This is a genomic window from Paenibacillus sp. MER 99-2 (assembly GCF_023714095.1).
Taxonomy (GTDB): Bacteria; Bacillota; Bacilli; order Paenibacillales; family Paenibacillaceae; genus Paenibacillus.
In genome coordinates, this window is sequence record NZ_JAMAUZ010000005.1 from 1 (window position 1) to 57671 (window position 57671).

Annotated in this window: 50 protein-coding genes (1 of these 50 running past the window's edge); 16 read left to right on the top strand and 34 right to left on the bottom strand. The window is 43.2% G+C overall.

What is annotated here, in order from left to right; all coding sequences use genetic code 11:
- The first annotated feature begins 628 nt into the window (after window positions 1-628).
- Window positions 629-1228 carry a DedA family protein gene (locus M3636_RS20095; protein ID WP_128100163.1) on the top strand — a complete coding sequence of 200 codons (600 nt, stop codon included), beginning with the start codon at window positions 629-631 and terminating at the stop codon, window positions 1226-1228.
- Window positions 1229-1641: 413 nt separating this feature from the next.
- Here M3636_RS20095 and M3636_RS20100 read toward each other — a convergent pair whose 3' ends face one another.
- The 4 genes from M3636_RS20100 to M3636_RS20115 all read right to left on the bottom strand — a co-directional run bounded on the left by M3636_RS20100 (window position 1642) and on the right by M3636_RS20115 (window position 6500).
- The gene (locus M3636_RS20100) at window positions 1642-2283 is read right to left on the bottom strand and encodes a sugar O-acetyltransferase (RefSeq protein ID WP_251383772.1); all 642 of its coding nucleotides are present in this window, start codon (window positions 2281-2283) and stop codon (window positions 1642-1644) included.
- A 270-nt stretch (window positions 2284-2553) separates the two neighbouring features.
- On the bottom strand, window positions 2554-3564 hold the full coding sequence (locus M3636_RS20105) for an ROK family protein (RefSeq protein ID WP_251383773.1): 1011 nt from the start codon (window positions 3562-3564) through the stop codon (window positions 2554-2556).
- A gap of 217 nt (window positions 3565-3781) precedes the next feature.
- On the bottom strand, window positions 3782-4981 hold the full coding sequence (locus M3636_RS20110; RefSeq protein WP_251383774.1) for an MFS transporter: 1200 nt from the start codon (window positions 4979-4981) through the stop codon (window positions 3782-3784).
- A 301-nt stretch (window positions 4982-5282) separates the two neighbouring features.
- Window positions 5283-6500: a TraB/GumN family protein gene (locus M3636_RS20115; RefSeq protein ID WP_251383775.1), complete on the bottom strand. Its 1218-nt coding sequence runs from the start codon at window positions 6498-6500 to the stop codon at window positions 5283-5285.
- Window positions 6501-6774: 274 nt separating this feature from the next.
- Between M3636_RS20115 and M3636_RS20120 the strand changes: the two genes are divergently transcribed.
- The gene (locus M3636_RS20120) at window positions 6775-9027 is read left to right on the top strand and encodes an alpha/beta hydrolase family protein (RefSeq protein WP_251383776.1); all 2253 of its coding nucleotides are present in this window, start codon (window positions 6775-6777) and stop codon (window positions 9025-9027) included.
- Window positions 9028-9425: 398 nt separating this feature from the next.
- Here M3636_RS20120 and cydC read toward each other — a convergent pair whose 3' ends face one another.
- From cydC to M3636_RS20165, 9 genes are all read right to left on the bottom strand, one after another.
- Window positions 9426-11165 carry a thiol reductant ABC exporter subunit CydC gene (gene cydC / locus M3636_RS20125; protein WP_251383777.1) on the bottom strand — a complete coding sequence of 580 codons (1740 nt, stop codon included), beginning with the start codon at window positions 11163-11165 and terminating at the stop codon, window positions 9426-9428.
- Window positions 11162-12988, bottom strand: a complete 1827-nt coding sequence (cydD, locus tag M3636_RS20130; protein WP_251383778.1) for a thiol reductant ABC exporter subunit CydD — start codon at window positions 12986-12988, stop codon at window positions 11162-11164. The genes cydC and cydD overlap by 4 nt, the downstream gene beginning before the upstream one ends.
- A 15-nt stretch (window positions 12989-13003) precedes the next feature.
- Window positions 13004-14017: a cytochrome d ubiquinol oxidase subunit II gene (locus M3636_RS20135; RefSeq protein WP_174715265.1), complete on the bottom strand. Its 1014-nt coding sequence runs from the start codon at window positions 14015-14017 to the stop codon at window positions 13004-13006.
- Window positions 14017-15381, bottom strand: a complete 1365-nt coding sequence (locus tag M3636_RS20140) for a cytochrome ubiquinol oxidase subunit I (RefSeq protein ID WP_251383779.1) — start codon at window positions 15379-15381, stop codon at window positions 14017-14019. The genes M3636_RS20135 and M3636_RS20140 overlap by 1 nt, the downstream gene beginning before the upstream one ends.
- A 239-nt stretch (window positions 15382-15620) precedes the next feature.
- A complete protein-coding gene (locus M3636_RS20145) occupies window positions 15621-15869 on the bottom strand; it encodes a hypothetical protein (RefSeq protein WP_251383780.1) in 249 nt (82 codons plus the stop codon).
- 18 nt (window positions 15870-15887) lie between these two features.
- Window positions 15888-16316 (bottom strand): Rrf2 family transcriptional regulator, encoded by a 429-nt coding sequence (locus M3636_RS20150; protein ID WP_251383781.1) that lies wholly within the window; start codon window positions 16314-16316, stop codon window positions 15888-15890.
- A gap of 259 nt (window positions 16317-16575) precedes the next feature.
- Window positions 16576-17202, bottom strand: coding sequence for a DsbA family protein (locus M3636_RS20155; protein WP_251383959.1), 627 nt, complete (start codon window positions 17200-17202; stop codon window positions 16576-16578).
- Window positions 17203-17221: 19 nt separating this feature from the next.
- Complete coding sequence (locus M3636_RS20160) at window positions 17222-17860, bottom strand: FMN-dependent NADH-azoreductase (protein WP_145407763.1); 639 nt, start codon at window positions 17858-17860, stop codon at window positions 17222-17224.
- 187 nt (window positions 17861-18047) lie between these two features.
- On the bottom strand, window positions 18048-18905 hold the full coding sequence (locus M3636_RS20165) for a DUF421 domain-containing protein (protein ID WP_251383782.1): 858 nt from the start codon (window positions 18903-18905) through the stop codon (window positions 18048-18050).
- A 240-nt stretch (window positions 18906-19145) separates the two neighbouring features.
- Here M3636_RS20165 and M3636_RS20170 point away from each other — a divergent pair, with 240 nt between their 5' ends.
- Window positions 19146-19778 (top strand): LysE family transporter, encoded by a 633-nt coding sequence (locus tag M3636_RS20170; RefSeq protein WP_251383783.1) that lies wholly within the window; start codon window positions 19146-19148, stop codon window positions 19776-19778.
- A gap of 152 nt (window positions 19779-19930) precedes the next feature.
- Here M3636_RS20170 and M3636_RS20175 read toward each other — a convergent pair whose 3' ends face one another.
- The gene (locus tag M3636_RS20175; protein WP_251383784.1) at window positions 19931-20890 is read right to left on the bottom strand and encodes a sugar-binding transcriptional regulator; all 960 of its coding nucleotides are present in this window, start codon (window positions 20888-20890) and stop codon (window positions 19931-19933) included.
- Between the two features lie 232 nt (window positions 20891-21122).
- On the opposite strand from M3636_RS20175, the gene M3636_RS20180 reads away from it, so the two are divergent.
- The 7 genes from M3636_RS20180 (at window position 21123) to M3636_RS20210 (ending at window position 30315) form a co-directional block, all read left to right on the top strand.
- A complete protein-coding gene (locus M3636_RS20180) occupies window positions 21123-21857 on the top strand; it encodes an MBL fold metallo-hydrolase (protein ID WP_251383785.1) in 735 nt (244 codons plus the stop codon).
- A gap of 18 nt (window positions 21858-21875) precedes the next feature.
- Window positions 21876-22742, top strand: a complete 867-nt coding sequence (locus M3636_RS20185) for a Cof-type HAD-IIB family hydrolase (RefSeq protein WP_251383786.1) — start codon at window positions 21876-21878, stop codon at window positions 22740-22742.
- A gap of 168 nt (window positions 22743-22910) precedes the next feature.
- Complete coding sequence (locus tag M3636_RS20190) at window positions 22911-23906, top strand: ABC transporter substrate-binding protein (RefSeq protein ID WP_483311534.1); 996 nt, start codon at window positions 22911-22913, stop codon at window positions 23904-23906.
- Between the two features lie 18 nt (window positions 23907-23924).
- On the top strand, window positions 23925-25679 hold the full coding sequence (locus M3636_RS20195; protein ID WP_251383788.1) for an ABC transporter permease: 1755 nt from the start codon (window positions 23925-23927) through the stop codon (window positions 25677-25679).
- Window positions 25676-26725 (top strand): ABC transporter ATP-binding protein, encoded by a 1050-nt coding sequence (locus M3636_RS20200; protein WP_251383789.1) that lies wholly within the window; start codon window positions 25676-25678, stop codon window positions 26723-26725. The genes M3636_RS20195 and M3636_RS20200 overlap by 4 nt, the downstream gene beginning before the upstream one ends.
- Window positions 26726-26729: 4 nt before the next feature.
- Window positions 26730-27509 carry a Cof-type HAD-IIB family hydrolase gene (locus tag M3636_RS20205; protein ID WP_251383790.1) on the top strand — a complete coding sequence of 260 codons (780 nt, stop codon included), beginning with the start codon at window positions 26730-26732 and terminating at the stop codon, window positions 27507-27509.
- 211 nt (window positions 27510-27720) lie between these two features.
- Complete coding sequence (locus tag M3636_RS20210) at window positions 27721-30315, top strand: glycosyl hydrolase 53 family protein (protein WP_251383791.1); 2595 nt, start codon at window positions 27721-27723, stop codon at window positions 30313-30315.
- Window positions 30316-30576: 261 nt separating this feature from the next.
- On the opposite strand, the gene M3636_RS20215 is transcribed toward M3636_RS20210, so the two are convergent.
- From M3636_RS20215 to M3636_RS20260, 10 genes are all read right to left on the bottom strand, one after another.
- Entirely contained in the window at window positions 30577-31626 is a 1050-nt protein-coding gene (locus M3636_RS20215; RefSeq protein WP_251383792.1) for an NAD(P)-dependent alcohol dehydrogenase, read from the bottom strand.
- Window positions 31627-31845: 219 nt separating this feature from the next.
- Complete coding sequence (locus M3636_RS20220) at window positions 31846-33918, bottom strand: beta-galactosidase (RefSeq protein WP_251383793.1); 2073 nt, start codon at window positions 33916-33918, stop codon at window positions 31846-31848.
- 42 nt (window positions 33919-33960) lie between these two features.
- Complete coding sequence (locus M3636_RS20225) at window positions 33961-35493, bottom strand: ABC transporter substrate-binding protein (protein ID WP_251383794.1); 1533 nt, start codon at window positions 35491-35493, stop codon at window positions 33961-33963.
- Between the two features lie 41 nt (window positions 35494-35534).
- Window positions 35535-36449 (bottom strand): carbohydrate ABC transporter permease, encoded by a 915-nt coding sequence (locus M3636_RS20230; RefSeq protein ID WP_251383795.1) that lies wholly within the window; start codon window positions 36447-36449, stop codon window positions 35535-35537.
- A 224-nt stretch (window positions 36450-36673) separates the two neighbouring features.
- Entirely contained in the window at window positions 36674-37594 is a 921-nt protein-coding gene (locus M3636_RS20235; RefSeq protein WP_251383796.1) for an ABC transporter permease, read from the bottom strand.
- A 171-nt stretch (window positions 37595-37765) separates the two neighbouring features.
- On the bottom strand, window positions 37766-39340 hold the full coding sequence (locus M3636_RS20240) for a response regulator transcription factor (RefSeq protein ID WP_251383797.1): 1575 nt from the start codon (window positions 39338-39340) through the stop codon (window positions 37766-37768).
- Entirely contained in the window at window positions 39337-41091 is a 1755-nt protein-coding gene (locus tag M3636_RS20245; RefSeq protein WP_251383798.1) for a sensor histidine kinase, read from the bottom strand. The genes M3636_RS20240 and M3636_RS20245 overlap by 4 nt, the downstream gene beginning before the upstream one ends.
- A 145-nt stretch (window positions 41092-41236) precedes the next feature.
- Window positions 41237-42778 carry an ABC transporter substrate-binding protein gene (locus tag M3636_RS20250; RefSeq protein ID WP_251383799.1) on the bottom strand — a complete coding sequence of 514 codons (1542 nt, stop codon included), beginning with the start codon at window positions 42776-42778 and terminating at the stop codon, window positions 41237-41239.
- Window positions 42779-43165: 387 nt separating this feature from the next.
- Window positions 43166-44110: a hypothetical protein gene (locus tag M3636_RS20255; RefSeq protein WP_251383800.1), complete on the bottom strand. Its 945-nt coding sequence runs from the start codon at window positions 44108-44110 to the stop codon at window positions 43166-43168.
- Window positions 44073-44669, bottom strand: coding sequence for an RNA polymerase sigma factor (locus M3636_RS20260; protein ID WP_251383801.1), 597 nt, complete (start codon window positions 44667-44669; stop codon window positions 44073-44075). The genes M3636_RS20255 and M3636_RS20260 overlap by 38 nt, the downstream gene beginning before the upstream one ends.
- A gap of 269 nt (window positions 44670-44938) precedes the next feature.
- Between M3636_RS20260 and M3636_RS20265 the strand changes: the two genes are divergently transcribed.
- Window positions 44939-45493, top strand: coding sequence for a stalk domain-containing protein (locus M3636_RS20265; RefSeq protein ID WP_251383802.1), 555 nt, complete (start codon window positions 44939-44941; stop codon window positions 45491-45493).
- 60 nt (window positions 45494-45553) lie between these two features.
- The gene (locus M3636_RS20270) at window positions 45554-46225 is read left to right on the top strand and encodes a hypothetical protein (RefSeq protein ID WP_251383803.1); all 672 of its coding nucleotides are present in this window, start codon (window positions 45554-45556) and stop codon (window positions 46223-46225) included.
- Between the two features lie 51 nt (window positions 46226-46276).
- Here M3636_RS20270 and M3636_RS20275 read toward each other — a convergent pair whose 3' ends face one another.
- Complete coding sequence (locus tag M3636_RS20275) at window positions 46277-47359, bottom strand: nucleotidyltransferase domain-containing protein (RefSeq protein WP_251383804.1); 1083 nt, start codon at window positions 47357-47359, stop codon at window positions 46277-46279.
- Window positions 47360-47517: 158 nt separating this feature from the next.
- Window positions 47518-47784 (bottom strand): CD3324 family protein, encoded by a 267-nt coding sequence (locus M3636_RS20280; protein WP_251383805.1) that lies wholly within the window; start codon window positions 47782-47784, stop codon window positions 47518-47520.
- A gap of 335 nt (window positions 47785-48119) precedes the next feature.
- Between M3636_RS20280 and M3636_RS20285 the strand changes: the two genes are divergently transcribed.
- Together M3636_RS20285 and M3636_RS20290 are read left to right on the top strand one after the other, a co-directional pair.
- Window positions 48120-48590 carry a MarR family transcriptional regulator gene (locus M3636_RS20285; RefSeq protein ID WP_128100146.1) on the top strand — a complete coding sequence of 157 codons (471 nt, stop codon included), beginning with the start codon at window positions 48120-48122 and terminating at the stop codon, window positions 48588-48590.
- 150 nt (window positions 48591-48740) lie between these two features.
- On the top strand, window positions 48741-50171 hold the full coding sequence (locus M3636_RS20290; protein WP_251383806.1) for an MDR family MFS transporter: 1431 nt from the start codon (window positions 48741-48743) through the stop codon (window positions 50169-50171).
- 308 nt (window positions 50172-50479) lie between these two features.
- Here the strand turns inward: M3636_RS20290 and M3636_RS20295 are convergent, their stop codons facing one another.
- From M3636_RS20295 to M3636_RS20305, 3 genes are all read right to left on the bottom strand, one after another.
- Entirely contained in the window at window positions 50480-51040 is a 561-nt protein-coding gene (locus M3636_RS20295; protein WP_128100144.1) for a sugar O-acetyltransferase, read from the bottom strand.
- Between the two features lie 104 nt (window positions 51041-51144).
- On the bottom strand, window positions 51145-52533 hold the full coding sequence (locus M3636_RS20300) for an MATE family efflux transporter (RefSeq protein ID WP_251383807.1): 1389 nt from the start codon (window positions 52531-52533) through the stop codon (window positions 51145-51147).
- 121 nt (window positions 52534-52654) lie between these two features.
- The gene (locus M3636_RS20305; protein WP_164848591.1) at window positions 52655-53665 is read right to left on the bottom strand and encodes a LacI family DNA-binding transcriptional regulator; all 1011 of its coding nucleotides are present in this window, start codon (window positions 53663-53665) and stop codon (window positions 52655-52657) included.
- A 343-nt stretch (window positions 53666-54008) separates the two neighbouring features.
- On the opposite strand from M3636_RS20305, the gene M3636_RS20310 reads away from it, so the two are divergent.
- Window positions 54009-54479, top strand: coding sequence for a hypothetical protein (locus M3636_RS20310; protein WP_251383808.1), 471 nt, complete (start codon window positions 54009-54011; stop codon window positions 54477-54479).
- Window positions 54480-54546: 67 nt separating this feature from the next.
- Here M3636_RS20310 and M3636_RS20315 read toward each other — a convergent pair whose 3' ends face one another.
- The 5 genes from M3636_RS20315 to M3636_RS20335 form a co-directional block, all read right to left on the bottom strand.
- Entirely contained in the window at window positions 54547-55014 is a 468-nt protein-coding gene (locus M3636_RS20315) for a DMT family transporter (protein ID WP_251383809.1), read from the bottom strand.
- A 20-nt stretch (window positions 55015-55034) separates the two neighbouring features.
- Window positions 55035-55469 (bottom strand): DMT family transporter, encoded by a 435-nt coding sequence (locus tag M3636_RS20320; protein WP_251383810.1) that lies wholly within the window; start codon window positions 55467-55469, stop codon window positions 55035-55037.
- Window positions 55470-55587: 118 nt separating this feature from the next.
- Window positions 55588-55902: an ArsR/SmtB family transcription factor gene (locus M3636_RS20325; protein ID WP_251383960.1), complete on the bottom strand. Its 315-nt coding sequence runs from the start codon at window positions 55900-55902 to the stop codon at window positions 55588-55590.
- 82 nt (window positions 55903-55984) lie between these two features.
- Entirely contained in the window at window positions 55985-56317 is a 333-nt protein-coding gene (gene csaA / locus M3636_RS20330) for a chaperone CsaA (protein ID WP_251383811.1), read from the bottom strand.
- A gap of 47 nt (window positions 56318-56364) precedes the next feature.
- A complete protein-coding gene (locus tag M3636_RS20335) occupies window positions 56365-57273 on the bottom strand; it encodes a DMT family transporter (protein WP_251383812.1) in 909 nt (302 codons plus the stop codon).
- Window positions 57274-57430: 157 nt separating this feature from the next.
- Here M3636_RS20335 and M3636_RS20340 point away from each other — a divergent pair, with 157 nt between their 5' ends.
- Window positions 57431-57671, top strand: the start of a protein-coding gene (locus tag M3636_RS20340) for an AraC family transcriptional regulator (RefSeq protein ID WP_128100138.1). Its footprint extends 659 nt past the window's final position; only the first 241 of its 900 coding nucleotides appear in the window; its start codon is at window positions 57431-57433; the stop codon falls past the right edge of the window.

Sequence of the window (57671 nt, forward strand, 5' to 3'; positions counted from 1 at the left end):
CATTTGTGCTTCGAAATCATCCAGTCCGAAGACATGTACTGATTTCTTAGCGTCGATCTTGCAAGCAAGATCGTTACTCACTCGTTGTTCAGTTTTCAAAGATCAAACTTATTTCAGCGCCGACATTACTTCTCGTCAGCAACTTTTATATCTTATCACATCCGAACCAACTTTGCAAGCTCTTTTTTTAAATTTAAGTTTCTTTCGAAGCTTATTTCATTTGCTTGCCGCACCGTGTTTCTCGTGTTTTCTTGGCCGGAATTAGAATATACCATGAATATTAGTCACATGTAAAGAGTTAATTTTAATTTTATTCACTATGCGCCTGAATCACATGTTTATTACATCTTTTCTTCTATTATAAATAGCTGCCCATTACACCTTAGGAAATCTTCATTACAATTCTGCCTATGAAGCAATTTATATATAACAGTACTTTTATACACCGGGTCATCATGAAGGGTATTCGTCTTCTCTTCTATTAATGTAACTATGTTCATATAAATGATGTGAGTTTTGACAAGCTACTATTGCAATTGTTACCTTTATAGCAGAAGTGAGTAATTCAATCTCATATATAGATATAAATGTAGTTTCAAAAATAAGATAGACTCTTGGAGGGCGTAGCGTGACTCAATGGATCACAGAATTTATCCTTTTTTTCAAAGACTTGTCGTATGCAGGTGTGGTCATTGCTTTATCATTTGAATTTGTGCCTGCCGAACTCGTTCTCCCGCTCGCAGGTTATTGGGTTTACCTTGGGGATATGAATCTTATTCTTACTATTATAGCTGGTACGGTTGGAGGCACGTTTGGTCCACTAACGCTGTATGCGCTTGGTCGGTTTGGCGGAAGACCGCTCGTTGAGAAATACGGTAAGTATTTTCTCATTCGCACGCATCATCTAGAAGCTTCAGATCGTTTCTTTGAGAAATACGGCAGCGGGGTAGCTTTTTATGGGCGCTTCGTGCCAGGGGTAAGAACTTTGATATCTATACCTTGCGGTGTTACCAAAATGAATGTTTTTAAATTCAGTCTGTATACCTTCTTAGCAATGCTGCCCATTACATCACTTTATGTATATCTGGGCTTCAAGTTGGGCGCTCAGTGGGAGCATGTGGACGAGATTATCAAACCTTACATCCTACCAGCGGCTGCAATCTTTATTATCGGATTTGGACTTTACGTTCTTATTAAACGATTTAGAAAAGGACGGGTATCACAGTAAACGACTGATAGACTGACATGGTGAGACCATAAAGTATATTGTTCGAAGGCTGAAGACCAGCCTCCCCTCTCTACTTCAATCTCTTTACGTTGGCGTTTTCGCTTAATAGGAAATTGGGTAGATTCATCTAATGGGGCGTCGCCCATGTGTGTAACCATCTATATGTGACAACACAATGAAATACATAAGCCCAGGCTAACCGAGATGAACGGCTGCCTGGGCTTAAATTTTGCCTTGCTTTTTTATTCAATATAATCAAAAAGTGGGATCTACATTTTGCAATCATGCGATTCCACTAAGATCATGCTGATCATTGCTTTGTCATGGCATCCCCAATGGATTCAACTCACAGGATTCATGGGAATGACACCTAAATGTGATTGTCGTCTTTTCACTATTAAATTACGAATCCATTACGGTTCTAACACCTTACAGTCTGCCATAATCTCCGGCTTGTAACGCATGCTGTCTGCTTCTGTGATTGGACGTATGACTTTGCATGGAACACCTGCAGCTAATGAGTTTGGAGGGATATCACGCGTAACAACACTCCCCGCACCGATCACACTTCCGCTTCCAATCGTAACGCCGCCACATACTGTAACATTGGCAGAGATCCACACATCATCACCAATGGTGACGGGTTTGGCGTAACATAGCGATTTAATATCTCCATTTTGATCCAACATCTGTCTGCGCTCAGAAGCAATCAAGGGATGCACGGGAGTAACAATGGTCACATTAGGGCCAAAGCTGACATAGTCACCTATCGTCACCTGTGCATCGTCCTGTACAGTCAGATTGTAATTTCCGAAGAAGTGATCTCCAATCCGAGTATGCATCCCATAATGAAAGAAGATTGGACCTTGTATAAATCCTCCCTCCCCCTTAGATCCTAGTAACTGTTGCAAAATCATTTCTCGTTCTTCACTCTGATCCTCATACGTCAGGCTATATTGTTGACTTAGGTTGTGCGAACGACGTTTAATTCCCTTCAATTCTGGATCACTGGGACTAAAAAGAATTCCCTTTCTAATGCGCTCTTCTTCTCTCATACTATAACCTCCACAGCGTATTCATGTTCGTCATAAGGTTACTATCCCGTTTCAGCACTAAATACGAGCCGTGATAATGAACTAAAATCATTTTTCTGTGAAAACAGATTCTTTGTAATGTATGTTTATTAAGTAGCCGGACAAACACCTTCTTAGCTACGAGGTCATCATAACTGGTGTAACTGGTTTCATGTCAACGGGTGCTATTATTATAAAAAGCGAGCTCATCGCCCGCACAAAGACGTGAATCCACAGAACATCTTCTGTGGATTATATAGAATCCTCAAGGATGGTCTCCCTTAACTCTTGTAGAATCATCCATCGCAAGCCCGCATCGAAATTTTCCTGAAACGTCCCTTGATACACAACCTCAGGAAACGTAGGCATGGGATGTTCCATCTGATACTGCTTCCATGCAGCCTCCAGTTGCGCTTTCTCCACTCTCTCCTGATAAATCACGGTCTGATGTGGAGCTACAATAGCATTGACCGTTTGGATGATCTGGCAAACTTGCAGAAGGAACTCATCATCACTCATCTTACCTTTCCAATTCGGCGCAGAAGGTAGATACTTGATCTCACCAGACATTCCATTCTTTCCTTGGATGATCTGTCCATTCAACATAATTCCAAGACCAGGCGGATACCGATTAGGGAAGTAGATTCCAGTCACACACTGGTCTTTCATTTCCTCATGCTGAATACAGTACCCACTGATCGCAGCGTTAACGTCATTCTCGACAAGAACTTTCATCCCGAATTCACTCTGAATGTCTTGTATTAAACGTGAATTAATCAGTTCATCATGACTACTCACCGTAATATCCCCATCGACTGCTTGCCCTGGAATACCTATACCGATTCGATGAATAGAAGGATAGGACGTAACCAATTGTTTAATCAGTTGAAGAATATGTTGTTTATCCAGGACAGGAAGGATGCAATCTTCCTTAGACAGCACTTCATTTTCCAAATTAATGACGGTTGCCGAGATCAATTCTTCACCTTTCATTTCTTGGATATATAACACAAGTGCAAGTCTGTAATTATAATTGTATCGATAAGCTTGCGCCGGCCTGCCGCCATTCGAGGGAACTACTTTATCTTCAAATAATTCGCCACGATTACATAGTTCCTTCACCAAAGCGTTGATCGTCACCACACTAAGCTTCGTTAATGAAGCCAGCTGCGGCTTGGTCGCCGTTTCGATCTGTTGCATCACTTCACGCACATTATTTAAGTTGATGTGTTTCATCAATTTTGCATTCGCTTTTCTCATCATCCGCTTGTTCCCACCTCAGTTCTTCACCAAACAAGAAGAAACAGCAGTACCATATCTTCCAACTTGTAAAACTTATTTTAGCACTTTTGTTCCTTTACTCAAACAAGTCATCCATTGAACGAATCGGCTTTACTTCAATAAGTTGTTTCGATATAGACAGACTCACATAAGCGCCCAGCCAAATGATTGCTGCTAAAATAATGGATACCATATCTACTCATCGCCCCAACTTGTGCGGCTTAAGAAGTAGACGATTCACTGTCTCCGCACTAAGCAACATAAGGACAAGCAGGATGAACACAACAATGGGAAAAGCACCCGTACCGATTCTCGCTGCCAGAATTCCGAACAGTGGAGGAATCAATGTTGTTCCGCTATACGCAACAGCCATCTGGTAGCCCATTAGCTTGGCTGAATTTTCTTTGCCAAATCGTGTAGGTGTCTCATGCAAAAGCCCTGGGTAGATCGGAGCGAGACCAAGCCCCACCAGAACAAATCCTGCTACAGAAAACGTGGAAGGCAGTGGAAGCAATAAGATAATTCCGCCCGCTATCGTTACCCATTGTCCGTACCGGATCAACAGACGATTTTGAACTTTTAGCGTTATGAAACCTGTAATCAACCGACCAAATGTGATACCTGCATAATAAAGTGAGATGCTCGTTGCAGCTACCTCCGCTGAAATGCTCCTCGTACCTACTAAATAACTGGCTCCCCATAATCCAACGGTGGTTTCCACTCCGCAATATAACAAAAAGGCAAGCAAAGATGGCTTAACTCCGCGAATATTCAGTACCTTCACCGGAAGACTCGTGTGCGACTGTTGCTCTGTCTCTGCATGCTCTGGTCGTGATGATTCTCGCGTTGCAGCTACACGTTTCCATAGAGGCAAGGTTACAAGTAATACAACGACAAGTATCAATTGGATGATTGCGACGGCTGTATAACCGCCTCTCCATGAGTTCTCGCCTGCGATATACCCAGCCATGATGATTGGCCCCATGGTAGCACCAATGCCCCAGAAGCAATGCAGCCAGTTCATATGGTGTGCTTGGTAATTCTCGGCTACATAATGATTCAATGCGGCATCTACCGCTCCAGCCCCAAGACCCAATGGAATAGCAAGTAGCATAAACCAAACCATCGAAGGTGCGATCGAAAACCCAAATAGTGAAACTGCAGTTAACAAACAACTGAACATCGTGATTTTGCCTGTCCCTATTGTTCGAATCATCCTGCCGCTTGCCAAACTAGAAACGATTGTCCCTCCAGCGATAATCATCGATATTAATCCCGCCGACCCTACGGAAGAACCAATCTCCGGCCACATGACCGGCCAAGCAGAGCCAAGAAGCGAATCCGGAAGCCCCAGACTAATAAAGGCTAGATATATTATGATCAGAAACCAAGTTGCCATGGATGTAACTCCTCTCTTCAAAGTAGATACTAAATAAATATTCTTTATAAAGTTTATATTGTAAGTATGCGAGTGCTGGCCATCTTTTGTCAATATCCATTCGATGGATAGCGTTTGGCTGTAAAGGGCTAAGTTCGCCATTCACTAACGTATGTATGACCATGAATAAAAGACCGTGGGTATTTACCCACGGTCTTGACTTGTTTTCTCCACTACAGCAATATCATCGATAACGTAGGAAGTGGTTGTTCTTTTTTAAGTCATACAACTTATAGCTACTTTGTTATTTCGCCTTATAGCCTTATTTCCGCTCCACCGTATACCCTTTATCTTCAAGAAGCTTCACGATTCCGTGCTCACCCAGGTAGTGGGCTGCGCCAACAACGATGAAGTACTCTTCCCCTTTACCATTCTTCAGGTACCCGTCGATCTTATCCGCCATATCAATATTGCGATCAACCAGCATAGCTTTATTGTACTCCTCGTTGTCCGAGAAGCTGTTCGTCAGCTCAAGCAGCTGCTCGTCATCCCCTGTTTTCCACATCTCAGCCATTTGATTCAAACTCGTGTCGAGTACATCGAAGTTATCAATGGTTGCTTTGAGTGTTTCCTCTTGCAGCTCTTTGGAGAAGTTGTTGAACATTCCAAGCTGAGATTCATAGGACTCCAGTTCAATCACTGGAATTTTGCGCTGTACCGCCTTCTGGATGAAATACAAATCCACACCCTCAGATGCTTCATATCCACCATCCACTGACTTCAGTCCTCCGAGTGTAATTTCTACCACCCATGGTTTGAATGTATCAAAAGCGTCCGGTTCAATACCATTTTCCTTCAAAAGTTTACCCAGACTTGCATAGGTTTCACTGGAGATATGGTCTTTCAGCGTTGTCCCATCCTGATAGGTACCGAGATCGAGAACCATCTTCTGCTGCTCATCCGTAGCTGTGCTAATATCTACTTCTACGCCCAGGTAGTCTGCTTCCGCAAAGGCTTCTTCAAATTCAGGACGCAGTGGATAGAAACTCTCATCCGCAACGTGCATTGAACCTACGAGATAGACGGTATTACCGTTTTTCTCGACTTCCCACATAAAGCCGCGTCCACCAGTTTGGATCGTCTCAGTGTCTCCACCCTTGGATACCAGCAATACGGTACGCGTGGCGGAATCCCAGCGAACTTCATAACCCGCTGCATCACCAACGATACGAATCGGTGCATACGTTACTCCGTTGATCCGTGTAAGCTTGCTTTTCAGTGTAATCGTCCGACCATCGACTACAGCCGTAATCGTATCATCCGTTGCCGTCGTCAGCTTCACATCCATCGCATCCAGCGTTGTACGCAGTGGAACAAGAGTCGTTCCTTTCTCCAAGATTGGTGCACCTGTAGCATATTTTACTGCCTGATCATTAACCTTGACGGAAGTCTCCTGAGGCGCTGCCATAGCTGGTACTGCTGATGCGAGCAAACTTACCGAGACCGTAAGGGATAAGAGCATGCGTTTCCAATTTTTCATATTATGTATTCTCCTTTGGGATAAGTATAGTTGCCAATCATTGATTCAATAGAATGGACATCCTTAGTTCATACGGATAAAGGTGGGAAATGGTGCCATCTAATTTTCGGAGTAGCTCCTAGTGGCTGGAAAGTATGGATTTACCGATTGTTAATAATAACGTAAGAAAAATGACGGACTACAGCAAGAATCTTCTGTTAGACTCAGAGAAGAACATACCCAACACATTTAAGTTAAAGTGTGATATACATATGCATTGAAAGGTGGAACATCCATGGAGAACGCCGGCGTTAGTGCCGAAGAAACGACCAAAAAGAGGTCCTTACTCTCTATTAAAAAGAAACGGATTCCTTCTCTCACACCAGGCTGGAAAGGCGCTGTAGCTGCTCTATCTTTAGTGACCCTATCGTTATATTTCGTTCAAGCCTATTATTATTTGGGATCACGAGGTGCAAGTGACTACTGGATTGGCAGCATTCTGTTCCTGCTCGCGACAGTAGCGATAACCGGAATTCTTACAGGACTGCTGCATTGGGGCAAAAAAATACCTTCACGTTACGTATGGGCCATGCTTACTTCGCTTTTGTTGCTTTTACTCAGCTTACTCGGGCCTATCCCCCTTACGCTGCTTATTGTGGTATGCATCCTCATTTCCTTTTCCGTGCTTGGCGCACTGCTCTATCGATTCATCAGTGGAGTCTACCAGGAAGCTGGAATTTGGAAGAAAGTCCGGGCAACAACAAGTGCTGCGATTGCCGTCCTCTTCGTCTGTGTAATGGGTTACTGGATCGTCAGCGAAGGACAGAAGGAATTTGTCGCACCCTATCCGTTGCAAACGGTCAAGCCTGCTGAAGCTTACACAGGCCTATTAACCAATCCGGCAGAACCTGGAACATTTTCCGTGAAATCTCTGACCTACGGGAGTCACACAACGTATCGCGACGATCTGGGCACAAAAAAGACGCTGACCACTAAATCCGTCGATGGATCAGCCTTTGTTGGTGATTGGACGAAGAAACGCACAAGCACGTTTGGTTTTGGCGCTGGCGCAATGCCTTTAAACGGAACCGTCTGGTATCCCGAAGGTGACGTCACTTTTCCACTTGTGCTCATCGTGCATGGCAACCACCTTGCGACGAAATATTCAGATCCCGGTTATGCCTATTTAGCTGAATTGCTGGCAAGTCGCGGTAATATTGTCGTTTCCATTGATGAGAACTTCCTCAACTCCTCCCCATTTAACGAATGGTTTGTTTTCAAACCCCTACAAGGGGAAAATCGGGCTCGGGGATGGTTGCTGCTGGAACATCTTAAAGTGTGGGAAGAATGGAATGCTGCACGAGATAATCCATTCTATGGCAAAGTGGACATGGAGCGAATCGCTCTGATTGGACATTCACGGGGAGCTGAGGCTGTAACCACAGCGGCGGCGTACAACAAGATGACCTCTTATCCTGAGAACGCCAACATCAAGTTTAATTACAATTTCAACATCCGATCCATTGTGTCCATAGCGGGTACCGACGGACAATATAAACCAGGAGGACAGCCCGTGTCCTTAAAAGACGTGAATTATCTGGCTTTGCATGGCACCCATGACATGGACGTCACTTCATTTGTCGGAACAAGCCAGTACTACCGAACTGAATTTACGGATCGTAGTGAATTTTTCAAATCTTATGTATACATATATGGCGCTAACCACGGGCAATTCAACACGGAGTGGGGCAAACATGACGGTGTCGGGTTAGGCAACCAGTTGTTCAACACAGCCAGTCTTCTACCGCAAGATCAGCAAATACAGGCTGCCAAGGTGCTCATCTCATCTTTTCTAGAAGCCACTCTTCAGGAGAATACTTCATACCAGATGGTGTTTCAGGATCTTGGATACGCCAGGGAATGGCTTCCCGAGACGATGTATATCAGCAATTATTGGGATGCAGATACATTAACCATTAGCAATTATGGCGAGGACAGTGATCCGGGAACAACCACATTGCCAGGGGGAAGCTTAGAAGGAGAAAGACTGAAGACATGGAAAGAGCAAAACGTCGAGATGGGGCATACAACCGATCCATATAACGCCGTTGCACTGGAATGGGATCAGGCAGCTACTTCTGCTGCACCCGCATACAGGGTGATTCTACCCGATCAAGACATCGACATTTCCAATCAAAGTTCCATCGTGTTCTCCATCGCTAATACGGAAACCGATCAAGATGTGGATGGAGCGGATACGCCGGTGGATATTACCATTGTCGTAGAAGATGAGCTCGGAAATACTAGCCGTGTACCGCTGAGTAGCGTCTCACCGCTGCTGCCAATGTTCGAAGGAGCTCTGGCGAAATCACCGTTTGCACTGTTCCAGACGACAAAGGAGCCAGTGTTCCAGAACTATGCCTTCCAATTGGCTGATTTCATTGCAAATAATCCGGCTCTAAAGCCGGAGCAGATCAGAAAGATTAGCTTTGTGTTCGACCAAACGGAGAAAGGTAGCATTATGATTCGGGATATTGGTGTTCGGTGATCATTTCTTATTAGGATGGCTGCGTCCTTATGAATAGAGCAAAAACACTCAAATTATTCTCAATGTACTGGGAATAATTTGAGTGTTTTCATTTTGCGCTCATGACATCCGTCACCAACAACTGAACGCTTTCACCGAATAGGCTTCATAGTGCGTGTTCAAAAAGGTCGGTTTTCAGTACCGAGAAGATGGGATGAAGATAGAAATGGAGTAGCGGAGCGTAGGCAAAACTACGTGAGCAACGGACATTTCGGCTGAATTCCATATAGGGCGCTGAGATGCCGCTCGCGCATCCTTCGTAATCAAAAGTGGACTTTTTGAACAACCTCTTCATAGAAGATTTTACTGTTATATGGCTCACTATGAGATGCTCTACTAAAACAACATATTCATCAAATCTACGTACTCAGTTGGTCTCCAATCATTTGCAGCTCAATGTTCTTCATCTCATAAAAGTAGCCTTTCTGCTCCATCAGTTCGGTGAAGGAACCCGTTTCCACAACCTTACCTCGATCCATAACCACGATCTGATCCATTTTCTCAAGTCCTGTCAGCCGATGACAGATGAGAAGAAGTGTATCATCCGCAGCCTGTGCAAAGACCTCCTGCAACACCCGTTGTTCTGTTACATAATCGAGTGAAGAGGTTGGTTCGTCCAGAAGCCATATGCGTCCGCTCCGCAGCATAGCTCGTGCCATGGCCAGGCGCTGTTTCTCGCCATCGGATAGGTTCTCGCCCTTTTCATACACTATATCGCTGAGCAACATATTGGGCAGTTGGACTTTCTCCAGCACAGCCGTTAATTGTTCGTCAGCATGCTCTTCCCCTTGCAGGAGTAAGTTATCCCGCACGGTTCCCTTGAAGAAGTGACCTTGCTGTAAGACAACGTTTGCTGCTTGCCATATCCTCTCTTCATCTAGCTTACTTAGCGAAACGTCATTCAACTGTATGTCGCCAGACGCTGGCTCGCGTAGTTTAAGTAATAGATCCACAATGGTAGACTTTCCTGAACCGCTGGGTCCGACAATCGCTGTTTTGGAGCCAGGAGGAAAAGTTATAGAAATATCATTCAACGCTGCTCTCCACTCCCCCTCATATTGAAAGGTAACGTGAGATAGTTGGATTGAAATGGCCTGTTCGGTAGTGCACAGTCCATCCGGTTGACCTGGTTGTGCAGACTGCATATCGGGACTCTGAACCGTCTCGGTCAGTCGTCTGGCTGCATGTTCACTATCCTGTTTATATACGGGCAATATAGCCATCGCTGTTGCCTCTTCAAATACGGTCTGCGTAGCCAGGATCAGCATCGCGAGATAAACGCCGGCAAGTGACCCATCCATGATTAACCATGCGCCAACGACCAGCACACCCCATGTCACGAGATACGTTACAAAAATATGCATGGATTGCCCACGAAGCAGATGCCCTGCTGCTCTTTGCTGCTCGAATGCCAATGCAGCGGAAGTCTGCTGTAGCTGCTGCTCCCTTTGCTCCAATTGACCATATACCTTTAAATCGCGAAATCCATACAATACTTCGGTTACTTCCGTAGACAGTAATGCCCGTTGCTGCCGTACACGACCGTGTATTTTACGCTGTCCCAGCAAAACGATACTTGGTACAACAAATGCCGTAATTAACATACCCATTACGAGCAAACACGCAACCCAGAACGAATAAACGGAAGTAAATAGCACGGTAGACAAGAACACCATAACAACGATAATCGGCGGATACGCAACACGCAAAAAATAATTTTGCAGGCTTTCCACATCACCAACAATCCGCGCAAGCAGATCCCCGCTTCGGTTTTTATTCAGTATGCCTGGTGTTACGGGAATGAGCTTGGCAAAAAAGGAGGTGCGCAACCGGCTCAACATGGAGAACGTCGCTCTGTGTGAGTACAATCGTTCCCCGTAGCGGCTCGCTGCTCGAAGAAAACCGAGCAGTTTGACCATGGAGGTAAGTACAATTAAGGTGTAAAGTGGCGGCGCAAATACGGTTTGCGCGATCATATACCCACTGGCAGAGAATAGACCTACTCCTGCTATACCTGCAATAAATCCACCCAAAATAGAAAGCAAGATATCCTTACGCTCCTGAACCATGGCCTTGGACAGAATAGCTAGTTCACTCATGTTAACCCTCCTTTTCGTTGAATATGAACCATCTCGGCATACTGAGGTAGTCGCTGCAGCAGTTCTTCATGTGATCCGGAGTCTATGAGTACACCATTCTCCATGAATAAAATGTTGTCTGCCTGTTGAATGGTATATAGTCGGTGAGCTACCGTGATCATCGTTGCCATTTGTGTTAGTGATGCAATAGAACGTTGTAGCACCCGCTCAGTGTGAACATCGAGTCCCACCGTTGGTTCATCAAACAAGATGATAGCCGGTCGTTTCAGGAACGCACGTGCAAGGGCAAGCCTTTGTTTCTCCCCGCCAGATAACCCCCTGCCTCCTTCACCAACATAGGTATCCAACCCTTGCTCCAATTGGGAAGTAACCGCACCAAGTCCTGCTTCCTCTGCCGCTTGTTCAAGGTCGGCTCTGGAACTATTCGCACCCGAACCAATCGCAATGTTCTCAGCCAATGTACCCGCGAAAATATACGGATGCTGGGTAATGTAGCTAACCTGCTCAAACCAGGCAGCCTCATCATATTGGGACAACAGACGTCCATTAACCAGAACTTCTCCTGACGTCGGTTTTAATAATCCGGAGATGAGGTGAAGTAGAGTCGTTTTACCAGAGCCGCTTTTGCCAACAATTGCGATATTCTCTCCTGGTTTAATGGAGATCCGCCTTGCTTCAAGCTCAAATGAATCCGGTGCATATCGAAAATGGGTATCGATTAGATCGATGGATGGTGGCATAGGCGTCAGCACTGGATGTTTAGTCGACGACAATGGTTCCAATTGAGCCTCAGCCATCACATCGGTAATCTCACTCTTATTGTTATGAGCTACCTTTTCGCCATCACTCTGTACACTCGTCGTATTCGTGTCTGTAAGCATCTGCTCCACCTTGCGAATCGCTCCCATACTGGTTCTACCGCTGTGAAAAGCGGTTCCTGTATTTTTCAGCAGGCTGTAAAACTCGGGAACGAGTAACAACACAAGAAAGGCTGTGTGGAACGTTATCGCCTTGAATATTAGCAACTGAATAGCAAGTTCAAGAGCGACGATCCCGATGCCTAACATGACGATCGACTCCAGCATGAAGGTATTCGTAAACGCAATTTTCAGAATGCTCATTGTTGTATCACGATATCCGAGGCTACTGCGTTCTATCTCCTGGCGCTGACGATCAGCCTTACCAAATATTTTTAATGTCACTAGCCCTTGAAGCGAGTCCAGAAAGGTACCAGAAAACTCAGCCAGTTGCGCGTATTTTTCTTCAGACTTGTTCTTGGTTTGCAGTCCGACCAAAATCATAAATAAAGGGATAAACGGAGCTGTACAGAGCAGAATCCAACCTGTGTTAGCATGCTGGGTAAATGCAACAACTAGAATCAGAATCGGAATGATCGCAGCTTCCATCATACGCGGCATGTACTGGCTGAAATAACTATCCGCCTCATCCACCGCATCCAGCGCAACACTAACCTTTGCTCCCGTCTGTCCATGCAGCGTCGAAGACATGGAAGCATGAGTCAGGTTTTGCAGCACCTTAGCTCGCATATGCGTCTTGGCCTGAGCCGCCATATGCAAGCCGATTTTTCCGTTGCCATACACTAAAAGCGTGCGCAAAGCCATAACAGCCAGCAATATACCGAGCAGCATAACTACTGAGGCAAAGGAAGCTTTCTCTACAAAGATTCGCTGGACTGCTTCAGCCATAAGTGTAGCCTGGCTTATAATCGCTACACCCAGGGCCAGAGAAATAAGCATAAGGAGAAGCCTGCTTTTTCGTTGTAATGACATTTGCTGAGCAATCAGACTCGATTTCCTTTTCACAGTGCGCTCCTCCTTTTATTTTTTCCCTTTGACATAATCCGCATCGAACAGAAATAGCTTGAAGACCAGAATAAGAGATGGAATCAGCAAGCATAGTCCTCCGATAAAAACAACGACAAGCGCGAAGCCCATGGCTGGTGATGTCGCACTACTCTGAATCGTGATATAGGGATCAAGAATATAAGGATATTGACCAATCCCGTAAGCAAAAAAGGCACAGAAAAATTGAAGCATGATGCAGATAAATGCCAGTCCATATCTACGTCCGTTAAACAGCAGCCACATGGCAACCATGAAGAAAGCAACGGAAAGTGCAAGCAACCACCACAGATCCATCATATTTTGAAAATGCCGCTCATTGTGTTGACCCAAATATATAAATGCAGTCAGTGCGAGAATGATGGTTGGTGTACTCCAAAACAAAGCATAATTCCGCATCAGCTTGAGTGCACCCTGATCCTCTGCCCGTGATGCATAAAAGGTTAGAAACGCTCCGCTAATAAATAGTACAGAGACGATCGCCAGTCCAACGATGCTCCACGATAATGGATTGGTAAATAGCGCCCAATAATCCAGTGTAACGGTCTCGCCCTGTTTCAGGATAAATCCGCCTTCCGACAGTGTCAGTGCCACTGACAGCGATGCAGGAATTAGCAAACCTGTGGCTCCATATAAAAACAGGTACACGATATTATTTTTGGAACCATAATTCTCAAAAGCATAGAACGAGCCACGAATGGCAAGCAGTATGATGGCAATACTTCCCGGCACGATTAAGGCTGCGCCATAATAGGAGGCTGTGTCCGGGAAAAAACCGACAATACCGATGTAGAAAAATACAAAAAACACATTGGTAATCTCCCAGACCGGCGATAGATAACGGGAGATCAAACGATTAATCAGGTGATCCTGCTTCGTCAAACGGGCATAGAAGGCAAAAAATCCAGCGCCGAAATCAATAGAAGCTACGATGAGATAGCCATACAAGAACAGCCAGAGTACCGAAATTCCGATTAATTCATAACTCATCAGGCATGCCCTCCTTTGTCCGCGGATTGATCCTGTTTCGCCTTCAGCCATTTTTCCATCTCAACCTCAGCAGGATTGTTGTTAAACAAACGTCTTAATACAAGAGCACATATAACGCCGAGCACGATATACAACAGTAGGAACACGAAAAATAATATTCTCACACTTGGTGATGAAGTCGCTGCTTCTTCCACTCGCATATATCCTCGAATAATCCATGGCTGTCGTCCCACCTCTGCATAGAACCAGCCCATCTCAACGGCAAGAAACGCAAGTGGAGCACTCAGCGCGACGAGGCGAAGCATCCACTTGTTAAACTGATTACGCTTCTTCCAGAACACAAGTAGGAAATATAGACTGGAGATCGCAAGCAGAGCGAATCCAATTCCGGCCATCACATCGAATAAATAATGCACCAGCAGTGGCGGCTGTTCATCCGGTGGGAATTCATTCAGCCCCGTCACTTCGGCATTAAAGTCTCCAAAGGCGAGGAAGCTGAGCAATTTAGGCAAGTGAAGAGCTCCTATAATCTCATGTTCCGCATTCAGCCAGCCGAGTAAAATTAAATCTGCGCCGCTCTCTGTCTCAAAATGCCATTCCGCTGCTGCCAGCTTCTCAGGCTGATGTTCAGCCAGAAACTTGGCAGATACATCTCCAGCGAGTGTGTTCAGCAAACTGAATACTAAAACAACAGCCATCATTAGATTCAAGCCTTTCTTGTGGTACGCAGTAACACCTTTTCTCAGCATGGCAAGGGCAGCAATCCCTGCAAGCAGAGCCGCCCCCGTCAAATAGGCTGAGCTTAGCACATGGAATACCTTGGAGAATGTTGCTGTATTCAGCATCGCTTGCACAGGGTTAACCGCGATGAACTGGCCTGCCTCCATGACAAATCCTTCAGGTTGGTTCATGAATCCGTTCACGGTTGTAATAAAAACAGCCGACATTCCTGCTCCGGCCACAACCGGTATGGTCAGCAACCAGTGAATATACGGGTTCTTGAATCGATCCCATGTATAGAGATAAATGCCTAGGAAGATCGCTTCGAAGAAGAACGCGAACACTTCCATAAATAGCGGTAATGCAATGACATTCCCGGCCAGCTTCATAAAGTTCGGCCACACCAAGGCAAGCTGTAGAGATATCGCTGTACCTGTCACGACACCCACTGCCACCGAAATGACAAACCCTCGTGACCACCTTTTCGCCATAAGTATGTAATGGTTATCCTTCTTCCGAATGCCAATGAACTCAGCAATAGCAATCATTAGAGGCACACCTACACCAAGTGTCGCAAAGATCACGTGAAACCCAAGCGTTAAGCCAGTCACCAATCTGCTCCATAACACCGTATCTAACTCCATACCTCTGTCACCTCCGTTTTCATTTTTCACTTAAGAATTCAATACACAATAAAGTACGAGAAAAATTTCACATATCAGGATATAAAGGTGCATTCCGAGATAATCAACATGGCTAATGCTTAAATTATCCTACTCTCGCAGTCCTATACATACCATCGTGATATATAAAATTATTATATCTACAATTGCGAATGACACAATTGCAGTCACTTCCTTGACATGAAATAGTCAAGGAACAGTCACCCCTTTTCAACTAATCTATGAAAATGATCCAAATTACCCTTTAGAGCTATTGACTTGTTAATCAGCAGGATTGAGATAATGCTGGATGCAAAAAAGAAGCCACTAATCTTAGAATTAGCGGCATTTTTAATCGTTGTACTGGATGCTGTTATTCGAATTTCATATAAAAAATAGTCTTGTAGCTCAAAATCTCCCTGATTTGCAGAGGTCATTTTCATTATTCCATCATCAGTTATTTGACCCATTCTATTCTCCAAGTAAACTCAATCCGAATCCTTATCCAAATCAACTACTATATCTTGTAACGTTACATTCTCAAGTACTTTCTCCAGTGCTCTCTGTGCCAATGAAAAAATAGGTTCGATCGTTCCTTGAAGGTTTTTCCCCACCGGACAATCGGGGTTTGGCTTCTCTTGAATATTGAAGAGATTATTGTCATTCACTGCATTTACTGCTGTGTACACATCGAACAATGTGATTTCACTTAGATCTCGTGCAAGTGTAGCCCCTGCTTTTCCACGGGTTACATGCACTAATCCTGATTTTTTTAACATCCCCATCACTTTTCGAACGATTACAGGGTGTGTATTAACGCTGTCTGCAATCATCTCAGATGAGTTATTTCCTTCTTTATTGACTTCCAACAACGACAAAATGTGTATTCCTATATAAAACCGAGAGCTTACGGACATATTTTCACCCCAATGATACAAAAATAAGTGCGTTACGATTGAACTATTGTATTAAAAATTAGAATTTCTGAGGAAGCTATATTAACATTCTAACAGCTATTTAGCATGTTACAATGAGTCTCATTTTTTTAGGTTGTACATCTGATAACTCTATCCCGGTATAAAAACTGGATCAAGCAAAGGGAATTCGCCTGATCCAGATTAACGTAGCATAATGAAAGATACTCTTCTAAAAAACTTCTCTTCGCTTAATGATAAATCAGATTAACTGAGCATAATTTTCTTCTAACTTATCAGCGGTCATTGCGCCGCCGCCTAAAGGATACAAGGTATTATCTTTTTTCAAGAAAAGAGTTGGGTAACTTCTCGCCCCAAGGTTGCTGGCTGCTACGAATTCTTGCTGAACAAGATCTCGTGTCTCTGGATTTATAATTCTATCGATCACTTTCTGCTCATCCAGATTGAGTTGCTTGGCAATGTCTTGATACGTTTGTATATCACTGAGACTCTTACCCTCATAATAAAATGCACGCTGCATTGCAGCCGCTAGATTCACTGCTTGTTCTGGTGCCAAGGAGCGTAAAGCGGAAAATCCAATAGCTGCTGCCTCACTATCCATAATAAATGTACCGTCATTTACAAGTTTATTGTACGGAGCACCAAACTCCGCGCCAGTAAGCTGAGCAATTCGTTTATTGGCTTCTGGAATATGTGGATATGCTGCCATTGCTTGACTGCGATCATCTATAAAAAGACCACCCGACAACACTTCGATCGGTAATTCTAAGTGATTTTGATGAAATGTCCGTAGGCTATTGGAGAATCCATAACACCATCCACAATATGCATCCCACACATAGATTAGAGAAATATCCTTATTTGTCATCATTCACAACAACTCCATTTTAGAATGTTTTAGCCAGATCTTTCGCTCTCTCGATGGCGTTTTCTTTGATCTCTTGTGCCTTGTCCTTCGCTTTATTATGTCCTTCAACAAACAGACCTTCGAATGAAGGTACTCCGAAGAATTTCATGATGACTTGAAGATGACGATGCCCCATCTCAAGCTCATTCGCAGGACTGTCAGAGTAGAAGCCACCTCGTGCTTGAATATGAATTGCTTTTTTATCAGTCAGTAGGCCAATAGGTTGTCCCTCTTCTGAATAACGGAAAGATTTACCCGCTACAGAGACAGCATCAATATAGGCTTTCATCACTGGAGGATATGAGAAGTTCCAGAAAGGAGTTACAAACACATACTTGTCCGCCTCAATAAATTGATCAGACAATTCTGCTAGACGCTTTACCTTCGCTTGTTCATCGCTTGAGAGTTGAGCAAATTCAGTTCCAGAGCGCAGCTTGCCCCAGCCACTAAAAACATGTGCATCAATATGAGGGATATACTCTTGGTACAAATCAATGTTCACAATCTCATCTTCAGGATTAGCCTCCTTGTAAGCTTCGATAAATGCTTTACCTACAGTTAGGCTATACGATGTGGATTCTTCAAGGGGGTGTGCTGTAATAAAAAGTACTTTCGTCATTATGATCATTCCTTTTGTTTTAATTTAGTGTGATTTGTTGTAATAATAAAAGTTACAACTTATATTTGTAATAATATATGTTACAACTCATTTGTTGTCAACGGTTATTTGTAATTGCATCTGATTATCAACAAAAAAAGTCATTGATTGAAAGATCAATCAACGACTTCATCTACGTAAGGTGTGATTATTGTTGTTTTTGATAAGCATGCATTGCCGTTTGAAATTGGTCTAGTGCTTCTTGATATTTGAGACGATCCTTATCGTTGGTGGCAAGCTGTTTTTTCATCATTAAATCATCCTGCAGTCTTGTAACTAACTCCGTTATTTGATCCTTTGGATTGGAATTTGCCGGTTTAGGCAAAGAATCTGTACCTGTCTGTATTGTAAGTTCTCCCTTGCTATCCACCTGACCAATCGAGACTTGTCCCAAATTCAAGCCAAGCTTGCGTAGCTCTTTTTGTACCCAATCTTCATTATATCCTGTTACTTGTAAAGTATCTGGCAAGATATGCCCATCCATAATGATTGTTCTGGGTTCCTTTTCAGAAGATATATGATAGCCCAATGCGTTGGCTGTAAGGGGTTGATACTCTTTCTTTAACATGACGCTGATATCTCCACTCTGTTCCATTACGGCAAACTCAACATCGGCAACTCGAAACACATCTTTTTTACGAAGCTGCTCCAGAAATTCATCAATCGTCAAGCGTTCTTTCGCTAGAGCTTTTTCGATCACTGCTCCATTTTCAATAAGAATTGTTGATTTCCCGTCTACAATATCCCGAAACTTTTTACTTTTCATCGTTAAGTACTCCGCACCTGCAGACACGGAAACCCATACAAATACCGCAAGAAAACCTAAATACCACTTTGTATCTGTATCTAACGAAATATACCCCACCAAATTACCTAAGGTAATCCCCGTAATATACTCAAACAAAGACAATTCAGAAATTTGGCGCTTTCCTAGAATTTTCGTAATGAAAAACAGAACTGTTACTGCAGCTAACGTTCGAAATGTGACCTCTAACCATTCTGGCACGTTGAATGCTCCATTCCTGTGGATTAACTGTGTTGGCGACGCTTGTTAGAGGTTATAATTACCACGACATTCATGATGTATGCACAGGATATGATATCCTTTCAATTCAAACGTTTCGGTAAATGAAAATCTCTCTCAATTAGCTTGATATTACGTGACGTATATTGTAAATTAAAAAATACGTTTTTGCTTTACAGCAATGAAATAGAATCATACATATGAAGGGAAAAGGAAAGTTCAATGGATATTTATCTTAAGTATTTTCTAATCGGCCTTGCTATAGCGATGCCTGTTGGAGCAATTACAGTAGAAATGACCAAGCAAGGATTGAAAAATGGATTCATTCATGGATGGGCAGTCGGAATTGGTGGCATGACGGTGGATATTTTGCTTATACTGGCTCTCTACTTCGGCTTCGCTTCCGTGTTGGCCTTACCGTATGTACAAACTCCGCTGTGGATTGTAGGTGCAGGATTCCTCGCATATCTCGGTTACGATTCAATCAAAAATGCCGATAAAGATATCACCCCAGCAGATGAGAAAACACAGAAATCATTTTTTAGTACATATCGAAATGGTTTGCTTGTTGCAGTATCACCGGGTAACCTGGTATTTTGGGTTTCCGTATTCGGAGCCGTTCTAACTCAGTCCTATAGTTCTTCCCACTCCGGGAGCTTTGCCATTGCAGCATTTGGGGTGATGAGCGGGATTTTGATTCACGATTTAGGGCTACTGTCCATTGTGTCAGTAACAAGAAAAGTAATGAGTCGCCAAATGATTCGCTGGGTTTCAGTCATCGCGGGCATTATGTTGCTTGGGTTCTCTCTTTATTTTGTGTATGAGTTCGTGAATGGACTCATTGAATTATTTTGAAGAAATTGATGTTATCTATACTAAACAACCTGAATCCTAAATAATCGGACTCAGGTTGTTTTAACGATTAATGATGTTAATTACTATCATCTTGAAAAAAGTTATGATCTATTATCGCTTTTATCTGTATCATTTTCTTATCTAGCTTGCAGTTAGTTCCTACTATTTCGACAATCGTCCAGTATACGTCTGGCTGTGGACTCATCCGTGATTAACATATTGATGTACTTGCCATGTAAGGAAGCGAGGATACATTCGATTTTGTGCAAACCAAAAGCCATACCCACTACCGTTCGAGCCTTTTTCAATTGTTCTAGTCCAAGTCCAATGACTTTGCGGTTAATGGGGTGTCCAGCAATTGATCCGTCTCGCGTTATAAATACCGAGTTAATATCTGCAACCGTGTTCAACAGTTTAAGTTCCGATAACACTTGCTCGTTAAGGTAACCCGATCTTTCCATCGTAGACATGGAAAAGGGATTGCCGATGCCTACTAGTGCAAGATCGATTCGTTCACCCTCCCGCAGAACTTCCGCAATGTTCGCCATGCCTACGATCTGCTCGCGTAACTCTTCCGTCTCTACCACAGCAGGTGCATATAACGTTTCGCACGTAACGCCCATTTTCTTAGATAACTCATACGCAATCTGATTAGAGTGCATCTCATTGCGAGAATTGCCTGTACCTCCGACAAGTGGGATGATTTTGACGTTTTCTTTTTTTTCGAGCGGAAATTCCCTAACCATCTGATACAAGGTGTTACCCCAGGAAACGCCGACCCGATCCCCGTTTTTGATCAACCGTTGCACGAATTGGGCAGCCGCTCTGCCAACCGCACTCGAAACCAATTCCTTGTTCAGATCCTTGGTCGGAACGACCAGAACCTGTTTCAATTCAAATGTATTTTCAAGTTCTTTCTCCAAATTCGTAATCTCGCGATCATCATCATGAATAACAATTTCAATAATGCCTTCGTCCTTGGCACGTTGCAGCATTTTGGAGATTACTGGTCTCGATACCCCTAGCTTCTCCGCGATCTTCTCTTGTGTCCACGATTCGTAATAATACATCTTACATACTCTGACCAGATTTTTGCGCTCGTCTATATTCACATACAAGTCCGCCTTTTACTTTATAGTTCCGTGCGTACACATGTCCCAATATAAAATGGCGTTCCACCAGTGTCAAGCAAGGTACATATTTCCAGTTCGGCTTTACACAAGTTTGACATTCCTTTGACATCCAAGTAATAAAGTGTCCTTACAATGAGAACTGTTCAGAACAATTGTAACAGCATAGAACATTTGTAAATGACTGCAGATCAAGACAGACTGAGGTGCAAAAATGAATGTAAAGATTCTTGGATACTGGGGCGGCTACCCTGCGGCAGGTGGGGCAACAGCAGGATATCTGGTAACCACAGACGAAGGACAAATTTTATTGGATTGTGGCAGCGGCGTGATGAGCAAACTCCCTATTGAAACCAAGGTAGAAGCGATATCCGGCGTGATTCTGTCTCACCTACACTATGATCATATGGCCGACCTAGGTGTACTTCAATATGCCGCAGCAGGTGCCATTCGCAACGGCCGTATGAAGGAAAAACTGAAGCTCTACGCTCCAAGTGATCCCGTCGACATGTTGCACAACTTATACAGCGAACATACCGAAGTGATCGCAATTGATCCTTCCACCAAAGTTTGTCTGGCAGGAGCGGATATCGAATTTGTGCATGTTGAGCATACCATCACTTGTTATGCGATCAAGATCACTTACAAGGGTAAGGTGCTGGTGTATTCCGGTGATACCTCATACTGTGATGCCTTAATCGAGCTCGCCCGTGATGCAGACATCTTCCTGTGCGAAGCAACGATCTGCGAGGGAAGCGTGCATACCACAGGTAAAGGACATATGAACGCGATGCAGGCAGGTATGATTGCTGGACAAGCCAATGTGAAGCAGCTCGTGCTGGTGCATCTGCCTGGCGATGGCAATCTAGAGTCCATGCGTGATGAAGCGAGTCGTACCTTCCATGGACCGGTAGACATTCCCGAACCACTGCGTATGTATACCATATGATCCACTGAATAGGAAGGAATGGTTGTATTGCATAAATTGCTTGCTCTTGATCTGGACGGAACGATGTTGAATCCAGACAAAATCATTACACCAGAAACGCGTAGCTCCATTCAGCAGCTGATGGCGGAAGAGGTTGCCGTCACTATTGCATCCGGACGATTTCCAGCCTCTGTATGGCTGCACGCAAGAGAAATTCCATTGAATTTCACCCTGGTCGCACTTAATGGTGCAGTCACCGTCGATGCAAAGACAGGACAAATGATTGAAGGATTCCCGCTCGATACAGCTTCCCTGTTATACATGCTGGATGTGATTGAAGAAGAAGGTGCCTATGTTCACTTTTATGGCTATAACGTCCTATACGTCCAGCAAATCAACGATACGAATCGAAATTGGTCCTTAAATAATGTAGTCGTGCGACCTGAGCTACCACTGACGGAGGAGCATTATAAAGAACAAACTGAGCTGATTCAGTTGGTCGAAGTCGGATCAGACTTCCGATCATTTGTAACCAACACGCCGAGCTTGATCTACAAAGCTGCCGTCATTTGCACCGACCTTGCTGCCCGCGAACGGATATATGACAAGCTTGAGTCTTCGGCCATGTTCCAATGTACCAAAACAGGCCGCTTGCGATTCGATGTGAATGCAGCCGGTATCAGCAAACGCGATGCGCTCGAGCGAGTGTGCCGTTATTCAGGAATCAAACGTGAAGAAGTCGCCGTTGCCGGAGATTATGACAACGATCTGGATATGCTGCAATGGGCAGGGCTCGGTATCGCGATGGGCAACGCCGAACCTCATATTCAAGCCATCGCTGACGTGATTACAGGCTCGAATGAACAAGATGGCGTCGCCATGGCAATCCGTAATTATCTGTTATAGCCTGTTGCAAAATTCTGCTTTCTTGGAGCGTGCGCAAAGCATTTATCCATATAGATTAGTTCTTCTAATACAAGTAACCACTAAAACATAAGCCACCACTGGCTATTAAAGGAGAGAATTTTCTTGATTCCATTCAAAAAGTCGTTACTTCTACCCGTACTCGCAGGCATGATCGTATTCAGCGGTTGCTCCCCACAAGGACAAGGTGCTTCTGGAACTAACGATGCTAACGCTGATTCAAACTCCGTATCTGGTAAGTTGTCCTTCTATACCTCACAGCCTGAAGAGGATGCCACGAAGCTGATCTCCGCTTTTAACAAAAAGTATCCAGATGTAGATGTGAGCGTCTTCCGTTCTGGTACGGAAGAAGTTACCGCCAAAATTCAAGCCGAGCGCCAAGCTGGCAAAACACAAGCTGACGTATTGCTGCTTGCCGATGCGGTAACCTTCGAAAATTTGAAGCAAGAAGATCTCCTTCTCTCGTACAAGTCTCCTGAGCTAAGCAAGATCCCTAGCGATCTTGTTGACCCAGATGGCATGTATTCAGGTACGAAGGTCATGGCTACTGTACTAGCGACCAACACGCAAAAAGTAACTTCCGCTCCAACATCATGGAGTGCATTGACGGCTGCGGAAAGCAAAGATGCATCCATCATGCCGAGCCCACTCTACTCTGGAGCCGCAGCATATAACATTGGCGTGTTCAGTCGCACAGATGGATTTGGCTGGGATTTCCTGAAGCAAATCAAAGATAATGGCATCTCCGTCATCAAAGGAAACGGTGCTGTTATGAAAGCTGTAGCTAGTGGTGAAAAGTCATACGGTGTCGTTGTAGACTACCTTGTTGCACGTGAAAAAGCCAAAGGTTCACCCGTTGAACTGACCTATCCAACAGAAGGCGTGCCAATCATCACTGAGCCTATTGGCATTATGAAAGATGCCGCCAACGTACCTGCTGCACAAGCATTCGTTGATTACATCTTGTCTGATGAAGGGCAACAACTGTCAGCCGAGATCGGATATTCCCCAATTCGGGAAGGCATCGCCCCGCCTGAGGGACTCAAAAGTGTCTCCGAAATGAATATCCTGTCTGGAGACCCATCCAAACTTGCCGCGGATCGTGAAGCGGACAAGCAACAATTCATTCAAGTATTCGGAGAGTAATGATTGGAGCTGTTTGATATGGAAAAATGGAAGACGGACTCTCTAGCATGGCAAGCAGAACGAAAAGGGCGCAAGCCCTTTTCCACGCTGTTCAGCTATCTTAGCTGGAGTCGCTTGGGCGCTATACTTGGTGGCGCTGCTGTACTTATCTTTTTTGTCTATCCCATTCTGAAATTGATTTTGCTTAGTTTTCAGGGTGAACATGGCTTGACGTTGGCGCATTATAGCGAAATGTTACAGCAAGAGCGCTTCTGGTCGACCTTACGCAATACCTTTTATATCGTAGCCGGATCAACCTTATTCTCTCTTGTGCTAGGTATTGCACTGGCTTGGGTTGTGGCTTATACCGACATCCGCAATAAATCTGCCCTGCATATGGGCATCATGCTTTGTTTCATTTTGCCTTCGTATGTCTTGACCCTATCTTGGTCTTCGTTTACCGGATCTCAAAGCTGGCTTGCCGGCTTGCTGCAATGGATTCATCCGAGCCTTGCCCCTTGGAGCATGTACAGCTTAGGCGGCATCATCTTTGTAATGGGTATTCATCATTTTCCACTGGTGTACATGTTCACACTGGATGTTCTGCGCAAGATTCCACGCGACTTAGAGTGGGCTGCCAGAGCAGGTGGAGCAAGTAGGCTCGAAGTTTTTCGTAAAATTACACTTCCGCTCGCCCTTCCTGGTTTAACTGCCGGCGGCTTGCTAGTCTTTCTAGCTTCACTCGATAATTTCGGTATTCCCGCGTTTCTCGGCACGCCTGTTAATATTTCGGTGCTGAGCACACTGATCTATGAGGAAATTATCGGGTTTGGACCGTCCGCCTTTGCCCGCGGTGCATCACTTTCTGTTCTGCTGGGCACAGCCGCTGTCATCGGTAGTTTGCTGCAATGGGTTCTTTTGCGGAAAAGCCACGCTTCGGATACGATGCAACCTGATCTTACACCAAGATACGCCTTAGGACGTACACGCAAACCACTGACATGGATCATCTGGGCTGGACTGCTCTCCATTACTGTCGTTCCACTCTCTTCGATGATTACCATGTCTCTGAAGAGGGCTTATGGATTAGGATTAACACGTGCGAACATGACGCTGGATAATTATCGGTACATCCTATTCGAGAACGAGCGTGTATGGCAATCGATCCAAAATAGCTTAGTGCTCTCCATAGTTACAATGCTGGTCTGTCTCGTGATTGGCTCAGGATTCGCTTATGTCAGAGTTCGTCGTCCAAATTCATTTAACAAAATGGCTGAGCTTGCGACCGCGGTTCCCTATACGTTGCCAGGCATCGTCTTTGCCCTTTCTATCATCTTAGTGTGGATGGAGCCAATTCCCGGTTGGAATCCAGGTATCTATGGTTCGATGTCGATCTTGTTTATTGCATATATTTGCCGCTTCCTGATTTTGCAAATTCGCTCAAGCATTACATCATTCATGCAGCTCGATTCGTCCATGGAAGAAGCTGCGCGAATTTCTGGCGCTGGCTTTTGGCGCAAATGGCGTACCGTTCTCCTGCCATTGTTGTTACCGAGTATGCTTACCGGGGGCATGTTAGTTTTTTTGACCGCACTGACTGAACTTACCGTATCCGCCCTGCTGTATTCTTCAGGATCTCAAACTATAGGCGTCACTATATTCAGTTTTGAACAGGCAGGGGACACCCTGTATTCTACCGCTTTGTCCAGTCTGATCGTTGCACTTATGGCAGTTGGTGGCGCCATTTTGTTGCTTGTTCAGTATTGGGCCTCACGTAAGGGAGTGAAATCATGAGTATCCAGATTAAACAGGTGAACAAATCCTTCGGCAGTTTTCAAGCGCTGCACACTATAGATTTAACCATTGAGGATGGAGAATTCGTAGCGATCCTTGGACCATCAGGTTGCGGAAAAACGACATTGCTGCGCATCCTTGCTGGATTCGAGCAGCCCACGAGCGGTGAGGTATCCATTGATGGAAAGCTTGTAGCGGGTGCAGGTACACTGCTCCCCCCAGAGAAGCGCAGGATCGGCATGGTCTTCCAATCGTTTGCACTCTGGCCTCACATGAACGTAGCTGAACATGTCCGGTTCCCGATCCGAACACATAAGTCCACTCCCGCACATATCAAAAACAATGAACAGGCTCGCATTCAGGAAGTCCTGAACATGTCCGACTTGTCTCATCTGGCGAATCGTATGCCGCATGAACTATCGGGCGGACAGAAGCAACGGGTCGCAATCGCCCGAGCTATTGCACCTGAACCGTCACTGCTGTTAATGGACGAACCGCTCAGTAGTCTGGATGCCATGCTACGCATGGACATGCGCCGTGAAATTCAACAAGTCCATCGCAACACACGCTCTGCTATCGTATATGTTACGCATGATCAAGGCGAGGCTCTCGCCATGGCTGACCGGATTATTGTCATGAAAGATGGGCGCATCGAGCAGGCTGGCACACCGCAGGACATTTATTTAAGACCACAGACCGAGTTCGTAGCCAAATTTGTATCCAAATCCAACTTGGTAACAGGTCACTGGGAAGCTAATCGGTTTATGCCGAAGGGCAGTGAGAATGTATCTTGGTCAGGAGCTGATGTCGCTGATTATTTCAAGCTGAATGGTCTCTATCCTGTCAGACCGGATCAGTTTCGGCTTCAGCCACATCATCAGCCTGGGATGGACGGCAAAATTGTGAATGTACAATTTCAAGGGAAAGAGTTCCATTACGACATTCAAGGCAATGCTGGTCGTTGGGAGGTCATATCCCCTCTTGCCTTCTCGTTGAACGAAGAAGTCAGCCTGAGCTTGTCTTTCACCGAGAACAAAGGAGCGTGATCCAATGAATTCCACGGCGAAACTCATTCTCTTTGACGTTGATGGTACATTACTGGATCGTCACAATCGGATTCCACCTTCAGCGAAGCAAGCTGTGATGGCTTTGAAAAACGCCGGGCATACGGTTGCCCTAGCCTCGGGACGCTCGCCCTTTATGCTGGAACAGGTGCGGCAAGAACTGCAGCTAGATTCATATGTGAGTTTTAACGGCCAATATGTCGCCCACCAAGGAACCTTAATCCATAGCAATCCAATTAATCCAGAAGCTATTCATAAACTATCTGCTTTTGCGGCTATACAGGAGCATGCTTTGGTTTTCCTAGATCATGCGCAGATGAGCTGTAGTCAGACCTATCATCCACATGTAGACTTGTGTCTGAAATCGCTCGGCGTAACCCATCCAAGCCATCATGCATCTTTCTGTGAAGATCGAGCAATCTATCAGACGATGTTGTTTTGTACAGTTGAAGAGGAAGCTTCATATCGTGAACAATTCGAGATGTTAAACTTTGTACGCTGGCACCCCCTCTCGATGGATGTACTACCTGCTGGTGGCTCCAAAGCTGAGGGTATTATACAACTGGTTGCTAGGTTGGGATTCCAACCAGAGGATATATATGCATTCGGCGATAACTATAACGATATCGAGATGTTCCAGTACGTTGGGTGTGGTATTGCGATGGGTAATGCTCCCGAGGCGTTAAAGCAATTAGCTTCTCACGTAACGTTAAGCGCAGAGCAAGAAGGCATATGGCATGGCCTGCAATGGACAGGTCTTATATAAGACAATAGTAGTTAACATACACAGAAAGAGTCTAATCTTAGACTCTTTTTTGGTGTACTTATCTGATATTCTCCGAAAGTCATTCAGCTCACTCGAAATAATCAATACATACAATTGCAAAAGTATAGCTTTTCGTTGCATAGCACAATTTGAAAGCGTATTCCATTTCAATAAACTGGATAATGATAACAAAAATTAAGGAGGTCACAACTTGAACACAAGCAAACGAATCATGTCTGCTACACTTGCACTACTATTATCTTTTACCCTCTTCAACGCACCGGCCAAGGCGAATGCCACAACTTCTGAATCAGCTCCAGCCTTTGCCAAAGGTGCAGATGTAAGCTGGCTACCGCAATTGGAGGCTCAAGGGCAGAAGTTTTATGATGACAAAGGAAAACAGGAAGATCTTCTCCAAATTATTAAGGATCACGGCGTGGATTCGATCCGCTTGCGCGCCTTCGTTAATCCTTCGGATCACCCTTCTGATGGTCACAGCAGCACGGAAGAGGTCATCGAGCTGGCTTCGCGTGTAAATGATTTTGGATTCAGAGTCATGATTGACCTGCATTACAGTGATTCCTGGGCTGATCCCGGCAAACAGCATACGCCAAAAGCATGGGAAGGTTCGGATCTGGAGCAGTTAAAAACCCATGTCTCCGATTATACGACCGAGGTTATGGAAGGTCTGAAGGAAGCCGGCGTAACACCGGAATGGATTCAGATTGGTAATGAAATTAACAATGGTATGCTGCATCCCATTGGCGCTTATAGCAACACGACTAACCTGGTAGAGCTGCTTCAGTCAGGCTCGCACGCGGCAAAAAAGGTTTTTCCCGACATCAAAGTCATTATCCACCGCGCTAACGGAGCAGATGAAGGTGTGATTGGTTATTACGATGGTTTAGTCGAAGCTGGCCTTAAGGAGAGCGATTACGATATTATCGGTCTGTCCTATTATCCGGATTCGATCTATACCACCTCTATTAATGAACTATCTGATAACATGAATACGCTCGCTAAGAAATTCGGCAAGGAAGTGATGATTGTCGAAATCGGCGGTAATGTCAGCAAAAACGAAGATAACGTCTACAACATGCTGGTAGCCACACAGAAGAAGCTAAAGGACGTGCCGAATAATCTGGGAACCGGTATGTTCTACTGGGCTCCAGAAGGTGTCTTCTTCGGTTATCCCCTTTCGGCCTGGAATTCGGATGGTACCCCTTCCCTCGCCATGGATGCCTTCCTGGATAATGCTACAGAAGTGAATCGCCAGAAGGTAACCGGCGTAGAGCTAGAAAAGCATACAACTACGGTTGAAGTAGGCGATACAGATCGTTTACGGGCTGCTGTTGCTCCTCATAATGCTACCTATCAAGGGGTAACCTATACCAGCTCTAACCCGGACGTTGTAAAAGTAGACCGCTATAAAGGTACTGTTTCCGGGCTTGCTGAAGGAAAAGCAACAATTACCGTCAGTACCTATGAAGGACAATTCACCGACACCGCCGAGGTTGTCGTAATCCCAAGCTCCAATCCGATTAAGAACCCTGGCTTCGAAAATGGGTTAAGCGGTTGGAACGTGACGGATAACAATAATGACGCTGTTAGCACAGGAACCGATATGTATTCCGGTTCATCGGCGCTGCATTACTGGAGTGCACCAGCTACGGAATTTACGGTTTCACAGCAGCTTACTGGGCTGGAGAACGGGACATACGAACTGTCTGCCTGGGCTTCCGGCGGTGGAGAGGAAGAGATTGCCGAGATTTTTGCTGGTGAACAGAAGCAGAGCTTTACCAATACGGGCTGGATGCAGTGGTCTAATCCCACAATTAAAATGATTGAGGTTACGGATGGTACCTTAACGATTGGAGCCAACCTGAAGTATTCCGGCGGTCAATGGGGTAATATCGATGACTTCAAGCTTGTGAAGAAAGCAGATGCGATTGAAACGAATAACCTTACCGTAAACGGCAATACAGCTTCGTGGTATTTGAGCGGAGAGAAACCGACGTCATTTGGGGATGGTCTTAACTCTACGACATTTAACTATGGCGACGAGAAGCCGATTGATTTTACGCTTAACCATGAGATCTCCGGACTTGCACCGGGAACCTATACGATGGAGGCCAAAGTATTCGGTGATAAAGGTGAACCTGACCTAGGATCTGTCATGTACGCCGTAGCCGAAGGACAGACCTATTCTATCCCGCTTACATATAAAGGGAGTGCCTGGGAGAAGCCAGCTTCGTTAACTCTGAAGCATGTTTATGTAGGCGACGATGGTATCGCTGAGGTAGGCTTTGTTGTAAACACAATCTCCGACGAGCATTTTGGTTACTTGGAGGATATTACTTTTGTACGGACCAAAGATGATATCACCCGTGCTGAATTTGCATCCCTGCTCGTTCGTGCCCTTGATCTACCCTCATCCGCTGTTAACCCGTTCACGGACATTGACACGACAAAATGGTATGCCGGTGATGTAGCCGCAGCACACCATGCCGGTCTTGTGAAAGGTTATAGTGCCAACAACTTCGCACCCGAAGCAAGAGTTACCCGGCAAGAGCTGGCTGCCATTCTGGTGAAAGCTTATTCAGTCAAGACCGGAAAGGAAGCACCCGCTGCTTCATCCGTTACCTTCTCTGATGCTAACCTGATTAGTGAATGGGCCAAGAAAGATGTAGCTGCAGCTGTATCACTCGGATTGTTCGACGGTATTACGGACAAAAGCTTTATGCCGAAATCCTTCGTAAGCCGTGCTGAATCTGAGCAAGCAATTGCTGCTCTTCTGCAACAATAATCGTACACATTCATTAGGGGCGCCCCAAACGTTATGTTAACGACTGTGGGTTCCCCTTTCATCTACGTCGATGTATAATTCCTTTTACTTCCCTCTTGAACGGAGTTTCTCGCCTAAGTAAATGAAATCAACACATTGCAGGCGATTAATGAAACAATTAGGCTGTTTCGATAAACGAAAAAGAGGCACTGCAATGTACAGGCCTCTAGACGAACTTTTTCGATAACTATATACGTTCAACTGAATTACGATGTTTAACACTTAATTGCTTTGCATGGTGCTAATGTCGATGACGAAACGATAACGGACATCCGAAACTAATACACGCTCCCAAGCCTCGTCAATCTGATTGGCAGCAATGACTTCGATCTCAGGGGCGATCTGATGCTCTGCACAGAAATCAAGCATCTCTTGCGTTTCCCGAATACCTCCCATCGAAGATCCTGCAAATGAACGGCGCAGACCGATCAGCGAGAATGCGTTCACAGGCATCGGCTCTGCCGGGGCACCGACATTGACGAGAGTTCCATCCAGGGCGAGCAATGACAAGTACGCGTTGATATCGATGCTTGCGCTAACCGTGTTAATGATGAGATCAAATGAACTTGCCAATTCCTTGAACGTCTCCGGGTTACTTGTTGCATAATAATGATCCGCGCCAAGACGCAAACCATCTTCCTTTTTGTTCAACGTTTGTGATAATACAGTAATTTCTGCGCCCATAGCACGTGCGATTTTCACTGCCATGTGTCCAAGACCGCCCAATCCTACAATGGCTACTTTTTTGCCTGGTGCAGCGTTCCAATGACGCAATGGCGAGTACGTCGTGATACCAGCGCACAGGAGTGGCGCAGCCTTGTCCAGGGGAAGGTTGTCAGGGATACGAACGACGAAATCTTCGGATACAACGATATGTGTTGAATATCCCCCCTGCGTGTATTGACCATACCTGTCGTTCGCAGCATATGTCAGTGTATAGCCATTATGGCAGTACTGTTCCTGATCATTACGGCAACTCGCACACTCTCTGCACGAATCTACCATACAGCCTACCCCTACCCGATCACCGATTGCATATTTTGTAACCTTTGCTCCTACTTGTGAGACAATACCTGTAATTTCATGTCCTGGAACGAGTGGATACTGTACGTCCCACCATTCTCCCCGAGCTGTATGTATATCAGAATGGCAAATACCGGAATATTTAATTTCTACTAAAACGTCATTCGGTTCAAGTTCTCTACGCTCAATAGTCGTTGCTTGGAAAGAACCTTCCGGATTAAAAATAGCATGTGCTTTGACAGTAACCATTAGATAACCTCCTAGTTGTAGAGCTAATATGTATTAGTTTCTAATAAAGCATAAAGAAAAATGTAAGTTTATTCAACTTCTGCATGTTAATTATTAGGTAGAAGAGTGTAAAACGCCCATTCCAATTAAAATAAGGAATGAAAAACTCCGCCTTTTATCTTAAGACGGAGTTAGAAATGTTAACTATGAACTGAACTAAATAAATAAACAAAAAATAAATTATACAAAAACCCGTTTTTGTTTCAATATGCAAGATCCATTGATAGGCAATTCAATCTTCCCTGTTCTGTTTTCCCCTGATTCAGCATCCACGTATCCGTCATGATCTAATTCGATCGACGCTTCTTCACCTGAGAAGTTAAGCAAAAATACATAATCCGTATCGCCATCGGTTCGTAGTTGAGCGGTTACGCCTTCGGGTAGAGTGCAATTGATCGTTCGCCGAACACCGGCTTGCTCTACAAGTTTACCGTAGAAGGATTGATAGAAAGAGTCTTCGCTAACGCGTGCTGCAAGATAGTAGGCTTGCCCGGCACCAAGACGATTCACGGTAAGTGCTGGACGTCCTGCGTAGAAGTCATCCCCATAAACGGCAAGCACTTCTGCTGTCTCCACATGGATTAAATCGCACAACTCATGAACCTCAAGTGTACCCTCCAACCCTAGCGAATTTTCAGCATTGAATACAAGGGAGTTGCGGTCATGATCATGAAGGCCTTCGAGTTCTTCAGACCAGATGCCAACAGTAGTGCGCAATGGGCCTGGGAAACCCCCAAGATGACATAGATCATTTTCATCTACAATCCCACTCCAATATGTCACAACGACCGTACCGCCAGCTTGAACGAACTGCTCAATCTTCTCCCCTGTCTCCTGGCGAAGAAGGTACGCCATGGGCACAAGAAGTAGCTTATAGTTCAGGAAATCGTCATTAGAACCTACAATATCGACGGGCACACCCAATTCCCACAACGCACGGTAATGCTGCGCCACTGTCTCTTCATAATGCAGACCACTATTGCGCGGGCCTTGTGCATCATTAATTGCCCAACGATTGTCCCAATCGCACAACATAGCTGTTTCAGCCGGAACAGGCGTACCGATAATATCCGACAGTTCTGCCAATGTGCTGCCTAGGTCAGCGACATCCTGGAATACGCGTGTATGCTCGTGACCAACATGATCCACAACTGCACCATGGAATTTCTCACTGGAACCACGACTCTTACGCCACTGGAAATACTGTACTGTATCTGCACCATGCGCCACTGCTTGTAACGAAGATAGACGATGCATGCCTGGGCGTTTAAGCTTGCTCACTGCCTGCCAGTTGGTCAGACTTGGCGTGCTCTCCATCAACATGAACGGCTTTTTCTTCAAACTACGGAACAGATCGTGATTGAAGGCGAACCATGATGCCACATGACGATCGGAAGCAGCCTCATGCCATTTAGGATATGCATCCCATGAGATCACATCAAGCTCATTCGCGAATGAATGATAATCTAAGCCGTAGAACCAATCCATCATATTCGTCGTACAAGGAAGGTCTGGGTTGGCATTCTTCAGTGAGCTTACCTCGTGTTTATAAAAGTCTAACGTCTGATCAGATACAAAACGCCGCCAATCCAGGTTTTGTCCATGTACCGCATTCTCCCCGTGAGGTGCAGGTGACTCCACTTGTGACCAATCGTTATAGGTATGACTCCAGAACGTTGTCCACCATGCACGATTTAAATTGTCAATGGATCCGTATTTGGCCTTCAGCCAATCTCGAAATGCGGATTGACAGTAATCACAGTGACAATCTCCGCCTAATTCGTTGGAAATATGCCAGCCGAGCACTGCGGGATGATTCGCATATCGTTCAGCAAGTTTTGTATTCATAATCGTTGTTTTCTCTCTATAGACGGGCGAGGTATAACAGTGATTGTGACGTACACCAAATAGATTACGAACTCGATTCGCCTCAACCCGGAGCACTTCCGGGTATTTCTGAGCCATCCACGCCGGTCTAGCACCAGTTGGTGTAGCTAGCCAAGCGTAGATGTCATTCTTAGCGAACGTATCAAGCACATGATCCATCCATTCAAAATTAAACTGACCTTCCTCCGGCTCCAAAGCCGCCCAAGCAAAGATACCGATTGCCATGACGTTGCAATTAGCCAGCTTCATCAGCCGGATATCTTCTTCGAATATTTGGGGATCATGCAGCCATTGATCCGGATTATAATCAGCGCCGTGCATAAATGCCGGCAGCTTGCTACTAATGGGAGGGAACTTTTTTGCCATCTTCGTTATATCTCCTTTGTCATTTATTCTGTAAAGCTTGTATTACTTCGCAAGAAAGGCATCAATCTGGGACTGCATTTCCTGCTGGACTTTATCTATGCCCGCTGCCTTGAGCTGAGCATTCAACTCTTCCAGCCCTTTATTCATATCCTGAACAAGTCCATACTCCAATGGAATTGCATAGCGAACCATGATATTGCTAATATTGGCTACTTCCGTTTTTACCTTGGAGTCATCAAATACAAAGGTTTCTAATGGGAAGTGATATACCTCTGCCTCCCAATTATTGAAGATATCATCAGCTTCTTTCGGATAAGAAGCATCTTGTCGGTTCAGATACGAGTTCCAGCCCCAGTTTGAGAAGCCTGTATAATTGCCTGAGCTGGCCTCTAAGACAAACTTGTCATCGCCTTCTGGCGTATAGTGTGTGCCAGCAATTCCATACATGGATAAATCGTGGATTTCCTGATCGTTCTGCAAGAGGTCGATCACCATTAGCGCTCGTTCCGCATGTTTGGATGTGGAGTGGATCGCAATGCCGTTCTGCGTCGAGATTGCGCCAAGTTTCTTTTTGTCTGGCGTAATGTCAGCTATTGCAAACTCCAGCTCGGGTGTGTCCCGGCGTGCTTCAGCCAGATTGAATCCCGTTGTACCCAGATTATGTGCATAGGAAGAAACCTTCCCAACTTTCATGTCTTGCCAAATGTCGTTTTTATTGGTGACAACGTTCTTCGACCAAGCACCGTTATCGGCCAGATCCTTATAATAACCAAGCAGATCCTTGAATTCTGACGTCTCGTAGACATTAAATACTTGTCCTGTAGCATCATCTAATTTATAGGTTAACGGAATACGTAGGTCGACAACCTTGAAATTGTTATTTTGCTCTAGTGCAATCTGATCCAACTCATGCCATTTCCAGCCATCGGCAGCTTTAGCTCCAAACGCTGTGATTCCTGCCTCATTGGCAGCAATGGTCTTCAAGTAGTTTGCATAAGTTTCTAAACTATTGATCTCTGGCAGGTTATGCTTCTGACGAAGATCCTCGCGGTACAGCACGACCTTGTTCGTTACTTCTAGGTTATTGTTGGGCACCATGTACAATTTGCCGTTAATTTTGGCTTGATCCCATGATACTTCTGGCATCTCGGCCCACGTCTGCGGCGCATATTGCTGTAGCATGTCCTCCGTGATTTCCTTGAAACCACCTTTAATTGCTTGATCGTTGTAATACGCCCAGCTCGATGTATACACCAGATCAAAATTTTCATTGGCAGCAAATTTCAATGGATACTTCTGGCTCCAATCGGACCAGTCAAGAAATTCGACTTCAAGCGTGGTATTAATCTTCTCCTTCAGCTTCTTGTTCAACTCACCAAAAACGAGATCATAATCTACAGGCTTGCCTCCAAGAAGAATCATCTTGAGTGTAACTTCATCCGACGATTCAGCCGAACTAGAGCTTGAATCCCCTGCACTCTGGTTGCCTCCATTACCGGAGCAAGCTGTTAATATAACCGATAGAACAAGAGTCAAAGAAAGAAGACGAAAAATCGATTTATTTCTGTGTTTCATCGTTGTAACCCCCAATGGAATAAAGAATTAATTTCATATAATCACCCTTTGACAGCACCAATCGTAAGACCCTTCACAAAATACCGCTGAATGAACGGATACACGAGCAAGATAGGGCCAATCGCAACGATCGTCATGGCCATCTTAAGGCTCTCCGTTGGAATCTGAAGATTCACAACAGCACCTGAAGCGACCATAGCTTTACGCATCCCGTCCATGTTTCCCAACATTTTATACAGGTAGTACTGTAACGGCATCAGGTTCTCATTGGTGATGAACAGCATCGCGTGGTACCAGTCATTCCAATATCCCAGTGCAATGAACAGACCGATGGTCGCCAGTGCTGGTTTGGTTAAAGGCAGAATAAGTCTTAGATAGATTAGAAAATCTCCCGCACCATCGATCTTCGCAGATTCTGTAATTGCATCAGGAATGCTACTCATGAATGACTTCATGACAATGATATAGAAGACATTGAGCAGCATCGGGAGCACTAATATAAGGAACGTGTCTTTTAACTGCAAGTAATTGACGATCATGAGATACCATGGAACTAAACCACCACTGAATAGGGTAGTGAAGAAGAAGAAAAACGAAAATCCATTACGCCATTTAAAATCTTTTCTTGCGAGAGCATATGCCGTCATAGAGGTGAGAAACAAACCTACAACGGTTCCGACCACCGTAACACTGATTGTGACCATATATGCTTTGATTAACTGTCCTGGGAATTCAAAAAGCAACTTGTATGCTTCTAATGAAAACACCGAAGGAAAGAGTTGATATCCATCCTTAATGATGCTACTTTCCTCTGTCAGAGATGACGAGAGCACAAGGATAAAGGGTACCAGACAGAAAAGCGAGATCGCGGCGAGTAGAATATAACCGAGAATCTGAAGCAGTTTTTCATCCCGTCCTGTCCGGCCAGGTGACTTGCTTGTTAATTGCGCGCTCAAATTGTACCTCTCCTTTCAATTTCTCTGAGCCTCTAGAGGCTTAAAATTCGTGTTCAAAAAGGTCGGTTTTCAGTACCGAGAAAATGGGATGAAGATAGAAATGGAGTAGCGGAGCGTAGGCAAAACTACGTGAGCAACGGACATTTCGGCTGAATCCCATCTTCGATGCTGAGATGCGTCTCGCGCATCTTTCGTAATCAAAAGCGAACTTTTTGAACAACCTCTTAAAATAGAGCTCGATCTTTGTCGTATCTGCGTACAACGTAGTTGGCGATCAGAATGGTGGCAAAACCGAGTATCGACTGATAGAATCCGGCAGCGGATGACATGCCAATATCATTGGATGAAGTCAACGATCGGAATACAAACGTATCGATTACGTCCGTGTTTGAGAACAACAAGCCGTTATTTCCGACCATATTGTAGAACATCCCGAAATCTCCTCGGAATATATTACCGATGGACAGCAGTACCAGAATAATGACGGTTGGAATTAGGTTCGGAATTGTAATTCGGAAGATACGTTGAAACACATTCGCCCCATCAATCTCCGCCGCTTCATACATCTCCGTGTCGATGCTGGTGATGGCAGCAAGGTACATGATTGAACCATATCCAACTGCTTTCCATGCCGATACAATGACGAGTATGTAAGGCCAGTAAGCTGCTGTGTTGTAGATATCAATGGGTTCCATCCCAAACGTATTGAGAATAACGTTGATCAAGCCAAAGTCATAGCTGAACAGGTTGTACGCGATTGCGCCGACAACAACCCATGAGATGAAATAAGGCAGGAACAGCATGGTTTGAAAAAGTTTGCGCGACCACTTATGAGCAACCTCAAATAGCAATATCGCCATCGTAATCTGAAGCAGGTTATTCACCACGATGAAGGCAATGTTATACAATGCCGTATTTCGAGTTACCTGCCACGCCTGTCCTGACTCAAAGAAGAAACGAAAGTTATCCAAGCCATTCCACGGACTTCCTAATATTCCACCCTCATACGTGAACTGTTTAAAAGCTAAAACGATACCTGCCATAGGAATGTAAGCAAACACAATAAAAAACAGTACGGCTGGCAATAACATAAGCAACAGGGTTCGGTATTTAATCAAATCCCCCAGAAAGCCTTTTCGATGCATAGACGTCACCCTCTCTGTCTCTATAACCGTCATCCGGTTAACATAATGATACTTTGATTATAGGCTGTGCCCAGGTTCACCCAACATTAAGGGAAGCAACTAAAAGTAATATTCAATCTACGATTTCATAAAAAAAGCGCCGGAGCATAACATGCTCGGCGCTTTAGGTATCTAAATATGATGTCTCTTCCGATACTCACCTGGAGACATACCGGTTGACTGTTTGAATTGGCGATTGAAGTAGATAATGTTTTTGTACCCAACCTTCTCTGCGATTTCATAGATTTTGAACGACGGATCACTCAGCAGCTCGCATACTCGTTTCATCCTTAGATCCAGAAGAAAGTCACTAAAATTCATGCCTGTTTCTTCCTTAAAAAGGTGCCCCAAGTAGTTAGGCGAAAAAGCAAAATGGGCGGCTACCTCCTTCAAAGTTACTTTAGATTCAATCCTCTCCTTCGCATAATTCAGAATATCTGTAATTAGCTTACGGTTGGTCTTTGATCGTTCAGTAAACAGCCGCTCAGACAATTCGAAGAATCGCCGTCTTAACCAAGATAATATATCGCTCACTGTCTCAAAATGGAACAAAACCTCCGGTTGATGTGACTCCCATTGCAATAGTTCATATAAGTTTTCGTTCAATTGCTGTAAATCTGCGTGTAGCTTAGATGTGATGCGAATAATCAAATTATAGACATCATTCATCTTGTGCAATGGACGATCACGCCCGAAGATTCGTAACAGGCAGTCATCAATGCCAACCAGATCATAGGACAGAATCGCATTCATCATGATGGAGATCATCTCTTCAAGATTCTCCGCATTCTGATCACCTAAGGGATACTCTGCTACATCGCGAATTAGCCGATTCTTGCCAATCAGCCACTTGGCGCCCAGAGCAGAGACTGCCTGCTGGTAGGATTCAGGCAATTCTCGCCACTCATCAGTAGACTTACCATATCCTATAGTAACCGTCAGAGGGAATGCACTGGCTACAGCCAGAATCAATTCTTCTAGCAGAGCGACATTCTCCTCTTCGGTTCCATTAGCCAACATAATAAATTGGTAATCAGAGTGGCTTGCGATAATAGTACCTAGTCCGCTCTCTGAAGCTAGTTTTTCGATGTAGCCCATCATGTCACTGGACAATTGACGTCGGTCATCCGCAGACATATCAAGCATTTTCCACTCCACATCGTCCATCTCGATAATGGCCACAGCTGCACCGTTGCGAACAAGGGGTTGTATGAGTTGCTGCATATGGCTGTCGATCTGCTCGCCTGTTCTAGAGCTCAACCAGCGAAGCAGAAGCGCCTGGCTCGCTAGCGACATTACCTCATCATTGGTCTTAATTCTCTCTTGTTCTCGGCTAATCTCTCGACATAGCTCAGCAAGGATCTGTTGAAGCTCGTCATTATCCACTGGTTTCAATAAATAACCAGATGCGTGTAAAGACAACGCCTCTCTTGCATATTCGAAATCCTCATGCCCGCTAATAAAAATGATTTTGAGGCGAGGATTGATTTCCTTTGCTTTGCGCGCAAATTCTATTCCGGTCATAATTGGCATGCGAATATCGGACAAAAGAAGATCAACTTCATTGCTTTGTAGTAACTCAAGAGCTACGAATCCACTGTTCGCCGTTCCCACAACTTCAAGTGGCAATCCACTCGCGACCACTCTACGCCGAAGCCATTCCAAGTCAATTCGCTCATCATCTACGAGCATAACCTTTAACGTCATTTTGTTCCTCCATTCAGACCGTCTAACCACGAGTCTCTGTCACTTGTCGGCTCTGCAGGCAGTAAAATTCGAACGGTCGTTCCTCCGCCATATACGCTACCTATTTCTAAGCCAAATTTATCGCCGTAACGAAGCTTGATTCGATCATTCACATTTTTCAACCCATAACCACATCCCTGTCCTGCTGGGTTAAACATGGATTGAACTTGTTCGGGCTTCATGCCGACTCCATTGTCAATCACGCTTAATTCGATCCGATCGTCTCGTTGTCGCCCCTCGATACGAATTGTGATTGTATCCCCATACCAAGCATGCTTAAATACATTTTCCACAATAGGCTGAAGAATCAATTTGATAACTGGAACGTCAAGAATACGAGGGTCGGCATCCACACTGAAGGTGAAGGCATCGACATACTTGACTCTTTGAATATTCATATAGGTCTCGACTTGCTCCAATTCCTTCTCAAGCGGTATCACTATATTTCCCTGATTCAGCGATAGACGGTAAAATTTAGATAGTCCCTGAACCATCTCCGTAACTTGAGCCGTCTCCCCCAGATTAGCGAGGCTGTTAATGGTAGAGAGCGTGTTATATAGAAAATGTGGATTGATCTGTGCCTGTAGCGCATCAAGCTCAGCCTGCTTACGTCGTATCCCTTGAGCATAGACGTTGCTGATCAGCTCTTGGATATTGGTAGCCATTGAATTAAATGCTTCGGCAATTTGACTGAATTCATCATTCCCACCAAAACGAAGACGTTTCTCAAAGCTGCCATTTTCAAATGTGTGGACTAGTGAGATGATCTTTCTCATTTTGCGACCCGAAAGCCTAGCCACCAGGAAACCAATCAACATCATAACAACGAAGCTGATTGTGCAGACAGATAAAATAATTTTTTGAAGACGCTGCGCATCTTTTTGTAAATATTCATGTGGAACCCATGTTTCAATAATAAAATCTGTCCCTGGGACACTTTGTTTGAGTGTCAGGTAGGAAGATAGATCGACTGCTTCTGCACCTGTGCCACCGCGTTGATACATGACAGCTCCCGTAACTCCGTCCACGAGCCTCATGGAGATGCCATCCTCCTCTGGATAGGTCACATAGTTCCCAAGCAGATCCGCAAAGCCAACCGTGATTCGGAGTATACCGCTGTTCTGGTAATCGTCAAAGGAAATCATTCGACGTACATGAGATATCTGGCTTAGCTCGCGATCTGATTCGACTTGCATCCAACGATTATCATCTCCCTCCAGGCTTTGTTGTGCCCAGGTGGAGTCCTTAATCTCAAGAGTCGAGAGAATGTAATAATCACTTTCCTTCAACGGTGTCGTCAGATCATCGCCTTCAATAATGTTCAGATCGTTATTATTGGTGTATAAAACAATCCGTATAGGATTGCCAAATAGCTGCAATGGAGATTGCATTTTGGGTATAATCTCATCAATCATTGTCAGATACATCTCATGTGGCTTCCCTTTCTTCTGCAAAGCTCGCTGAAAAGGGGCACTGCTAAACAAGGTATCAGAAATACGCTGAATCTCGTCCAGCTGGTATTTCAAGTTATTACTTGTCTGCGCCATGGACGTCCTAATATTAGTCTCGGCGATCTCTGTGCGTGAGTTTGTAAGCATCATAAAGGAAACATAGCCGATGACAGCATCCGTTACTAGAACAAGCAACAAGTAAGTGATCATCATTTTATACGAATAGGGAATTATTTTTCTTTTTTGCGTTGCTTGGCTCATACGTAGTCTCCCGTTTCATCGGATGTGTGTGTTCTTTATATAATGCAGTATATCTCAGTCACTCTCTTAAGACGCCTGAGAGGCCGATCCAAAATCGATCGACCCTCATAGGATTTACATTTGAGATGTAGTACTTATTGTGATATTAGTTTTTCTCTAGTAACGTGTCAATTTGACTCTGGAGTTCCGCTTGCACCTTTTCAATTCCAGCGGTATTAAGTTGATTGATTAATTCGGCCTGCCCCTGTTGAGGATCTGCAATGAGACCATATTCTAATGGAACACCATAACGAACCATGACATTGCCGATATTAGCCAGCTCATTCTTCACCTTCTGATCGTCAAACACAAACGTCTCAAGTGGATAATGGTACACTTTCTCTTCCCACGACTTCTCCATTGCTGCTGCTTCTTCTGGATAGGAAGTCTCTGTCCGGTTCAGCGGCGAGTTCCATCCCCAGTTAGAGAATCCAGTATATTTATCTCTGTTCGGACCAGGTTTATATTTATCCTCATCAATGGGTTCGTAGTGACTGCCTGCGATACCATACATCGTCAAATCATGGATTTCTCTATCATTCTGCAATAAATCAATGACCTTCAGGGAACGCTCAACATGCTTTGACGTTGCATGAACAGCCATACCATTTTGCGTCGAAATAGACGCTGTTTTCTTTTGATTCGGTGTAAGATCAACGATAGACATCTCCACATCTGGAAGATCACGCTGAGCTTCAACAAACTGGAAGCCTAGAGAACCTAAATTTCCTTTAAGTGATGCCGCCTTGCCAGCTTTTACGTCCTGCCAAACTTCATTTTTACTGTTAACAACATTCTTAGACCAAACTCCACTATCAGCTAAGTCTTTATAATACAAAAGTAGCTCAGTAAACTCAGGTGTATCGTAAACATTGAACACTTTTCCAGTTGCATCGTCGAGTTTAAAAGCAAAAGGCATGTTGGGATCGATTAGTTTCCATTCATTTTGCTGTTCAAGTAGCATGTTATCTAACTCATGCCACTTATATCCACCCCCGGCCGCTGATGCAAAACCACTCATCCCCGGCTCATTTTTGGCAATTGCTTTTGTATAGGCAGCAAATGTCTCAGCATTTGTAACGGGTTCAAGGTTATATTTCTTACGTAGATCTTCACGTATCATGACAACTTTGTCCGTTATTTCCTGGTTATTGTTCGGAACCATATATAGTTTATCTTTAATTTTCGCTTGCTCCCATGAAACCTTCGGCATGGCTTCCCATGTCATCGGTGCATTGGTTTGCAAAAGTTCATCCGTAAGTTCATAGAACCCGCCATTCATTGCCTGATTGTGATAGAACGCCCAATTCGCCGTAAACACCAAATCAAAGTCATCTCTCGCGGCAAATTTCAGTGGGTACTTCGATGACCAATCTGACCAATCTAGAAATTCTGTTTCAATCGTTGTGTTGATCTTTTCCTTAAGTAATTGATTTACCTCACCGAACACCTCGTCATAATCCGCAGGTTTGCTGCCTATGAGTAACATTTTCAGTGTCACATCTTCCGATGCACTGGCTCCATTATCAGCAGTTCCTTGTGGATCATTACTTTCATTACCATTCCCACTGCTACAAGCGTTTAATAGTAGACTGACCATTAGCATGAGTGTTAACAGTCTCATGGCTCCCCTTTTCTTTTGCTGCATCTGACATCTCCCCCTAGATTAGATCATGCAATATTTATTGTGCGACAAGCTATTGATAATCAGGTAACCCTGAATCATCATGGATTCATGCGTTATTCCAAAGAGAATGTAATCGCTTCCCAAAAGAAACAAGATTCGTTTTCCCTCTTTGGCAACTTGATCATCTCTTTAACCCCATTATAGGTAAACATCACATGCTCCAACATTCACTCAAGCAACAAAAACCTATACTTATTCAACGATTTCATTCAGAAGTATAAAAGCAAAATCATCAAAAAGCCTAACCCAAATAACATACTGTTTGAGTTAGGCTTGCAATGTGCTTCCCGCATGAAGCATGAAAGATTCTATTTTGCAGAGTTAGAATTAGAGAAAATTTTTATTGTGTTAGTAGTCTAGATAACTTTCAGCAATTTTCGTTAATGTTTCTTTACTGATATGATCTGAATTTGCCCGCACGGTATAGCTGTATCTTTGTTTTTTGTCCGGGCTCTCGTATATCCATTGCAACTCAATGGCGCGCGAAGGAGTAAATTCGGTTTGCAGCATTTCTACACCTTTCACCTGAAGCTTTTCCTGTTTAAATTCAACTTTCTCATCAATATACGATGTCGGGTCGCTCTTACCCGTCAGATTATTGATCATAACCTCGATTTTATCTTCTCCGTTTTGATACGTAACAGATAGATGGGCAACCTCATCTGTCATTTCAACCGGCATCATTGCATAACCCTGCTTAGACTTTTCGGCCTGATCTCTCAGTTTTGTAGTCATTTCCTCTTTTTCTTGCAGAGAGGGTGGATTTACATCATAGGCAGTTTTGAAAAATACATCCGCCTGTTGGTATGCATAATCCCCATTGACTTTGTCTGCAACCTTAATTGATTGATCTGTAATCTTATCCTGCAACTGAGAAAGATTGTAGAAACTAGTTGCCTTCGTACCCAGGTCTGTCTGATGATTCGGGTTATTGGCAGCAACATAAAATAAAGCGGCTTGACCATTCTTTAACTGCTTCTCTTTAAGGTCATAAAAAGCTTCGAAACGTTTTACGTCATCTTTCGATTCTGTCTTTACGTATTCTTTCGTCGATTTAGTCTCATATACAACTTCGCCATCTGTATTGGTCAAAGAATGATACTGGACTGCCGCATAACCCGTGGTGGCCATTAACATCATTCCAACAAACGCAGTTAGAGCAATTTTATATTTCACGAAAAACCTCTCCTTTTTCATCTCCGTATGCAGTACTTTCATTACCTTTCCTGTTAGTTCCACATCGGGAATGCGCGGGTCACCAAACAGTTTTTTCAAGTCCTGATCCTTCTCCATATTCATACACTCCCAGTCCCTTTGCTTGGGCATAATACTTTCGAAATTTAGCAGATGTACGTTCATATTTTTTACGAAGGCTTGCGCTATTCTTACCGAGAATCAAACCAATCTCCTGATAGCTCTTATCCTCGATACAACGTAAGATTAACAAGTTGCGTTCCTCTGCCGATAGTTTCGTCATAGCCTGATGTACAGATTCATCAAAATAGTTGGCCTCAATATGCATATCGACATCATTGTTATCTTTATCATCACGGTAAAAGAAAGGTAAATATTTAACCAATTTACGTCTACGAATGAAGTCAATACACTGGTGGTAGGCAATCTTGTATAACCATGCGCTAAAACCCATCTCATATTGGGTATATTTTCGCAAGTTGCGAAATGTCTTCAGAAATACTTCCTGTGCATTATCTTCGGCTTCATCATGTTTACCCAGCATATGATAACAGTAGAGAAAAATTGGTTTCTGATAAATCTTCATGATCTTCTCGAATTTTTCTATCTCTCCATCTAACACATCTGCAATGATCTGATTAATCTCCGTGTCATTCAAGCTCTCTCCCCCCTTTCATACTATACAACGAACAACTCTACTAATAATGTGACAGTACGAAAGGTACTATATTCAAAACCGCCCTATTCAGACGGTAAAACTAACACCAGACCTGTCCTGCCCCTTAGCTGAACAAAAACAGCTGATCATATTGATCAGCTGCTTTCTCAGATTTATTACGCGATGACCGGATAACTTCCAGGAAACATTTCTCCTTCTTACCGCGTTTATACTATGTACACACCAATTTTTGTAAGGAGGGCTTCAAGATGAAGCGGTTTATTTCTCTGTTGTTGATGTTATGTTTGGTTGGTAGTGTCTCATCCATTGCATCTGCAAATAACCAACCTTTAGAGGATCTACCTTTGGTGGAGCGCGCAGCTCATATGTATAATTCTTCATTGAAAAAATCCGTATTAAGTGTCACGAAGGCTGGTAAGTTAACTACTACGGAGTATAACTCTATATTTATCCCAGTAAAGGATGTCTTTAAATCCTCCGGAGCCAAAATTCAATGGGATGGAAAGAACAAAATAACAACTATCAAAAATCAGGAACATGAATTAATCCTTAACTTTTCTGAAAAGACTGTGATCCCTAGAAAGAATCAACTTCTTGTCCCTAAAGAGTGGTTACAATTGAAAAACGGAGCTTCAACTATGAATGCATTTGTCTTAGCCTATCTTTTTGAAGTGTATGCAGATGAGTCTGATCAGGAGAGAGTTGAATGGGAGAAACAACTTGAATTTTTGGATATTAAACAAACGACCGGTATTGGAGGAATAGACGGGTATATGCATGTTTTTGTTGAGTTTAATGATTAAGCATGTATTTATCATTCTGCATCTTCATAGGAGCAGTCTGGTTAGAATGGAGGTCATCTAGTGAAATCAAACTCACAAAAACTCACTATAGTTGGTGTGACTCTTGCCTTAGGGATTGGTGCGGGTGTCTATGGCTTGGAGGCCACATCTGCTGATACTAGCCCCTCTAAGGATCTAGTTGCTGCTATAGGTGTAGATGGAAAAGAAGGTTACATCAAGACTTCAGACATGAATCAAAATTTGCCACAAACCCCTGAGGAAGCCATTCAAAGTATGAATGAACCAAAAGTCGATAAATATATCAACTTGTACGATAGCAATGAGAATATTATCGGAAAATTCCTACTTGAGAGTTCAGAAGATTCTAACACTGCAATGGCAATTGACCTAAAATTAGCAAAGAATACGTTACAAGAGAGCGACCGTCCCGCGCTGGATATACTCGAAGAAAATCTAATTGCTCTCGTACAGCATGATCACAAACTTTACCGATCTGGTTTTGTCGATGACCAACTGGCAGATGCTTTGGACTTTTATTATGGTGAGCAGTTCCAATATAAGTTCTCAAGCATCGAGAGCATTAAGAAACAAACATCTATCAAAAATCAATTACATATTACTGTTCTTGGTGAACGTCTGGATACAACAACCGATTCGGTTGAACAAGTAAGAATGATGTATGCGATCCGTCAGAGTAAACAAGGAGATTGGGACATCTATACCATTGATTAATTGGTATGCTGTCCCCCTTTCAGGGGACTTATTATGAACTACAATTTAAGGTCAACGATTCATAAAATGGGCATACAGTTGCTCGAAGGATGTAAAACGTTCGACTTCTCTGCCTACCTTACCATATTCCTCAGCATACTCATCCATCACTTCAAGGAACTTCTCTTGCATAACGGTTAGATTACTTGCATCAAAGTACTGCATAAGATCAAATTTCTTAGTTCCGATCTTCATAGCCATTTCATCAAGATATCCTTGTGCTCCAAAGGCTGAAAGAAATATATAAGGGGCATCATTGGTTGAAGCACCGTTCAAGATTTTGTTGCGGTAGTTGCACCACAGTTCTTCGTAAGTTCCCTTCAGATTATCATAGGTCGGAGCAGGTCTAGCGATGAAGTTATCACACATCGTGCTGTGCAACTTCGTAACGCTTTTCAATATGTTGAAAGATGCTAATCGGATATCTTCGATGGTAAGCGCTTCAATGACTGACATGTAAAGTGATTCGAGATGATCAGGAAGATAGCGCAATGAACATATCTCTTCCAAATATCGCTTGATTCCTCGTTTAATGCACGTATTATTCATGCTGACCAACGCATTGACTAGATTGTACAGAACGTCGGCAGATGCCTGCCGAACGGAGCCAATATTTTCACCCAGCATCGTATCGCTGTAGGCTTGCTTAGCCAGATCAATCCATTTTTTTGCTCGATGAAGACACGCTTCTCCGATTGGATCCGCAAGTGCATCAAGCGCTTTTTGCTTGAATCCGTTCAATTTCTCCAAATCCTCAGGCTTGGCATAATAGAGTACTTTGAGCCCGGTTAGGCTCGATACGTTGGGACTTTCCAAGGTAGATTGTTCGTGTATTCTTGTATCCCAAGGCGTGCAATAGATGTCATATCCAACGTCATCCAAGATGAAGCAATCGGATATCCCCCACCCCTTATCTGTATTGTTAATGATAATTAAATCCAGATCACTCTTCTCGTGAAAGTCCCCGGTGCTAAATGAACCCGTAAGCCCAATAATGGCGATATCGTCTAGAAAATCTCTCTTTACACGTTCGATCACCATGTTGATCAGCCGTTCATTTTTGTCCAGCAGCTGTTTCATTATGATTTCGTTCATTTCACTGCCCCCTTCTCCTAATGCAGACGTCCTTGGATCACAACAACCTTAACTTGAGTCTATCGATTTAGAGATGCAGTTACTATGTATAAGTTGATTTAATTCATCTTTGCACAAAAATCCGCTATACCGTCGATACGACGATGTAGCGGATTCCATCAGTTCTTTGTATAAACAATCTTCTTAATACTTTCACAGGACAAAAAATTCCGCTCCGCCAACTCGTTTATGCTGACTCCATTACGGAACAAGGATTTAATCTCAGCGTTTCGAGCAGATACTTTACTCTTACTGTGTGTTTTCTCTCCCCATTTGAGGTGTGTCTCTTTAGGTTTGGGGATGTATACCAATTCGCCCTGAACGTATTCTTGAATGATCCGTAGCAATTCTTCCGGGAAAATCGACTCGGCTTTTGAATATTTCACGTGCCTCACTCCTTATTTAATAAATCAATAAGGTGCAAAGCCAGTTCGTAGAATATTACAACTCGTTGTTGGCAATTGGATTGTTGCTAATCTCTATGCAAAGCATTGCCATATCCTTCACTGGCTTTGCATAGAGCCATGCATATAAGAATCCTACCCCGATTGTTTTCAATGGCCTCACCTCCACAGAAAATAGATAGCTGCTAACTGCTATTATATCAGAGCATGTTGTTGAATTGTTTGCCATCCATGTTCATGTTGGTGACGCGATTTGATTTTAAATCATAAAAGGTTATAGTTAATCTTAGGAAATAACTCATATGGGGTGACTAACCATGAACAAGCAAGAACAGGTCATGATGGATTTCAGGGACTTATTCAACAAATTGGTTTGGATTAATAAATCGAAGATGGAAAGTAGTCTTAAAGGATATAAGCCTTCTGAAGTCCATTGCATTGAATTTATAGAGAAAAATGTAGATTCCAACGTAACCAAACTGGCGGAATCCCTCTATATGACCAAGGGTGCCATAAGTAAATTAACGAAGAAGCTCATCGAAAAGGGTCTGATCGAAGATTATCAAAAAGCAAATAATAAGAAGGAAGTCTTTTTTAGACTAACCGAGCAAGGCAGAACCATATATGACATTCATGAGAAACTTCATACAGAGTTTCAAGAGAGAGATGAATCTGTATTTAATCATGTAACTGAAGAACAATATGATAAAATGCTGAACTTCATTGAAGTGTACAGCAAACATTTGGATATGGAAATAGACAAACAAGGTTTAGATCTAACGAAGTAAAACCAATAAAATGAGTTAAAACCAAGAGCAACCTTCTCTTTAGAGAAACGGGTGCTTTTTTTTATTCTCTAATTATTGTTGACAAGGAAACAAAATAAGAGTAGATTTTTAGTTGACTAGGAAACAAAATTCATTTTAAAGGAGCATAATATGACATCAGACAACGTAAAGGAACCTGGAATACCCAAACATATTCTTATCACTGCTTGGGCGATTGCGCTAGGAGCCATTGCTCCTATGCTAGACTCTACCATGGTGAACATTGCTGTAAATCAACTAACAAAGGATTTCCATACCACATTGGATACCATCCAATGGGCCATCACTGGATATATTTTAGCCCTTGCGATTGCAGTTCCTGTATCTGGCTGGCTCATGAATACATTTAACGGCAAGAAGGTTTTCGTTGGGGCTGTAATTGCTTTTGGCGTGATTTCGGTCTTAGTCGGCGTTAGCTGGGATATTTCAAGTTTCATCCTATTCCGTTTACTTCAAGGATTCAGTGCCGGAGTCATTACGACTTTAATGTTTACCCTCTTAGTTAAAACAACGGGGCAACAATATTTAGGCAGAGTCATGGCTATTGTAAGTACGCCTATGATCTTTGGTCCTATCTTGGGACCGATCATCGGTGGCTTCATCGTTCAGGCGGCATCTTGGCAATGGATCTTTTTCATTAACGTGTTCATTGTATTGATCTCTGCGCCATTCATGATGAGTAAGATTCCAGACTTTGAGCCCTTCAACAAAGAGAGCAAGCTCGATCTCGTGGGAATTATCGTTCTATCCTCTATGAGTGTGGCTTTAATTTATGGAATTACCAAAGCAGCAGATCATGCCACTTTTAATAATCACGAAACGATCTTGTGGATGGGGATTGGCCTTGCTTTGGCTATCATTTATCTCGTTTATAATCGGATTAAAAGCAATCAAACCGTTCTGCCTATGAATTTGTTTGCACACAGAAACTTTGCAGCATCAAGCGCGGGGCTATTCTTAGCCAATATCGCTATTATGGGTCCGATGTTGATACTCCCCCTGTTCTTTCAAACCTTTCGAGACTTCACAATGATTCAAACAGCAGCTGCACTCATTCCCCAAGGCGTTGGTATGCTAATCACTCGGCCTTTCATTGGAAAAATGATTGATAAAGTGGGTGCAAAATATGTACTGATCGCCAGTCTCATTCTTTCCCTTATCGGATCTATTCCCTTCATTTTCATCTCGGATACGACAAGTATGATCTGGATCTCGGTCATCCTGTTCATCCGTGGTGTCAGCGTTGGAGGCATTAGTCTTCCATTGATGAGTGAAGCCTACACTGGACTCGACAGCAAACAGCTTCCTGAGGCAGGCGTTGGCATCAATATCATTGAAAATCTGGGTTCAAGCTTTGGCTCAGCGATTATTGCAACGTCTGTTGCAACGGCTCTACAAGGCCTACATCCAACGATTGCACATCAATTGCATGGGTACCATATCGGTTTTCTTGTAGCTACGATCATCTTAGCGCTGATCTTTATCCCTAGCCTGTTCCTTACTAATAAAAAGAAGGCCAGAAATACACCTATGTTAGAATGAGATCAAGAACGCGTTTATTGTAACGGAGAATATTGGGGTTGTCGCTGTCTATTATGTTATTAAGGAGCTTAACTGCCCGTCAGTTGAGCTTTTGTTACTAATTGCTGACTGCCTTGTATATACTGAACTGCATCCAGTATTGACTCACTTCCATTTTTGTTAAGTTAGTTAAATAAAAGCAGCCATCACTTAGATCAGCTGCTTTCTTGGTATTATTAAGTTAGCGTATCCCATTAGTTTAATGCATTAACAGTCATGTTTTCGGCTAAAATCTGTTCTGGTAATCAGCTTTACAGGTATAAGTAAAGCTATACCTCAAGCTCTTTAATTATCTTTGCAGGTACGCCTCCTACAACACAATTATCAGGAACATCTTTAGAAACAACAGCACCCGCACCAACAATTACGTTGTCTCCAATAGTTACACCTGGGAGAATCACGCAATTTGCCCCAATCCAAACATCATTGCCAATGATAACAGGCTTTGTAATGGACAATTTTTCTCTTCTCCCCTTGGCAGACAGTGGATGATTTACAGTAGAAATAATACTATTTGGTCCAATCATACAGTAATCTCCAATGGTTACCTTATCAACATCTAGAATGGTGACATTGTAATTGGTTAAAAAATCTTCTCCAACATGTATATTCTTACCTACATCGCAATTAAACGGAGGCTGCATAAAGACTCCGCTGCCACATGAACCAAATAATTCGAGGATTACTTCACGCTGCTGTTGGATATTTGCGGTGTCAATTTCATTAAATCTCCTACATAAACGAGTGGCATGTTCTTTCATAGAAGCAATCTCAGGATCTAAAAAACAAAATTCTTCACCAGCAAGGTACTTCTCCATCTCTGTTTTCATAGAAATTCTCCTTAAATAGATTATTCAACTTTATCCCCGAAAGAAATCAAAAAAGAATTCTGCAGCTTAATATAATCCTATTAACGTTAACATATGATATATACTCAGACTTCTGAAGTGTATTGCGAATGGTTCTTGGATGGTCTGATGTGTAATTGATCTTTTTCCTTCTTTTTCAGAGATGACATGGTAGGGAAAAAACTGAAGACCAATACCAGCACTGATCCAATCCATGCAAGTGGACTATCTAAAGCTGCCCCAGTAAACCCCCATAAGGGTATAAGAATTAATCCAGCAATAATGCGGGCAATGAGTTCAAAAACTCCAGCTAATGTAGGGATAAGTTTTTGTCCTAGTCCTTGTAACGTAAAACGGATTGTAAATAATATGGCTAAAAACCAGTACATACTTGCATTGAAATAAAAATATGTTTGTGCTAATTCAGTAACCATAGGTTGATCATTGCCTACAAAAATATTAACTAACGGTCTCCCAAAAATGATGATTAACCCGCCAATAATAGCAGATATAGTACAGTTGAGAATCATCGCTTGATGAACTCCCTTTCGAATACGGCCAAATTCCTTTGCCCCATAATTTTGCGCTGTGAATGTCGCCATTGCAACCCCGAACGAAACGGATGGCAGTATAGCTAATTGATCAATTCGGCTAGCTGCAGTATATGCCGCTACAGCAGTTGTACCTAAGGTATTAAGCATAGTTTGTAGGATAATATGGCCTATCGCAATAATAGATTGTTGAAATCCCATCGGTAATGAGACTCCTAAATGATTACGAATAACGGACCAATCCAAGGACAGATCTTTAAACGTAATATTCAGTAAAGGAATCCTCTTTCTAACATAAAATACACAACAGACAGTAGAGAATAACTGAGATATTACAGTAGCTAAAGCCGCCCCAGGTACTCCCATATGAAAACCTAGAATGAGCCAAAAGTCTAAGATAACATTTATAACACATGAGATTATCAGAAAAATCAAGGGCGTTCGTGAATCCCCTAAAGCACGTATTTGATTACTTAAAAGATTGAATGACATTGAAGCCCCAAATCCAAGGAAAATGATCTGTATAAAAGCTGCAGAATCAGAAATAATTTCTTCAGGTGTCTGCATTAAACGAAGCAGTGGAAATGTCAGTGAGTAAGCTAAAAGAGTAATAATAAGTGTTACGAAAATGGTTATCCAGATACTAGCGACGAAACTTTTCCGTATTCGTACATGATCTTTAGCTCCAAAAGCCTGAGCAGTAGGAATAGCCAGTCCCGCACTAATTCCAAAAGCTATCCCAAGAACAAGAGATGTTAGACTAATTGTAGCTCCGACAGCTGCCAATGCATCGACACCTAGGATTCTGCCTACAATTAAAGCATCAATAAAGCTATATAATTGTTGGAATATGTTTCCTAGAAGAAGTGGTAAAGTAAACATGATAATGACTTTGATAGGGCTTCCTTTTGTTAAGGTATTCAATTTTAGTCTCCTCGAATAGTGTTGGAATTTGATTGCCGAAATGTGTTAACGTTAACACATTGGCCTAAAAAAAATCACTCCGTATTGAGAGATCCTTTTTTATATATAATTTCACTAATATCTACATACTTAAGTCCGATACTGTTCTTCGATCCATCAAAAATGGTTCAACTTCAATTGTGCAGGACTCGTAAGAAAAGTCCTTAGTTCTTCTTAGCAGCAACTCTACAGCATGTTCACCTATTTCATTGTACGGTAAACCCACAGAAGTAAGGGGTGGAGAAAGCAGGGCTGATAGTGTATTGTCATAGCCTATTAATGATATATCCTCGGGAACTCTTAACTTCTGATCGTATAGAGTTTGCAGTACTCCGCAAGCAAAGATATCTGAAGTCATGAAAACGGCTGAAGGCGGACTATTGCTGTTCAATAGCTCATTCATTGCTTGACGTCCAAAGTCTAATGAATAGTCCGGCATGTGCTTAATCCAATCTTTATTAGGTATTACATTCACTTCTTCCAGAGCTTTTAGATAACCTTGATAACGATCAATCTCGACTTGCTGAGTAAGCTCTGATCCAATGAATCCTATTCGTCGGTGCCCTTTTTCAATAAAATGAAGCACCGCACCCTGTGAACCCAAATAATCATTGACCACAATTCGGTCTACATGTGGCATATCATAGGTACGCTCTATCATAACTACAGGAATTTGCTCTTCACTTAACCTACTAATTAATTTTTCTGGAATTGAACAGTTAGATGTAATAAATACCCCTTCTACACGGTGGCCAATTAATTCATTAATCTGATGTTCTTCTTCTCCTGAATCCTCATGATAAGTTAAAGTAAGGACCTGATATCCCTTCTCAACTGCCGAAGTGTTAATAGCTGAGCTGATTCCTTTATACTGCATGTTATCGTTAAAAAGAGTTAGATGCCCAAAAATGTTACTCCGACTTGCCTTCAAACCCTGAGCTATTTTGTTTGGCACATACCCCGTTTCTTTAATGATTTGTTCAATCATTTTACGTTTCTCCTTAGAAACATAACCGTTATTGTGCAAAACTCTACCGACAGTTGCTAGTGACACACCCGCTTTTTTAGCAATATCGGTCATTTTGATATTCATCTCGTCAGTCCCCATATCAAATATGTTATCGTTAACACATGTTAGCATATAATCATTTTATAAACAATTATCAATTTCTTGTCAGCGTACAAACTGGTTAACTGAATAAAAGCAGACGATCAAGTTGATCAGCTGCTTTCTTTGTGTTATTAATTCATGACCCGTCTAGTAGTCGATGGCAGTAGACCGTTTGGCTCCTTTATGCTCGTCATGTGTCGGGATTCTGCGTTGTTATCCTTTTGGAAACCAGTTGCACAGCAAAACGAAATAGGCTCTTACTACTTTAGTGAATATACCGTTATAAAGTAGGAAATAATTGTTGGTATAGAAGGGTGGGGACATTATGTTCAAAAGAATATATTTAATAGCCTTTGCAGTGACTATTATTTCAGGAGTAACATTACTATCCAATTCACAAGCGGACACCTATCCAGCAATGGAAACCGTAAATAAGACAGATGAAATCCCTGTTAACCCGAATATTTCAACAAATAACGTGAAATACGAAGAACCCGTAAAAAACGTAGAATCCGTAGAATCAAAAATTGCAAACGGGGATTCTACTCAATTCTATACACCTCATGGCATGTTCGTGCGAGCAGATGAACAACGTATCTTTAAGGAATCGGAGATAGCAAGAAAAATAGATGAAATCGGACCTAATACGAATCAACTAATTTTTGAAGGCAAGTTTTTTTTAAAAGTAGATGAAGCAGAATTTTCTAAAAATTATCCCAATTCGTTGCTCTTAGGTAAAACCTTAAATGATGAAAACCCGACTGATCCTGATGTTCCATCAAGTTCATCAAAATAGTGACTCCAGTGAACGTTTCGACTTCCCGCTGCTGTTGTTTCCCAGATATTCACGATAAAATCCGATTTTATTTTACACTCTCGACTCTACCTGTTTTTTCACTAAAAATCAGCGCCAGTGCAACTAACATCAGTACAAGTGAAACGCCTCGTTGCCACGAGAAATTGATGATTTCACTACCGAAGAGCCCCATAGCATCTATCACAAATCCTGCTAACAGTTGTCCAACAATTGCAGTTAGGTTGGCAGGAGTAACTCCAATCATATTTACAGAAAATGTTGATAAGAATAGGTAACCAAATCCTAAGAAAACAGCTGCCAACTGCAGCTTTGGTGCATGAATAAGATCGAAAAGATGTCCACTTCCAAAAAAAACAACGAGCACTGCTAAAACTAAGGCGCCAGAGGCAAAGGTAAAAAATACTGTTTCTAAGAGTCCAATTGTGCGACTGATCTTACCATTAAGGGAAGATTGGGCTCCAAGCACAGCGCCACCTATCAACGTCACAATTACAATTAATAATCCAATTCCCATAATAAAATTCTCCTTCTTACTTAAAATAAAGTAAACACTAGTGCGGCCAACATGAGTATCAAAGCAGCCACTCGTTTAGAACCAATCCGTTTATGAGTACTTCCGAGCCAACCAAAATGATCAATCAACATGCTGGTAACCATCTGTCCTACAACGATCGCAATCATGGAAATTCCCACACCTACAATAGGAACACCAATAACCAAGGCCAATAAGTACGTAACACCCAAAACACCGCCAATTAGATTCCATTTAGGAAATGTGGTAAGTTGCCTTAAGTTGCCTCGTCCAAAAAAAATAAGAAGGATAAGTGCAATGATTGCTCCCATAAAGAAGTTATAAAAGTTCGTCTCCAACGTCCCAACCTGTTCCCCTAGCTTGCCATATAGAGCTCCCTCAAGACTGAGTAAGGCTCCAGTAAAAATGGCAATGATATAAAAGATTAATTTTTTCATGCATGTCATCTCCTATTTTTGAACCTGATCCATGCCGGATCATGATAATTTATCATTAATTTAGATATCGAGAATAATCGATTAATTAGAACAAAAAAAAGGTTAGTTTTTTATTTTTTTAGATTTCTATTTCCATAAATTCAATTACTTCTCGAATAAAACTTTCATTTCGCCTATAATACGTCCACTGACCATAACGTACAGATTCCAGTAAACCCGCCTTTTGCATTATGTTTAAATAGTGGGATACTGTAGACTGGGAAACCTTAGCTTTTTCTTGAATATCACCTACGCACACTCCACCATCAAAATTCTCCTCCTTCGGAATGTGTGCGCCTTGTTTAGGAAAGTGCATCTCTGGCTCCTTCAGCCACTTCAGAATGTTTAGACGAGTCTCATTCGATAGCGCTTTAAATACATCGATTAATTCCATGAAACTTAGTATATCGTTTTTTCTCGATATGTCAATTAAATAACCCACCAAAGTAGTAATCCTCTGGTGGGCTTCAGTTAATTTATCCGATTTGTGTTCCATTCGGTACATTAAAATCCGGTTTTAACAATACAACGTCCCCTGCCTCGGGCACTCCGCCCAGCACCAGAACTTCCGAATCAAATCCTGCAATCCGGCGAGGTGGAAAATTCACAACTGCTACAATCTGTTTACCGATAATTTCTTCAGCTGTATACCTTTTCGTGATTTGTGCGCTGGAGGACTTAATACCAATTTCTGAACCAAAGTCAATCTCCAGTTTGATCGCAGGGACTTTAGCTTTTGCAAAAAATTCTGCATTAATAATTGTTCCCACGCGAAGATCCAGTTTTAGAAAGTCATCAAAAGTTGCCATTCATTATTCCTCCTAATGTATAATTCCCCTGTTGTTTTCAAAAATAATTAATATGATAGACGCTTCGACGCTGAATATTGTATCGATTTTCGCCAAAAGTACATCAGCATCCCCAGAAGTGTTATTAATCCACCTATAGACTGAAAAGTGGTGACCGTTTCTCCCAGGAAGAGATACGCAAGAATAATTGCTAGAACTGGTTCTCCAATAATACCTACGGATACCGTTGTAGCCCCTATCGTTTTGAGCAGTCGATTGAAAATATATTGGCCGAAGATCGTCGGAATAATCGCAAGGAGAACGAAATAGATCCAGTCCGAAGAAGCATAGTTGGTTAAGGAAAAGCCCCTTAATATGCTGTAGACGAGTAGCACACTTCCTCCAATAAAGAAGACCACGACACTATATAGATTGGCTTCAATTCGTTTACTCAACTTTTGCCCTACTAACATATAAGCTGAAATAAATATCGTTCCGATCAAAGATAATCCGTCCCCAATGAGTGCTTCTCTAGATACACCGATATCTCCCCAAGCAATTATGATGGAACCAAGCAGCGCAGTCACTAAACAGAGTACACTGAGTATACCGGCTCTTTCCCTGAAGACAAAATAAGAACCAATCATGACAAACAGCGGTTGCAACGCTAAGATGACCATAGAACTTGCCACCGAAGTGTACACGAGCGACTCCATCCAGAATAAGAAATGCATTCCCAAGAGCAGACCTGCCAGAAAGAGCATCACCCACTCCTTGACGTTCAAACGTAGGGAGCGAATCGTTGTCCATGAGACAAAAGGAAGCATAATGAACGCTGAAATGTAAAGCCTATACATACCTGCTATAGCGGTTGGTGTATCTAAAAATTTTATCATAATCGAAGAAACGGAAACTGCTAATATGGCGATAAAAAGAAGTACATAAGGATGAGGTAACGATGCTTTACGTTCTTTCACTTAAAACCCTCCAAGAGGTCTTATCCGATCATCTGTGCACAGGCTCTAGTGATAAGCCATAGATATGATATGATAATATCATCGTTTTTATATAAAACGTGCAAGTATATCGCTGAAAAATATAGATATATCGTCATCGAAAGAAGGTTTCTCTGATATGCCCAAACCGTTGCACGAGACAATTGCATATCCCGATCATTCATTTCCCTATATCATGTACACCCATACGCTCTATACAAGTGTTCCCGAAGGTAGAGGATTCAACGACCTGCATTGGCATGAAGAGCTACAGATCACGTTAGTCACGAAAGGAACACTCGTCATTCAAGTCAACGGAGTTGATCATGAGTTAAAGACCGGGCAGGCGATTCTCATTAACAAAGGAATTCTTCATGTCA

Excerpts from the sequence above, each read along its gene's own strand:
- M3636_RS20250 (WP_251383799.1), bottom strand. The coding sequence starts at position 42,778 with ATGCAGCAAAAGAAAAGGGGAGCCATGAGACTGTTAACACTCATGCTA.
- M3636_RS20240 (WP_251383797.1), bottom strand. The coding sequence starts at position 39,340 with ATGACGTTAAAGGTTATGCTCGTAGATGATGAGCGAATTGACTTGGAA.
- M3636_RS20140 (WP_251383779.1), bottom strand. The coding sequence starts at position 15,381 with ATGGAGTTAGATACGGTGTTATGGAGCAGATTGGTGACTGGCTTAACG.
- csaA (WP_251383811.1), bottom strand. The coding sequence starts at position 56,317 with ATGGCAACTTTTGATGACTTTCTAAAACTGGATCTTCGCGTGGGAACA.
- M3636_RS20145 (WP_251383780.1), bottom strand. The coding sequence starts at position 15,869 with ATGGGTCAAATAACTGATGATGGAATAATGAAAATGACCTCTGCAAAT.
- M3636_RS20285 (WP_128100146.1), top strand. The coding sequence starts at position 48,120 with ATGAACAAGCAAGAACAGGTCATGATGGATTTCAGGGACTTATTCAAC.
- M3636_RS20220 (WP_251383793.1), bottom strand. The coding sequence starts at position 33,918 with ATGGCAAAAAAGTTCCCTCCCATTAGTAGCAAGCTGCCGGCATTTATG.
- M3636_RS20195 (WP_251383788.1), top strand. The coding sequence starts at position 23,925 with ATGGAAAAATGGAAGACGGACTCTCTAGCATGGCAAGCAGAACGAAAA.
- M3636_RS20190 (WP_483311534.1), top strand. The coding sequence starts at position 22,911 with ATGATCGTATTCAGCGGTTGCTCCCCACAAGGACAAGGTGCTTCTGGA.
- M3636_RS20325 (WP_251383960.1), bottom strand. The coding sequence starts at position 55,902 with ATGGAATTAATCGATGTATTTAAAGCGCTATCGAATGAGACTCGTCTA.
- M3636_RS20155 (WP_251383959.1), bottom strand. The coding sequence starts at position 17,202 with ATGACAAATAAGGATATTTCTCTAATCTATGTGTGGGATGCATATTGT.
- M3636_RS20290 (WP_251383806.1), top strand. The coding sequence starts at position 48,741 with ATGACATCAGACAACGTAAAGGAACCTGGAATACCCAAACATATTCTT.
- M3636_RS20120 (WP_251383776.1), top strand. The coding sequence starts at position 6,775 with ATGGAGAACGCCGGCGTTAGTGCCGAAGAAACGACCAAAAAGAGGTCC.
- M3636_RS20100 (WP_251383772.1), bottom strand. The coding sequence starts at position 2,283 with ATGAGAGAAGAAGAGCGCATTAGAAAGGGAATTCTTTTTAGTCCCAGT.
- M3636_RS20180 (WP_251383785.1), top strand. The coding sequence starts at position 21,123 with ATGAATGTAAAGATTCTTGGATACTGGGGCGGCTACCCTGCGGCAGGT.
- M3636_RS20315 (WP_251383809.1), bottom strand. The coding sequence starts at position 55,014 with ATGGGAATTGGATTATTAATTGTAATTGTGACGTTGATAGGTGGCGCT.
- M3636_RS20110 (WP_251383774.1), bottom strand. The coding sequence starts at position 4,981 with ATGGCAACTTGGTTTCTGATCATAATATATCTAGCCTTTATTAGTCTG.
- M3636_RS20200 (WP_251383789.1), top strand. The coding sequence starts at position 25,676 with ATGAGTATCCAGATTAAACAGGTGAACAAATCCTTCGGCAGTTTTCAA.
- M3636_RS20225 (WP_251383794.1), bottom strand. The coding sequence starts at position 35,493 with ATGAAACACAGAAATAAATCGATTTTTCGTCTTCTTTCTTTGACTCTT.
- M3636_RS20185 (WP_251383786.1), top strand. The coding sequence starts at position 21,876 with ATGGTTGTATTGCATAAATTGCTTGCTCTTGATCTGGACGGAACGATG.
- M3636_RS20160 (WP_145407763.1), bottom strand. The coding sequence starts at position 17,860 with ATGACGAAAGTACTTTTTATTACAGCACACCCCCTTGAAGAATCCACA.
- M3636_RS20115 (WP_251383775.1), bottom strand. The coding sequence starts at position 6,500 with ATGAAAAATTGGAAACGCATGCTCTTATCCCTTACGGTCTCGGTAAGT.
- M3636_RS20150 (WP_251383781.1), bottom strand. The coding sequence starts at position 16,316 with ATGTCCGTAAGCTCTCGGTTTTATATAGGAATACACATTTTGTCGTTG.
- M3636_RS20135 (WP_174715265.1), bottom strand. The coding sequence starts at position 14,017 with ATGAGTTATGAATTAATCGGAATTTCGGTACTCTGGCTGTTCTTGTAT.
- M3636_RS20235 (WP_251383796.1), bottom strand. The coding sequence starts at position 37,594 with ATGCATCGAAAAGGCTTTCTGGGGGATTTGATTAAATACCGAACCCTG.
- M3636_RS20205 (WP_251383790.1), top strand. The coding sequence starts at position 26,730 with ATGAATTCCACGGCGAAACTCATTCTCTTTGACGTTGATGGTACATTA.
- M3636_RS20305 (WP_164848591.1), bottom strand. The coding sequence starts at position 53,665 with ATGAATATCAAAATGACCGATATTGCTAAAAAAGCGGGTGTGTCACTA.
- M3636_RS20295 (WP_128100144.1), bottom strand. The coding sequence starts at position 51,040 with ATGAAAACAGAGATGGAGAAGTACCTTGCTGGTGAAGAATTTTGTTTT.
- M3636_RS20310 (WP_251383808.1), top strand. The coding sequence starts at position 54,009 with ATGTTCAAAAGAATATATTTAATAGCCTTTGCAGTGACTATTATTTCA.
- M3636_RS20105 (WP_251383773.1), bottom strand. The coding sequence starts at position 3,564 with ATGATGAGAAAAGCGAATGCAAAATTGATGAAACACATCAACTTAAAT.
- M3636_RS20245 (WP_251383798.1), bottom strand. The coding sequence starts at position 41,091 with ATGAGCCAAGCAACGCAAAAAAGAAAAATAATTCCCTATTCGTATAAA.
- M3636_RS20265 (WP_251383802.1), top strand. The coding sequence starts at position 44,939 with ATGAAGCGGTTTATTTCTCTGTTGTTGATGTTATGTTTGGTTGGTAGT.
- M3636_RS20255 (WP_251383800.1), bottom strand. The coding sequence starts at position 44,110 with ATGGAGAAGGATCAGGACTTGAAAAAACTGTTTGGTGACCCGCGCATT.
- M3636_RS20275 (WP_251383804.1), bottom strand. The coding sequence starts at position 47,359 with ATGAACGAAATCATAATGAAACAGCTGCTGGACAAAAATGAACGGCTG.
- M3636_RS20170 (WP_251383783.1), top strand. The coding sequence starts at position 19,146 with ATGGATATTTATCTTAAGTATTTTCTAATCGGCCTTGCTATAGCGATG.
- cydC (WP_251383777.1), bottom strand. The coding sequence starts at position 11,165 with ATGAGTGAACTAGCTATTCTGTCCAAGGCCATGGTTCAGGAGCGTAAG.
- M3636_RS20320 (WP_251383810.1), bottom strand. The coding sequence starts at position 55,469 with ATGAAAAAATTAATCTTTTATATCATTGCCATTTTTACTGGAGCCTTA.
- M3636_RS20215 (WP_251383792.1), bottom strand. The coding sequence starts at position 31,626 with ATGGTTACTGTCAAAGCACATGCTATTTTTAATCCGGAAGGTTCTTTC.